Origin of the sequence: Cedecea sp. VD22, assembly GCF_037150195.1 — a bacterium.
Classification (GTDB): domain Bacteria; phylum Pseudomonadota; class Gammaproteobacteria; order Enterobacterales; family Enterobacteriaceae; genus Cedecea.
On sequence record NZ_JBBCPX010000013.1, the window covers coordinates 57532 to 115202 of the forward strand.

At 56.0% G+C, this 57671-nt stretch carries 52 protein-coding genes (2 of these 52 only partly in view); 33 read left to right on the top strand and 19 right to left on the bottom strand.

Annotated elements, in window-relative coordinates:
- From WFK85_RS18925 to WFK85_RS18940, 4 genes are all read left to right on the top strand, one after another.
- On the top strand, positions 1 to 894 hold the 3' end of the coding sequence (locus tag WFK85_RS18925) for a DUF5107 domain-containing protein (protein WP_336709004.1). It extends 2379 nt beyond the left edge of the window; only the last 894 of its 3273 coding nucleotides appear in the window; its start codon lies off the left edge, out of view; it ends in the stop codon at positions 892 to 894.
- Between the two features lie 66 nt (positions 895 to 960).
- Positions 961 to 2400, top strand: coding sequence for a sugar porter family MFS transporter (locus WFK85_RS18930; RefSeq protein ID WP_336709005.1), 1440 nt, complete (start codon positions 961 to 963; stop codon positions 2398 to 2400).
- Positions 2400 to 3221 (top strand): aldose 1-epimerase, encoded by an 822-nt coding sequence (locus tag WFK85_RS18935; protein ID WP_336709006.1) that lies wholly within the window; start codon positions 2400 to 2402, stop codon positions 3219 to 3221. Before WFK85_RS18930 ends, WFK85_RS18935 begins: the two co-directional genes overlap by 1 nt.
- Before the next feature lie 103 nt (positions 3222 to 3324).
- On the top strand, positions 3325 to 4479 hold the full coding sequence (locus WFK85_RS18940) for a 3-phenylpropionate MFS transporter (RefSeq protein WP_336709007.1): 1155 nt from the start codon (positions 3325 to 3327) through the stop codon (positions 4477 to 4479).
- Here the strand turns inward: WFK85_RS18940 and csiE are convergent.
- Positions 4476 to 5756, bottom strand: a complete 1281-nt coding sequence (gene csiE, locus WFK85_RS18945) for a stationary phase inducible protein CsiE (protein WP_008459437.1) — start codon at positions 5754 to 5756, stop codon at positions 4476 to 4478. The genes WFK85_RS18940 and csiE overlap by 4 nt on opposite strands.
- 124 nt (positions 5757 to 5880) lie before the next feature.
- Between csiE and WFK85_RS18950 the strand changes: the two genes are divergently transcribed.
- Both WFK85_RS18950 and WFK85_RS18955 read left to right on the top strand, forming a co-directional pair.
- On the top strand, positions 5881 to 6528 hold the full coding sequence (locus WFK85_RS18950; protein ID WP_336709008.1) for a DUF1007 family protein: 648 nt from the start codon (positions 5881 to 5883) through the stop codon (positions 6526 to 6528).
- Positions 6519 to 7499, top strand: coding sequence for a nickel/cobalt transporter (locus WFK85_RS18955; protein ID WP_336709009.1), 981 nt, complete (start codon positions 6519 to 6521; stop codon positions 7497 to 7499). Before WFK85_RS18950 ends, WFK85_RS18955 begins: the two co-directional genes overlap by 10 nt.
- 97 nt (positions 7500 to 7596) lie before the next feature.
- On the opposite strand, the gene suhB is transcribed toward WFK85_RS18955, so the two are convergent.
- Complete coding sequence (suhB, locus tag WFK85_RS18960) at positions 7597 to 8403, bottom strand: inositol-1-monophosphatase (protein ID WP_085938908.1); 807 nt, start codon at positions 8401 to 8403, stop codon at positions 7597 to 7599.
- 119 nt (positions 8404 to 8522) lie between these two features.
- Here suhB and trmJ point away from each other — a divergent pair, with 119 nt between their 5' ends.
- The 11 genes from trmJ to sseB all read left to right on the top strand — a co-directional run bounded on the left by trmJ (position 8523) and on the right by sseB (position 17412).
- Positions 8523 to 9260 (top strand): tRNA (cytosine(32)/uridine(32)-2'-O)-methyltransferase TrmJ, encoded by a 738-nt coding sequence (gene trmJ / locus WFK85_RS18965; RefSeq protein ID WP_008459431.1) that lies wholly within the window; start codon positions 8523 to 8525, stop codon positions 9258 to 9260.
- 129 nt (positions 9261 to 9389) lie between these two features.
- Positions 9390 to 9878, top strand: a complete 489-nt coding sequence (gene iscR / locus WFK85_RS18970; protein ID WP_008459430.1) for a Fe-S cluster assembly transcriptional regulator IscR — start codon at positions 9390 to 9392, stop codon at positions 9876 to 9878.
- Positions 9879 to 9993: 115 nt separating this feature from the next.
- Complete coding sequence (iscS, locus tag WFK85_RS18975) at positions 9994 to 11208, top strand: cysteine desulfurase (protein WP_039296161.1); 1215 nt, start codon at positions 9994 to 9996, stop codon at positions 11206 to 11208.
- A 42-nt stretch (positions 11209 to 11250) separates the two neighbouring features.
- Positions 11251 to 11637 (top strand): Fe-S cluster assembly scaffold IscU, encoded by a 387-nt coding sequence (gene iscU, locus WFK85_RS18980; protein WP_008459428.1) that lies wholly within the window; start codon positions 11251 to 11253, stop codon positions 11635 to 11637.
- A 75-nt stretch (positions 11638 to 11712) separates the two neighbouring features.
- Positions 11713 to 12036 (top strand): iron-sulfur cluster assembly protein IscA, encoded by a 324-nt coding sequence (gene iscA / locus WFK85_RS18985; protein WP_008459427.1) that lies wholly within the window; start codon positions 11713 to 11715, stop codon positions 12034 to 12036.
- Positions 12037 to 12120: 84 nt separating this feature from the next.
- Complete coding sequence (gene hscB, locus WFK85_RS18990; RefSeq protein ID WP_039296154.1) at positions 12121 to 12636, top strand: co-chaperone HscB; 516 nt, start codon at positions 12121 to 12123, stop codon at positions 12634 to 12636.
- Positions 12637 to 12671: 35 nt separating this feature from the next.
- Positions 12672 to 14522, top strand: coding sequence for a Fe-S protein assembly chaperone HscA (gene hscA / locus WFK85_RS18995; protein ID WP_336709010.1), 1851 nt, complete (start codon positions 12672 to 12674; stop codon positions 14520 to 14522).
- Position 14523: 1 nt separating this feature from the next.
- Positions 14524 to 14859 carry an ISC system 2Fe-2S type ferredoxin gene (gene fdx, locus WFK85_RS19000; RefSeq protein WP_008459424.1) on the top strand — a complete coding sequence of 112 codons (336 nt, stop codon included), beginning with the start codon at positions 14524 to 14526 and terminating at the stop codon, positions 14857 to 14859.
- A gap of 11 nt (positions 14860 to 14870) precedes the next feature.
- Positions 14871 to 15071 (top strand): Fe-S cluster assembly protein IscX, encoded by a 201-nt coding sequence (gene iscX, locus WFK85_RS19005; RefSeq protein ID WP_016537752.1) that lies wholly within the window; start codon positions 14871 to 14873, stop codon positions 15069 to 15071.
- A gap of 66 nt (positions 15072 to 15137) precedes the next feature.
- Entirely contained in the window at positions 15138 to 16424 is a 1287-nt protein-coding gene (gene pepB / locus WFK85_RS19010) for an aminopeptidase PepB (protein ID WP_008459420.1), read from the top strand.
- 211 nt (positions 16425 to 16635) lie between these two features.
- On the top strand, positions 16636 to 17412 hold the full coding sequence (gene sseB / locus WFK85_RS19015; RefSeq protein WP_336709011.1) for an enhanced serine sensitivity protein SseB: 777 nt from the start codon (positions 16636 to 16638) through the stop codon (positions 17410 to 17412).
- A gap of 50 nt (positions 17413 to 17462) precedes the next feature.
- Here the strand turns inward: sseB and sseA are convergent, their stop codons facing one another.
- A complete protein-coding gene (gene sseA, locus WFK85_RS19020; protein ID WP_166990467.1) occupies positions 17463 to 18311 on the bottom strand; it encodes a 3-mercaptopyruvate sulfurtransferase in 849 nt (282 codons plus the stop codon).
- Positions 18312 to 18550: 239 nt separating this feature from the next.
- Between sseA and WFK85_RS19025 the strand changes: the two genes are divergently transcribed.
- From WFK85_RS19025 to WFK85_RS19075, 11 genes are all read left to right on the top strand, one after another.
- The gene (locus tag WFK85_RS19025) at positions 18551 to 23527 is read left to right on the top strand and encodes an alpha-2-macroglobulin family protein (RefSeq protein WP_336709012.1); all 4977 of its coding nucleotides are present in this window, start codon (positions 18551 to 18553) and stop codon (positions 23525 to 23527) included.
- A gap of 11 nt (positions 23528 to 23538) precedes the next feature.
- Positions 23539 to 25866 carry a peptidoglycan glycosyltransferase PbpC gene (gene pbpC / locus WFK85_RS19030; protein ID WP_336709013.1) on the top strand — a complete coding sequence of 776 codons (2328 nt, stop codon included), beginning with the start codon at positions 23539 to 23541 and terminating at the stop codon, positions 25864 to 25866.
- 169 nt (positions 25867 to 26035) lie between these two features.
- Positions 26036 to 26467 carry a nucleoside-diphosphate kinase gene (ndk, locus tag WFK85_RS19035; RefSeq protein WP_039296136.1) on the top strand — a complete coding sequence of 144 codons (432 nt, stop codon included), beginning with the start codon at positions 26036 to 26038 and terminating at the stop codon, positions 26465 to 26467.
- A gap of 178 nt (positions 26468 to 26645) precedes the next feature.
- Positions 26646 to 27809, top strand: coding sequence for a bifunctional tRNA (adenosine(37)-C2)-methyltransferase TrmG/ribosomal RNA large subunit methyltransferase RlmN (locus tag WFK85_RS19040; protein WP_008459410.1), 1164 nt, complete (start codon positions 26646 to 26648; stop codon positions 27807 to 27809).
- 422 nt (positions 27810 to 28231) lie between these two features.
- Positions 28232 to 29227, top strand: a complete 996-nt coding sequence (rodZ, locus tag WFK85_RS19045; RefSeq protein WP_166990476.1) for a cytoskeleton protein RodZ — start codon at positions 28232 to 28234, stop codon at positions 29225 to 29227.
- Between the two features lie 38 nt (positions 29228 to 29265).
- Entirely contained in the window at positions 29266 to 30387 is a 1122-nt protein-coding gene (gene ispG / locus WFK85_RS19050; protein WP_008459408.1) for a flavodoxin-dependent (E)-4-hydroxy-3-methylbut-2-enyl-diphosphate synthase, read from the top strand.
- A gap of 115 nt (positions 30388 to 30502) precedes the next feature.
- Positions 30503 to 31777, top strand: coding sequence for a histidine--tRNA ligase (gene hisS / locus WFK85_RS19055; protein WP_008459407.1), 1275 nt, complete (start codon positions 30503 to 30505; stop codon positions 31775 to 31777).
- A gap of 35 nt (positions 31778 to 31812) precedes the next feature.
- On the top strand, positions 31813 to 32433 hold the full coding sequence (locus WFK85_RS19060) for a YfgM family protein (protein WP_008459406.1): 621 nt from the start codon (positions 31813 to 31815) through the stop codon (positions 32431 to 32433).
- A gap of 10 nt (positions 32434 to 32443) precedes the next feature.
- Entirely contained in the window at positions 32444 to 33625 is a 1182-nt protein-coding gene (gene bamB, locus WFK85_RS19065; protein ID WP_166871687.1) for an outer membrane protein assembly factor BamB, read from the top strand.
- 123 nt (positions 33626 to 33748) lie between these two features.
- A complete protein-coding gene (gene der, locus WFK85_RS19070) occupies positions 33749 to 35254 on the top strand; it encodes a ribosome biogenesis GTPase Der (protein ID WP_008459404.1) in 1506 nt (501 codons plus the stop codon).
- Positions 35255 to 35301: 47 nt separating this feature from the next.
- Entirely contained in the window at positions 35302 to 35523 is a 222-nt protein-coding gene (locus tag WFK85_RS19075; RefSeq protein ID WP_166990482.1) for a YfgJ family double zinc ribbon protein, read from the top strand.
- 5 nt (positions 35524 to 35528) lie between these two features.
- Here WFK85_RS19075 and xseA read toward each other — a convergent pair whose 3' ends face one another.
- Positions 35529 to 36914 (bottom strand): exodeoxyribonuclease VII large subunit, encoded by a 1386-nt coding sequence (xseA, locus tag WFK85_RS19080; protein ID WP_166990485.1) that lies wholly within the window; start codon positions 36912 to 36914, stop codon positions 35529 to 35531.
- 170 nt (positions 36915 to 37084) lie between these two features.
- Between xseA and guaB the strand changes: the two genes are divergently transcribed.
- Positions 37085 to 38551 carry an IMP dehydrogenase gene (gene guaB, locus WFK85_RS19085; protein ID WP_008459401.1) on the top strand — a complete coding sequence of 489 codons (1467 nt, stop codon included), beginning with the start codon at positions 37085 to 37087 and terminating at the stop codon, positions 38549 to 38551.
- Between the two features lie 66 nt (positions 38552 to 38617).
- A complete protein-coding gene (gene guaA, locus WFK85_RS19090) occupies positions 38618 to 40195 on the top strand; it encodes a glutamine-hydrolyzing GMP synthase (RefSeq protein WP_008459400.1) in 1578 nt (525 codons plus the stop codon).
- A gap of 67 nt (positions 40196 to 40262) precedes the next feature.
- Here the strand turns inward: guaA and WFK85_RS19095 are convergent, their stop codons facing one another.
- The 4 genes from WFK85_RS19095 to WFK85_RS19110 are packed head-to-tail and all read right to left on the bottom strand — an operon-like array spanning position 40263 to position 42182.
- Positions 40263 to 40670, bottom strand: coding sequence for a DUF2000 family protein (locus tag WFK85_RS19095; protein WP_336709014.1), 408 nt, complete (start codon positions 40668 to 40670; stop codon positions 40263 to 40265).
- Between the two features lie 57 nt (positions 40671 to 40727).
- Positions 40728 to 41576, bottom strand: coding sequence for an AraC family transcriptional regulator (locus tag WFK85_RS19100; protein ID WP_336709015.1), 849 nt, complete (start codon positions 41574 to 41576; stop codon positions 40728 to 40730).
- A 49-nt stretch (positions 41577 to 41625) separates the two neighbouring features.
- On the bottom strand, positions 41626 to 41937 hold the full coding sequence (locus tag WFK85_RS19105) for a CcdB family protein (protein WP_166862177.1): 312 nt from the start codon (positions 41935 to 41937) through the stop codon (positions 41626 to 41628).
- A 2-nt stretch (positions 41938 to 41939) separates the two neighbouring features.
- On the bottom strand, positions 41940 to 42182 hold the full coding sequence (locus tag WFK85_RS19110; protein WP_034809527.1) for a type II toxin-antitoxin system CcdA family antitoxin: 243 nt from the start codon (positions 42180 to 42182) through the stop codon (positions 41940 to 41942).
- Positions 42183 to 42393: 211 nt separating this feature from the next.
- Here WFK85_RS19110 and WFK85_RS19115 point away from each other — a divergent pair, with 211 nt between their 5' ends.
- Positions 42394 to 43599 (top strand): M24 family metallopeptidase, encoded by a 1206-nt coding sequence (locus tag WFK85_RS19115; RefSeq protein ID WP_336709016.1) that lies wholly within the window; start codon positions 42394 to 42396, stop codon positions 43597 to 43599.
- Positions 43600 to 43824: 225 nt separating this feature from the next.
- Here WFK85_RS19115 and WFK85_RS19120 read toward each other — a convergent pair whose 3' ends face one another.
- Positions 43825 to 44370 (bottom strand): hypothetical protein, encoded by a 546-nt coding sequence (locus WFK85_RS19120; protein WP_166990506.1) that lies wholly within the window; start codon positions 44368 to 44370, stop codon positions 43825 to 43827.
- A 153-nt stretch (positions 44371 to 44523) separates the two neighbouring features.
- The gene (locus WFK85_RS19125; RefSeq protein WP_336709017.1) at positions 44524 to 45141 is read right to left on the bottom strand and encodes a LysE family transporter; all 618 of its coding nucleotides are present in this window, start codon (positions 45139 to 45141) and stop codon (positions 44524 to 44526) included.
- Positions 45142 to 45325: 184 nt separating this feature from the next.
- Here WFK85_RS19125 and WFK85_RS19130 point away from each other — a divergent pair, with 184 nt between their 5' ends.
- The gene (locus tag WFK85_RS19130; RefSeq protein WP_336709018.1) at positions 45326 to 46246 is read left to right on the top strand and encodes a LysR family transcriptional regulator; all 921 of its coding nucleotides are present in this window, start codon (positions 45326 to 45328) and stop codon (positions 46244 to 46246) included.
- Here the strand turns inward: WFK85_RS19130 and WFK85_RS19135 are convergent.
- From WFK85_RS19135 to WFK85_RS19160, 6 genes are all read right to left on the bottom strand, one after another.
- The gene (locus tag WFK85_RS19135; RefSeq protein ID WP_336709019.1) at positions 46240 to 47256 is read right to left on the bottom strand and encodes a S66 family peptidase; all 1017 of its coding nucleotides are present in this window, start codon (positions 47254 to 47256) and stop codon (positions 46240 to 46242) included. The two genes, WFK85_RS19130 and WFK85_RS19135, sit on opposite strands and share 7 nt — an antisense overlap.
- 23 nt (positions 47257 to 47279) lie before the next feature.
- Positions 47280 to 47786 (bottom strand): AAA family ATPase, encoded by a 507-nt coding sequence (locus WFK85_RS19140; protein ID WP_336709020.1) that lies wholly within the window; start codon positions 47784 to 47786, stop codon positions 47280 to 47282.
- 303 nt (positions 47787 to 48089) lie between these two features.
- Positions 48090 to 48887, bottom strand: coding sequence for a phosphate/phosphite/phosphonate ABC transporter substrate-binding protein (locus WFK85_RS19145; RefSeq protein ID WP_336709021.1), 798 nt, complete (start codon positions 48885 to 48887; stop codon positions 48090 to 48092).
- Entirely contained in the window at positions 48880 to 49881 is a 1002-nt protein-coding gene (locus WFK85_RS19150) for a fatty acid desaturase (RefSeq protein ID WP_008459379.1), read from the bottom strand. Before WFK85_RS19150 ends, WFK85_RS19145 begins: the two co-directional genes overlap by 8 nt.
- A gap of 187 nt (positions 49882 to 50068) precedes the next feature.
- Positions 50069 to 50488, bottom strand: a complete 420-nt coding sequence (locus WFK85_RS19155; RefSeq protein ID WP_166990523.1) for a VOC family protein — start codon at positions 50486 to 50488, stop codon at positions 50069 to 50071.
- A 146-nt stretch (positions 50489 to 50634) separates the two neighbouring features.
- Complete coding sequence (locus tag WFK85_RS19160; RefSeq protein ID WP_034809523.1) at positions 50635 to 50808, bottom strand: YfgG family protein; 174 nt, start codon at positions 50806 to 50808, stop codon at positions 50635 to 50637.
- Positions 50809 to 51164: 356 nt separating this feature from the next.
- On the opposite strand from WFK85_RS19160, the gene WFK85_RS19165 reads away from it, so the two are divergent.
- On the top strand, positions 51165 to 53426 hold the full coding sequence (locus WFK85_RS19165; RefSeq protein WP_166990526.1) for an EAL domain-containing protein: 2262 nt from the start codon (positions 51165 to 51167) through the stop codon (positions 53424 to 53426).
- 1 nt (position 53427) lies between these two features.
- On the opposite strand, the gene ppx is transcribed toward WFK85_RS19165, so the two are convergent.
- From ppx to purN, 3 genes are all read right to left on the bottom strand, one after another.
- Positions 53428 to 54969: an exopolyphosphatase gene (ppx, locus tag WFK85_RS19170; protein WP_166990529.1), complete on the bottom strand. Its 1542-nt coding sequence runs from the start codon at positions 54967 to 54969 to the stop codon at positions 53428 to 53430.
- Positions 54970 to 54992: 23 nt separating this feature from the next.
- The gene (gene ppk1 / locus WFK85_RS19175) at positions 54993 to 57053 is read right to left on the bottom strand and encodes a polyphosphate kinase 1 (RefSeq protein WP_166871768.1); all 2061 of its coding nucleotides are present in this window, start codon (positions 57051 to 57053) and stop codon (positions 54993 to 54995) included.
- A gap of 173 nt (positions 57054 to 57226) precedes the next feature.
- On the bottom strand, positions 57227 to 57671 hold the 3' portion of the coding sequence (gene purN / locus WFK85_RS19180; protein ID WP_039296046.1) for a phosphoribosylglycinamide formyltransferase. It continues 194 nt past the right edge of the window; only the last 445 of its 639 coding nucleotides appear in the window; its start codon lies beyond the right edge, outside the window; it ends in the stop codon at positions 57227 to 57229.

The window sequence follows — 57671 nt, forward strand, 5'->3', positions numbered from 1 at the left end:
GACGTTCAGCGAGCTGAAACGCTGCTGCAGCGTGCCGTTGATCTCGAACCTGATAATGCGCGCTTCCTGTTTGAACTCGACTTCCTGCTGAAGCTGAATGGCCGCGCACCAGAGGAGCGTCTTACCCGTCTGGAGGCGAAGCGTGACGTTGCGCTAAAACGTGACGATCTCACTGCCGAGCTGCTGAGCCTGTGGAACCAGCATGGCAAGCAGGAAGCTGCCGCGAAGGTGCTGGCTGAACGCAAGTTCCATCCGTGGGAAGGCGGCGAAGGCAAAGTGACGGGGCAGTACATTATCAGTCAACAGCGGCTCGCCCTGGCCAGTATGTCTGCCGGCCAATACGGCCAGGCGGAGGAGCTGCTGCAACAGGCGCTGAGCTACCCGGAAAACCTCGGCGAAGGCCGTCTGGTCGGGCAAACCGACAACGATATCTGGTATCTGCTTGGGTGCTGTGCGCAGCTCCTGCAGCGTCACGAACGGGCGAAATCCTACTTCCAGCAGGCGTTGAAGGGCGGGAGTTCCCTGGCGGCCGGGCGCTACTACAACGACCAGCCCGTGGACTACCTCTTCTATCAGGCTATGGCCCTCAAACAGCTGGGTGAGCTTGAGGCGGCCCATCAGCAATTCAAAGCCTTTGTTGACTGGGCGCAGGCGCACCGTGCCGACGGGGTTGAGGCCGATTTCTTCGCCGTTTCCCTGCCGGACCTGATTGCGCTCAACGGCGACCCGCGGAAACAACATCAGCAGCATTGCCTGTTTGTGGAGGCGCTTGGGTGGCTCGGCCTGGGGGATATCGCCGCCTTCAACCAGCGGGTGGAAGCCCTGCTGACCCTTAACCCGGCCCATGACAAGGCGCATCTGCTGCGTCAGGCCCTTAGCACCGGCGTACTTTAACAATAACTGGCGGGCGACGATGAGCGCCCGCTCCCTTACCCTACAAATACAAGATGAGGATCGACCATGGAAAGTATGCAATCGCAACTACGCATGGGTTACGTCTGGACCATCTGTCTGGTGGCCGCCTGTGGCGGGCTGTTGTTTGGTTATGACTGGGTGGTTATCGGCGGGGCAAAACCGTTCTACGAAGCCTATTTTTCTATTACCGACCCGGCCGTTTCCGGGTGGGCAATGAGCTCTGCCCTGGTGGGATGTATTCTTGGGGCGATACTCTCCGGCTGGTGTGCCGACAAGTTTGGCCGCAAAATCCCCCTTATTCTTGCCGCAATTATGTTTACCGCGTCTGCCTGGGGCACCGCAGTGGCAAGTCACTTCGATATGTTTGTTCTCTGGCGCATTGTCGGCGGGGTGGGGATTGGCCTCGCTTCGGCGCTTAGTCCGATGTATATCGCAGAAATCAGCCCGGCGGCACAGCGTGGGCGCTTTGTGGCGGTCAACCAGCTCACCATTGTGGTTGGGGTGCTGGCGGCGCAGCTGATTAACCTGATGATTGCCGAGCCGGTTGCCAGCCAGGCAACGATGCAGGAAATCAGCGCCAGCTGGAACGGGCAGGTGGGCTGGCGCTGGATGTTTGGCTTTGAAGCCTTCCCGGCGGTGGTCTTTTTGATCCTGATGTTTTTTGTGCCGGAGTCACCTCGCTGGCTGGTGCGCGCCGGGAAAAACGAACGCGCTCACCAAATGCTGAGCCGCATCGGCAGTAAAGCCTATGCCGATGCAACGCTGAAAGATATTCAGGAAACGTTAAGCAAGGACACACAAAAAGTGTCGTGGTCCGCGCTTTGGACACCGAAGGTTCGCCCGATCATCGTGATTGGTATGGTGCTGGCGGTGTTCCAGCAGTGGTGCGGGATTAACGTTATCTTCAACTATGCGCAGGAGATTTTTGCCTCCGCCGGGTTCGACATTAACAGCACGTTGAAATCGATTGTTGCGACCGGCCTGATTAACCTGGTGTTCACCATCGCCGCGCTGCCGCTGGTAGACAAAATTGGCCGCCGCAAATTGATGCTGTTTGGGGCCGCCGGGCTGACAATTATCTATGCGCTGATTGGTGCCGCCTACGGCCTGGGTATTCTGGGGCTGCCGGTCCTGATTCTGGTGCTGGCCGCCATCGCCACCTATGCGCTGACGTTGGCGCCGGTTACCTGGGTGCTGCTGGCGGAAATCTTCCCGAACCGCGTTCGCGGCCTGGCGATGTCGCTGGGGACATTAGCGCTGTGGGTCGCCTGCTTCCTGCTGACTTACACTTTCCCTCTGCTGAATGCAGGCCTGGGCGCATCCGGCAGCTTCCTGCTGTACGGCGTTATCTGTGCCGCTGGCTTTATCTACGTGCGCCGCTTCGTGCCGGAAACCAAAGGCGTGAGCCTCGAAGCGCTGGAGCAGCAGCTGGCTGAAGGCCGCGTGAATGCTTCTCCCGCGCGGGCCGCAAAGGCGCTACGCTAATGGACACTCTGCACCTGCAAAATGATTTTCTTAGTTTGACTGTTGCCCCGCAGGGGGCCTCAGTTCTCAGCTTTGAATCTCTCAGGCACGGGAAACCGATTTTTCATCCGGCGAACCCGGCGCTGTTTCCAATGCTGCCGCTGGCTAATCGGGTGGCCGGGAACGCTTTCCATCTGCACGGCGAGCGAATCCAGCTGCCAGACAGCCTCGTCGATGAGCACTTTTTCCTGCACGGGGATGGTTGGCAAAAGCTTTGGCACGTTGAGCAGTACGAAGCTGAGTCTGTCACCTTGAGCCTGTGCAGCCAGTATCCCTGCTGTTTTCACTATCTGGCAAATCTGACTTACCGCCTGGCAGGCAACAGGCTGTTAACCCGACTTGAGCTGAAGCACACTGGCGAGAAGCCGATGATATACGGGCTGGGTTTGCATCCTTATTTTGCGCTGGAGCCAGCCAGCCAGGTGCAGTTTTCCGCCAGCGGCTACTGGCCCGAAGGCGAGCAGCACCTGCCTTTGGCCTGGGAAGGGACGTTCACCCCGCAGGCAGATTTTTCCCGTGCAAAAACGCCGGAGAACAAGTGGCTTAACGTGGGGTATTCCGGCTGGAGTGGCAGGGCGGTTATTACCCACTCGGAGATGAGCATTTGTCTGCGTAGCCCGGCGGCCTGTTTGATGGTATTCAGCATGGGGAACCAGCCGTTTATCTGTCTTGAACCGCAAACGCATCCGGTCAACGCGCACAACCAGGCGGGGATGCCGGGTTTAGTCATGCTGGAGACGGGCCAGACCACGCATCTGGAGATGGAGATTGAGGTGAGCTAACGCGCAATAGCCATTGTTTTGATGAGTGTTATTGCGCTGTTAATGTTTGCTTGCATGCCAGCCAGCTATCCCCGACACTATCGCCTCCAAAACGGGAGGGATCATGGTTTTGCATTCCACGCGCTGGCTGGCGCTCAGTTACTTTACCTACTTCTTTAGCTATGGCGTGTTTTTACCGTTCTGGAGCGTCTGGCTCAAAGGCGTCGGGCTTCCCCCGGAAACTATCGGATTGCTGTTAGGCTCAGGGCTGATTGCCCGTTTCCTCGGCAGTTTATTATTAGCCCCCCGCGTGACCGATCCTTCCCGCCTTGTTTTCGCCCTTCGTCTGTTAGCCCTTGCCACACTGGTTTTTGCCGCTGGTTTCTGGTTGGGCTATGCCGCGCTCTGGCTGCTGCTGACGATGGTGGGCTTTAACCTGTTCTTCTCGCCGCTGGTGCCGCTGACCGATGCGCTGGCGGGGACCTGGCAGCGGCAAATGCCGCTGGATTATGGCCGGGTGCGGCTCTGGGGATCGCTGGCGTTTGTCATCGGCTCGGCCATTACCGGCAAGCTGGTGAGCGAGTTCAGCTCTCAGGCTATTCTGGTCCTGCTGACCCTTGGCGCGGCGTCGATGCTGATTGGCATGATGCTGCGGCCTTCCATTATGCCTCAGGGCGAAACCCGGCATCAGGCTTCAGCTGGCTGGCCCGCCTGGAAAGGGCTGATTATCAGCGCCTGGCGTTTTCTGGCCTGTGTTTCTCTGCTGCAGGGCGCGCATGCGGCCTACTACGGTTTTAGCGCGATTTACTGGCAGGGGGCAGGCTATTCCGCTTCCGTTGTGGGCTATTTATGGTCGCTGGGCGTGGTGGCGGAAATCGTTATCTTTGCCCTCAGCAACAAACTGTTCCGCCGCTGGAGCGCCAGAGATTTGCTGCTGCTGTCCACCGTGACCGGCATTATTCGCTGGAGCCTGATGGCAAGCACCACCGAACTGCCGTGGCTGATTGTGGCGCAAATCCTGCACTGCGGCAGCTTCACGGTTTGCCACCTGGCGGCGATGCGCTATATCTCTGCCCGCAAAGGCGGGGAGGTGATCCGCCTGCAGGCCGTTTACTCCGCCGTGGCGATGGGCGGCGGTATCGCCGTGATGACGATTTTCTCGGGCTTCCTCTATCAGCATTTGCAGGGCGGGATGTTCTGGATCATGGCGCTGGTGGCGGCCCCGGCGCTGTTCCTGCGGCCCAAAGTCGCCGCAGTCAGCCCGGTTGCGGAAAGCTAAGCCTCTAACAGTGCTTTGATGCGCTGCTGCTGGTGTTCACCCAGCGGCAGCGTGGCGTGAATGAGCGGGGGAGAAAACAGCGGCAGCGAGGTCGCGTAGGGCGTAATAACCAGCACCACTTCACGCGGGGCGCCCTGGCTTTGAAACTGCTGCACCGCCAGATATTTAATGTTGAGCGGCAGCAGGGTCAGCTCGCGCAGCTGCTGCTCAATTTTCTGTTCCAGCTCGCGATCGTCGGCCGTCAGTAGCAACACCTGTTTTTCCTGAATGTCACTTTCCTGCATCAGCCAGGCACCAAAGATCACTGCGACCAGGCCCCTTTCCGCATCGGAAAACTGAATCCCATAATGCTGTTCAAAATCCGCAAGCACTTCTCGCGAGGTTCGCATTAGCCTCGGATAAAGACGCGTGATCTCTTCGGGCAGGCTGTGGTCGATGCCGATATTAAAGTGGCAGCGGTTCAGCGCCTGGGCGAGGTGAATATAAAGCTGATCGCTCAGCCCTTGTTCATCGCTAAAAGAAAGCCCGGCCTGACGGCGGAAACGTTCGATCATCCGTGCGATTTCATTGTGTAACCGGGCATCCTGTTCATGTTCGTCATTAATCGGATCGGGAATTCTGAGCAGTTGAAACAGCAGGGCCAGGAAATGCTGTTCATCAACGTCTGCGGGCTGCATGACGCGGCGCTTCCAGTGGCGGGCTATTTCCTGGGCGACAACAAATTCAGGCCGCATCTGGCTCCACTCGCGCTGCTGCTGCGTCAGGACTGGCGCATTGCCGGAGTGATGCTGATGCAGACAATACTGCAAAAACAGCGTCAGGAACTGGCTGTCCCGGCTGTCGTACTGCCTTTTTAAACGGCGACCACACAGATTCACCAGCGCACGTAAATTAGTTTCGTCATACAGCGCCTTGATAAGCCCCAGATGCTTTAGCTGGGACTTTAGTGCCGGACTAAAGTGGTTTTGCACAAACTGCGGGCAAAGGCGCAGCGAGCGTCGCAGCCAGTGCAGCAGACAGAGGCGGCGGTCAAGGACTGTGCCTTCAATCCGGTAGCTGCCGTCCTGCTGCTGCGTCAGGGAGAGACGGTGATAACTCTGGATCTCATGGCCCGTGTCGGCTATATCTTGCAGGGTTTGCCTCTGATCCACGCCGTTAAGGCTGGCAATGACCTCCGGCGTGACGATCTGCTCCGGGAGATAGAGCATCAGAAGCAGGTGGCAGCGGCGCTGCGAACTGGATAGCACAGAGGGCGGCGGCGTCAGTAAAGTCATCATCTGGCTGTCCCAATGTGGTGTCAGAAGTTAAGAATAGCTAAAGGTTTCGGCCAATATATTGCCCTTTTTAGTTTTTCATCACGGAATTACGGCTGGCTCACAGAATTTAAATCTTGAGGGAAGCATGAGCGACAAAAGAATCAGCCTGAAAGGAGTAGCCTTGCTGCTGGCAGGGTTTTCGGCGACAAGCGTGCAGGCGCATCCCCACAGTTTTATCTCTATCGTCACCACGCCTGTGGTTGATCAGGGGCAGCTGACGGGGCTAAAAATGCAGTGGACGATGGACGACATTACTTCAGCAGATCTGTTGTATGACGCCGGCGACGCCAAGCCGGGGTCGCCGGTGTGGAAGAAGCTGGCGGCGGAAGTGATGGCTAATGTGCTGGGCCAGCACTACTTTACCGAGTTCTGGCATAACAAAGAGAAGGTGAAGTTTGGCAATTTGCCGCCGGAATATGGCCTGAGCCGTAGCAATCATCAGGCGGTGCTGACGTTTGTTCTGCCGCTGGCGCATCCGCAGCCGCTCAAAGGGCAGACATACCGTTTCTCGACCTTCGACCCGACTTATTTTGTCGACATGAGTTATGAGCACGATAGGGACGTGCATCTGCCACAGGATTTGGCCTCAAGCTGTAAAGTTTCTGTGCACACGCCAAAGCCCAGCGAAGAGACGCTGCTGTTCGCGCAGTCGCTGGATAAAGCTGACGCCCCGCCGGAGGACATGGACTTAGGGAAACAGTTTGCTCAGGAGGTGACGTTGGCATGTCAATAATCACCGCTTCTTCTCCCGTCCGCCGTTGGGGCCATCTGTGGCCGCTGGCGCTGTTTATCTTGCTTGCCGCCGCCGGGCTTTATGCCTTGTGGCTTTACTGGCCGCAAATCCTGCTTAGTTCGGCCGTCTGGCAGCGTTCAATCAATCAGGAATTAAGCGGGCTGCTGCGCCAGGTGGCAGACAACCCCGCTCGCGCAGGCTTATCGCTGCTCTCTTTCAGTTTTGTCTACGGCGTGCTCCATGCGCTGGGGCCGGGGCACGGCAAAATCGTCATCAGCACCTGGCTTGCGACCCATCCCTCAAAAATTAAAAGCAGCCTCGGTTTGACCTTTGCCGCCTCTTTATTGCAGGGGCTGGTGGCTATTGCGCTGGTGGTCGTGGTGCTGGGCGTTCTCGCTTTGCCTTCCCGGCAGCTTCATCTCAGCAGTTATTGGATGGAGAAGGGCAGCTACCTGCTTGTCGGGTGCCTGGGCCTTTTGCTGAGCTGGCGGGCGCTGCGGCGTTTACAGGTTCAGTTACGCCGCAAACCCAAATTTACCTCGTTTACACCGCATCATGTGCATGACGCCAACTGCGGCTGCGGGCATCAGCACGTCCCGGACGAAAAACAACTGGCGGCGAGCAGCGACTGGCGGGCCAGACTGATGATTGTCCTGTCAATGGGCATGCGCCCCTGTTCTGGCGCGATTATGGTGCTGCTGTTCAGCAAGGTGATCGGGGTCTTTAGCTGGGGCGTGCTGTCTGCGCTGGCGATGGCGGCAGGTACCTCGATCACCATTTCCGGTCTGGCGCTGCTGGTGCACAGCTTCCGTGCGCTGGCGGTTCGCTTAAGCGGGAACCGGGCCCCGGTGCTGTGGCGGCAGGTGGGCTGGTCAACGCTCGCGCTGGCGGGAGGAATTGTCCTGGTCGTGGCCGCGCTGATTATGTGGCTGAGCGCCCAGCCGATGGCGCGAGGTATTCGGCCTTTCTGAACGGGTAGCTAAATGCGGGCATAAAAAATCCCCTCGCCGTAAAGCTGAGGGGATTTTTGTTTTTGCCTCTTCTTTATTGAAGATCAGGCAAAAAAGCTTAGCGCTTCAGCGCTTCGCTCAGTTCTTCACGCATGGTAGCCAGCATGGCTTTCACAACGCGCGGGTTACCGGCGACGATGTTCCCGGTCGTCAGGTAGTTATGGCCGCCGGTGAAATCACACACGATGCTGCCGGATTCACGAGCCAGCAGTTCACCTGCGGCGAAATCCCATGGCTTCAGGCCAATCTCGAAGAAACCGTCCACGCGGCCAGCGGCAACGTAGGCCAGGTCCAGCGCAGCGGAACCGGTGCGGCGGAAGTCTGCACACTGGGTGAACAGTTTGCCAACGATGTTGATGTAAGGAGTCGCGTGCTGCTTCACTTTGAACGGGAAGCCGGTCGCCAGAACGGTGCCGTCCAGGTCGCGTGCGTTGCTGCCGCGCAGGCGGTAGCCGTTAAGCTGGGCGCCCTGGCCACGGGTCGCGGTGAACAGTTCGTTACGCATTGGATCGTAAACAACGGCAACTTCAGTGCGGCCTTTGATACGAACAGCGATAGAAACGGAGAAATGTGGCAGACGTTTGATGAAGTTGGTGGTGCCATCCAGCGGATCGATAACCCATTGCACGTCCTGATCTTCGCCTGCATGTTCACCGCTTTCTTCGGTGATGATGGTGTGCTGCGGGTAAGATTTGCGGATTGTGTCGATAATAATCGCTTCTGCAGCTTTATCGACGTTAGTCACAAAGTCATTGCTGCCTTTCTGACTGCTTTCTACGGAGTCTGGTGTTTCGTAGTGTTTGGCAATTACATTACCCGCCTTGCGCGCAGCACGCACGGCGATGGTCAACATTGGATGTTGCATCGGTCTCTCTCGCTGGATGTTAAAGAACGGAAATCGCGGCGGAGTATAGCAGAGCGTTCGGAATATGTCCCAGGGTTATGATAAGATATTGCGATATTCTTCCCAGGCTATGAATGACAATGCTGCAAAACGTACGAATCGTGCTGGTCGAAACCTCGCATACCGGCAACATGGGCTCCGTGGCTCGTGCTATGAAAACCATGGGCTTAACTAACCTGTGGCTGGTCAATCCGCTGGTCAAACCGGACTCCCAGGCCATCGCCCTGGCTGCTGGCGCCAGTGATGTTATTGGCGATGCTCAGATCGTCGATACGCTTGATGAAGCGCTGGCAGGATGCAGCCTGGTGGTCGGCACCAGCGCGCGTTCCCGCACTCTGCCGTGGCCGATGCTGGACCCGCGCGAATGCGGTTTAAAAAGCATCAGCGAAGCGCAGCATGCGCCGGTGGCAATCGTCTTTGGCCGCGAACGCGTGGGCCTGACCAACGAAGAGCTGCAAAAATGCCATTATCACGTTGCCATTCAGGCGAACCCGGAATACAGCTCCCTTAACCTCGCGATGGCGGTTCAGATCCTCGCCTATGAAGTGCGCATTGCCTGGCTCGCCACGCAAGAGCAGCCGGAAGCGGCTAAAGAAGAGGAAGACGCCCCTTATCCGCTGGTGGATGACTTAGAGCGTTTCTATGTGCATCTCGAAAAAGCGCTGCAGGAAAGCGGTTTCATTCGCCCAACCCATCCGGGCCAGGTGATGAGCCGACTGCGCCGTCTGTTTACCCGTGCACGCCCGGAAAGTCAGGAATTAAACATCCTGCGCGGCATGCTGGCGTCGCTGGAAAATCCAAAAAAATCGGGCCAATAATACTTGAGTAAAATGGTAGGTTAAATAGTTGACCATTTTACTCAGGAATGTCAGACTTGCGTCCTGCTATGTGACAATCACACTTTTAAAAACCCCCGGCTCGAGGGGCTATTTGAGGTTAAGTAAGACATGAGACTGACATCAAAAGGGCGCTACGCCGTAACCGCGATGCTTGACGTTGCGCTGAACTCTGAATCGGGCCCGGTTCCGTTGGCTGATATTTCTGAACGTCAGGGTATTTCACTCTCCTACCTGGAGCAGCTGTTCTCCCGCCTGCGTAAAAATGGCCTGGTGGCCAGCGTGCGCGGTCCTGGCGGTGGTTATCTGTTAGGTAAAGATGCGAGCAGCATCGCCGTAGGTGAAGTGATCAGCGCCGTTGATGAGTCCGTAGACGCCACCCGTTGCCAGGGTAAAGGCGGCTGCCAGGGCGGCGATAAGTGCCTGACTCACGCGCTGTGGCGCGACCTGAGCGATCGCCTGACCGGCTTCCTGAATAACATCACCCTGGGTGAACTGGTTAACAACCAGGAAGTGCTGGACGTGTCCGATCGTCAACATAGTGAAAATCATCGCAGCACCCGTTCTCAAGACGCTATTGACGTCAAACTGCGCGCATAAGCAGAAGAACAAGAATTTTAGAATCAGGTTGAGGGAGCGGTGCTCCCTGTCTATAACGGCAACATATTTTAAGCCTGATTCTTCGCATTGAAGTGATGTACGGAGCTTAAGAGCAATGAAATTACCGATTTACCTCGACTACTCCGCAACCACGCCGGTAGACCCGCGTGTTGCTGAGAAGATGATGCAGTTTTTAACGATGGACGGCACCTTCGGTAACCCGGCCTCTCGTTCCCACCGTTTTGGCTGGCAGGCTGAAGAAGCCGTTGATATTGCCCGTAACCAAATCGCTGAACTGGTTGGCGCAGACCCGCGTGAAATCGTCTTCACCTCCGGCGCAACCGAGTCAGACAACCTGGCTATCAAAGGTGCGGCTAACTTCTATCAGAAGAAAGGCAAGCACATCATCACCGCCAAAACCGAACACAAAGCCGTGCTGGACACCTGTCGCCAGCTTGAGCGTGAAGGGTTTGAAGTGACTTATCTGGCGCCGCAGAGCAACGGTATCGTTGACCTGAAGCAGCTGGAAGCCGCTATGCGTGAAGACACTATTCTGGTGTCCATCATGCACGTTAACAACGAAATCGGCGTGGTGCAGGATATCGCGGCTATCGGCGAAATGTGCCGTTCCCGTGGCATTATCTTCCACGTTGATGCTACCCAGAGCGTGGGCAAACTGCCTATCGATCTGAGCCAGCTGAAAGTTGACCTGATGTCCTTCTCCGGCCACAAAATTTACGGGCCGAAAGGGATCGGTGCGCTGTACGTGCGTCGCAAACCGCGTATCCGTATCGAAGCGCAGGTTCACGGCGGGGGTCACGAGCGCGGCATGCGTTCCGGTACGCTGCCTGTGCATCAGATCGTCGGCATGGGTGAAGCTTACCGTATCGCAAAAGAAGAGATGGAGACCGAAATGGCCCGTCTGCGCACGCTGCGTAACCGTCTGTGGAACGGCGTGAAAGATATGGAAGAAGTTTACCTGAACGGTGATCTGGAGCATGGCGCGCCAAACATCCTCAACGTCAGCTTTAACTACGTTGAAGGCGAGTCGCTGATCATGGCGCTGAAAGACCTCGCGGTCTCTTCGGGCTCAGCCTGTACTTCCGCTAGCCTCGAGCCATCCTACGTGCTGCGTGCGCTGGGGATGAGCGATGAACTGGCACACAGCTCTATCCGTTTCTCTCTGGGTCGTTTCACCACTGAAGAAGAGATCGATTACACCATCGAGCTGGTACGTAAATCCATTGGCCGTCTGCGCGACCTTTCTCCGCTGTGGGAAATGTTCAAACAGGGCGTGGATCTTAATTCCATCGAATGGGCTCATCACTGATCGTTCGTCAGGACGTCGATTTCAGATTCTGGAGAAGTAAAAATGGCTTACAGCGAAAAAGTAATTGATCACTACGAAAACCCACGCAACGTTGGCTCTTTTGACAACAGCGACGACAGCGTAGGTTCTGGCATGGTGGGTGCACCGGCCTGTGGCGACGTGATGAAGTTGCAGATTAAAGTCAACAATGACGGTATCATTGAAGACGCGCGTTTCAAAACCTACGGCTGCGGTTCGGCGATTGCGTCCAGCTCGCTGGTGACCGAGTGGGTGAAGGGCAAGTCCCTGGACGAAGCGCAGGCGATCAAAAACACCGACATCGCAGACGAACTCGAACTGCCGCCGGTGAAAATTCACTGCTCAATCCTGGCTGAAGACGCTATCAAAGCGGCTATCGCGGATTACAAAAGCAAACGTGAAACAAAATAACTCTAACGCATTCGAGCTTGCTGCCCGGCAGCGGCTCGAAGTATGACGAGTTAAAATTTTTATTGAGGTTGTTGTATGTCGATTACCCTTAGCGACAGCGCCGCTGCCCGTGTAAGTGCCTTCCTGACCAACCGCGGTAAAGGGTTTGGTTTGCGTCTGGGTGTGCGCACATCAGGCTGCTCTGGGATGGCTTATGTTCTCGAATTTGTTGATGCACCGATGGCGGATGACACCGTGTTCGAGGACAAAGGCGTGAAGGTGGTTGTCGATGGTAAAAGCCTGCAATTCTTAAACGGGACCGAGCTCGACTTCGTCAAAGAAGGCCTTAACGAAGGGTTTAAGTTCACTAACCCAAACGTGAAGGATGAGTGTGGCTGCGGCGAAAGCTTCCACGTCTGATCCCGCGCAATTCCCCACTGGCTCTGGCCCGTGGGGATTTTGCTTTACCACACAGCACTTACCTGACCTGAACCCGAGTCTGTTATGGATTATTTTACCCTGTTTGGGCTGACGCCAGGCTACACCCTGAACACCGAGCAACTGGCCAGCCGTTACCAGGAGCTGCAGCGTCAGTTCCACCCGGACAAATACGCCAGCCGCCCTCAGGCAGAACAGCTTCTGGCCGTGAGCCAGTCCGCCACTATCAACCAGGCCTGGCAGACGCTGCGTCACCCGCTTGCCCGCGCCGAATACATCCTGTCCCTGAATGGTTTCGACCTCGCGAATGAACAGCACACCGTGCGCGACACCGCGTTCCTGATGGAACAGCTGGAGCTGCGTGAAGAGCTGGACGATATCGAGCAGGCGAAAGACAGCGACAAGCTTGAAAGCTTTGCCTCGCGCGTAAAAACAATGGTGAAAAACCGCAGCGCGCAGATGGTGCAGCAGCTGGATGACCAGCAGTGGGAACAGGCGGCGGACACTGTGCGCAAGCTGCGTTTCCTCGATAAATTGCAGAGCCAAATTGAACAACTAGAAGAAAAGCTGCTCGACTTTTAACGCCTGAACTCAGGCCCGATTTTTGGAAGCGATACATGGCCTTATTACAAATTAGTGAGCCTGGCATGATGGCAGCGCCGCACCAGCGCAGGCTGGCTGCGGGCATCGACCTTGGCACCACCAACTCGCTGGTGGCTACCGTTCGCAGCGGCCAGGCCGAAACCCTTGCCGACCATGAAGGCCGCCACCTGCTGCCTTCCGTGGTGCATTATCAGCAGCAAGAGCATATCGTTGGTTTTGACGCTCGCGCGCTTGCCGCGCAGGATCCCGCGAATACCATTAGCTCGGTAAAACGTATGATGGGCCGCTCTCTGGCGGACATCCAGACGCGTTATCCTCATCTTCCGTATCGCCTGCAGGCCAGTGAAAACGGCCTGCCGATGATTGAAACGCCTGCTGGCCTGCTGAACCCGGTACGCATCTCTGCCGACATTCTGAAATCGCTCTCCGCGCGAGCCAGTGAAACCCTGGAAGGGGAACTGGATGGCGTGGTGATCACGGTGCCAGCCTATTTTGACGATGCGCAGCGCCAGGGCACCAAAGACGCTGCTCGCCTTGCCGGGCTGCACGTTCTTCGTTTGCTGAACGAACCTACCGCCGCGGCGATAGCCTACGGCCTGGATTCCGGTAAAGAAGGCGTTATTGCCGTTTACGATCTGGGCGGTGGGACGTTTGACATTTCCATCCTGCGCCTGAGCCGCGGTGTTTTTGAAGTGCTGGCTACTGGCGGTGATTCCGCGCTGGGCGGCGATGACTTCGACCATCTTCTGGCCGACTGGCTGCGTGAGCAGGCCGGGATTGCCGACCGTAGCGACGACCGCGTGCAGCGCCAGCTTCTGGACGCCGCCATCGCCGCCAAAATCGCGCTTAGCGATGCCGCCACCGCTAGTGTAGAAGTGGCTGGCTGGCAGGGCGAGGTCACCCGCGAGCAGTTCAACGAGCTTATCTCTTCTCTGGTTAAACGGACGTTGCTGTCCTGCCGTCGCGCGTTGAAAGACGCGGGCGTGGAAGCAGAAGATGTACTGGAAGTGGTGATGGTCGGCGGCTCAACCCGCGTACCGTTGGTGCGTGAGCGCGTAGGCGAGTTCTTTGGCCGCATGCCGTTAACCTCTATCGACCCGGATAAAGTTGTTGCCATCGGCGCGGCCATTCAGGCCGATATTCTGGTGGGCAACAAGCCGGACAGTGAAATGCTGCTGCTGGATGTGATTCCGTTGTCCCTTGGCCTGGAAACGATGGGCGGCCTGGTCGAGAAGGTTATCCCGCGTAACACCACCATCCCGGTGGCCCGCGCGCAGGAATTCACCACCTTCAAAGACGGCCAGACAGCGATGGCTATCCACGTGCTGCAGGGCGAGCGTGAACTCGTTCAGGACTGTCGTTCTCTGGCGCGTTTTACGCTGCGCGGCATCCCGGCAATGTCCGCGGGCGGAGCCCACATTCGCGTCACCTTCCAGGTCGATGCCGATGGCCTGCTGAGCGTGACGGCGATGGAAAAATCCACCGGCGTTGAATCTTCAATCCAGGTGAAACCTTCTTATGGCCTGAGCGATGGTGAAATTGCCAGTATGATTCAGGATTCCATGAGTTACGCCGAGCATGACGTGCAGGCACGCATGCTGGCCGAGCAAAAAGTCGAAGCTGCCCGCGTGCTGGAAAGTTTGACCAGCGCGTTGACGGCGGATGCCGCGCTGCTAAGCGCCGCAGAGCGTGCCGAGATTGATGCCGCGATGGCCGCGTTAAGCGCTGCTGCCGCAGGCGAAGATGCCGACGCTATTCAAAATGAAATCAAAAACGTAGACAAGCAAACCCAGGAATTCGCCGCTCGTCGTATGGATCAATCGATCCGTAAAGCGCTGACCGGCCATTCTGTGGACGAGGTTTAATATGCCAAAGATTGTTTTTCTGCCTCATCAGGACCTGTGTCCGGATGGCGCAGTTCTGGAAGCGAAGCAAGGTGAAACCATTCTCGACGTTGCGCTGCGCAACGGCATTGAGATTGAACACGCCTGTGAGAAGTCCTGCGCCTGCACCACCTGCCACTGCGTAGTGCGTGAAGGTTTTGATTCCCTCGCGGAAAGCACCGAAGACGAAGACGACATGCTGGATAAAGCATGGGGTCTGGAGCCGGAAAGCCGCCTGAGCTGCCAGGCTCGCGTCAGCGACGAAGACCTGGTGGTTGAGATGCCGCGTTACACCATTAACCACGCACGCGAACACTAACGGGAGCCGACATGGGACTGAAGTGGACCGACAGCCGCGAAATCGGCGAGGCGCTGTACGACAGCCGCCCGGATCTCGATCCTAAGACGGTGCGTTTCACCGATATGCACCAGTGGATCTGCGAGCTGGAAGAGTTTGATGACGATCCGAACGCTTCTAACGAGAAAGTACTGGAAGCGATTTTACTTGTCTGGTTAGATGAAGCTGAATGATACACGGGCTGCCTTGGGCGGCCCGTTTTTGCATTTTGCCTGTGCTGAATAATGAAGGATTGGAAAATGACTGAAGCCATGAAAATCACCCTTTCCACGCAGCCAGCGGACGCACGCTGGGGCGAAAAGGCGACGTATAGCATTAACAATGACGGCATTACCCTACACCTGACCGGCAAAGACGATCTCGGTCTGATCCAGCGCGCGGCGCGCAAAATTGACGGCCAGGGGCTGAAGCACGTCCAGCTGGCTGGTGAAGGCTGGGACGTTGAGAAAAGCTGGGCTTTCTGGCAGGGCTATCGTGCCCCAAAAGGCACCCGCAAAATTGACTGGGCGGTGCTGAGCGAAACCGAGCAGAAAGAGCTGGATAACCGCCTGAAAGTGATCGACTGGGTTCGCCATACCATCAACACCCCGGCCGAAGAGCTTGGCCCTGAGCAGCTTGCTTCCCGCGCGGTAGATCTGCTGTGCGATGTTGCCTGCGACCACGTTTCTTACCGCATCACCAAGGGTGAAGACCTGCGTGAGCAGAACTATGCCGGTATCCACACTGTTGGCCGTGGCTCAGACCGCGCCCCTGTGCTGCTGGCGCTGGACTACAACCCAACCGGCAACCCGGATGCACCGGTTTATGCAAGCCTGGTCGGGAAGGGCATTACCTTTGACTCCGGCGGCTACAGCATCAAGCAGACCGCGTTTATGGATTCCATGAAATCCGATATGGGTGGCGCCGCGACTATCACTGGCGCACTGGCTCTGGCCATCACTCGTGGCCTGAACAAGCGCGTTAAGCTGTTCCTTTGCTGTGCGGATAACATGATCAGCGGCAACGCCATGAAGCTGGGTGACATCATCACCTACCGCAACGGCAAAACCGTTGAAGTGATGAACACCGATGCCGAAGGGCGACTGGTGCTGGCTGATGGCCTGATTGACGCTGCAGCACAGAAACCAGAGCTGATCATCGACTGCGCGACCCTGACCGGGGCAGCAAAAACGGCCCTGGGTAACGACTACCATGCGCTGTTCAGCTTTGATGACAAGCTGGCTGCCCGCCTGCTGGCAAGCGCGGCGGAAGAAAACGAGCCGTTCTGGCGCCTGCCGCTGGCTGAATTCCACCGCAGCCAGCTGCCGTCTAACTTCGCCGAACTGAACAATACCGCGAACGCCTCTTACCCTGCGGGAGCGAGCACGGCGGCAGGTTTCCTGTCTCACTTTGTGGAAAACTACCACGAAGGCTGGCTGCACGTTGACTGTTCTGCGACTTACCGTAAAGGTGCCGTTGAGCAGTGGTCTGCTGGTGCGACCGGTCTCGGCGTGCGTGCGATCGCCAATCTGCTGTTAGCGAAGTAATATTGCCCCTCACCCCGGCCCTCTCCCCATAGGGGAGAGGGAGAAAAAAGTTCGGGGGGAGTTAACACCGACAGTCTCTCTCTGGAAGGGGAGACACTTTGAGTGGTTCTCCTCTCCCTTTCAGGAAGAGAGACTCTGAACTGTTCCCTCTCCCTTCCAGGGAGAGGGTTAGGGTGAGGGTAAACCCCTTAAGCTTTATCCCGGAATCACAATGTCAGAAATAAAGAACGAATTAGAAACCCTGCTTGAGCAGGCGGCAACCGAGCCGGCGCATCGCCCGGCATTTTTCCGCACCCTGCTGGAATCCACCGTTTGGGTGCCGGGCAATGCGGCAGAAGGTGAAGCGATTGACGCCGATAGCGCGGTTGAACTGCAGCACTGGGAAAAAGAAGACGGCACTTCGGTGATCCCTTTCTTCACCTCCCTGGAAGCTTTGCAGGAAGCGGTCAGTCACGAGCAGGCGTTTGTGGTAATGCCCGTGCGCACTTTATTTGAAATGACGCTGGGTGAAGCGCTGTTCCTCAACGCCAAACTGCCGACAGGCAAAGAATTTACGCCAAATGAAATCAGCCATCTGGTCAGCGCGGAAAGCGATCCACTGAGCCAGCAGGAAGTGCTGGAGGGCGGTACTTCATTGCTGCTTTCCGAAGTTGCTGAACCGCCAGCGCAGATGGTTGACTCTCTGACCACGTTGTTTAAAAACCTGAAAACGGTCAAACGTGCGTTTATCTGCTCTATCAAAGAACAGGCGGACGAAGAGCCAAACCTGCTGATTGGCATTGAGGCCGACGGCGACATCGAGGCGATTATTCGTCAGGCCGGAAGCGTAGCCACCGATACGTTGCCGGGCGATGAGCCGGTTGATATCTGCCAGGTTGTTGAAGGCGAGAAGGGTATCAGCCACTTTATGATTGCCCACATCACGCCGTTCTATGAACGCCGCTGGGGCAGCTTCCTGCGCGACTTCAAGCAAAACCGCATTATTTAACGGCCGGTTATACATATTCTAAGGGAGGCGCAGTGCCTCCCTTTTTGTATTTATTGTGCAGGCTCAACGGGCAGGTCTGGGCGAGCACCCCATTCACTCCACGAACCATCGTAAAGCGACACGCCGTTCACGCCCAGCGTGGTCAGCGCCAGCACCACAACGGCGGCGGTAACGCCTGAACCACAGCTGGCAATAATTGGCCGCTCAAAGCTCACGCCCTGGCGTTCGAAGATCTCGCTCAGTTTGTCCGTAGTCTTCAGTTGACCGTTTTCTACCAGGTCCACCCACGGCACGTTAAGCGCCCCTGGAATATGGCCGCGTTTCAGGCCCGGGCGTGGCTCATCGGCCAGCGCGTTGAAACGCGGAGCAGGGCGGGCATCCACAATCTGTGCAGTGCCTTCGTGACTGACCAGCAGCACGTCCGTCAGGCGTTTGATAACCAGTGGGTCGAAGTTAACGTCGAACTCACCTTCCGGTAGATCCACGTCCCCTTGTTCCAGCGGCAATGCTTCACGCTGCCACTCCGCCAGCCCACCGGCCAGAATGGACACTCTCTCGACGCCGAAGGTGCGCAGCATCCACCAGGCACGAGGCGCGGAGAACAGGTTACCTTCGTCGTAAACCACCAAATGCTTGTCACTGCTAACGCCAAGCTCGCGCATAGCAACGGCAAACGCTTCTGCACGTGGCATCATATGAGGAAGAGGGCTTGTGTGATCGGAGAGTGCTTCAATGTCGAAATAGGCCGCACCTGGCAGATGCCCGGCACGGTACTCCGCAGGCATATCGCGAAGTGCTTCCTGGCCTGCTGGAGCCATACGGGCATCTAAAATCTGGATATCGTCATCGTTAATATGTTCTGCGAGCCAGTCGCTCGCGACGAAGAAAGAGGTGGACACAATGAGCCTCCGGTTCATCAAAGAAAAATGGATTGTCGGTGTTTTTCTATAACCCGGCAAGCGGCCTTGCCCGACACCGCGAGATACTTCGTAAAACTTAATGAATACACCCGCAAATTTACTGCCGCCTGCGAGGCTTCGCGCAAGGCAGAGTATTCCGACTTTCGCTTTTCTGGCTAATCCGCATAATACTTGCTCTACGTAATGTTTGGCGGCCCTTATTGGCCAGGGATGAAAGAATGAATGCACTACGTTTGACGAGCCTTGCCGTACTGGTTTGCGGCCTGCTTGCGCTTTCCGGCTGTGACGATAAAAACAATCAGCAAACCGTTCAGCCCACCTCCTCTGGAGCTGCGGAACAAAACAGTAAGGCTGAAACTAAACCGGATGCAGCTCAACTGGAAAAACTGGCTCAGCAGTCTGCGGGGAAGCCGCTGAAGCTGCTCGATGCCTCTGAAGTTCAGCTGGACGGTGCCAGTACGTTAGTGCTGACCTTCTCGATTCCGCTCGACCCCAATCAGGACTTCAATAAAGTTGCCCATCTCGTGGATAAAACCAGCGGCAAAGTGGACGGTGCCTGGGAGCTTTCCAGCGACCTAAAAGAACTTCGTCTGCGGCATCTGGAGCCCAAACGCACGCTGATTGTGACCGTAGACAGCGGGCTGCTCGCGCTCAATAAAGCGACGTTCGAAGATGGCTTTGAAAAGCAAATTGCCACGCGTGATATTCAGCCGAGCGTTGGCTTTGCCAGCCGGGGCTCCTTGCTGCCGACTAAAGTGATTGCGGGGTTGCCGGTGATGGCGCTTAACGTCGATAACGTTGACGTTAACTTTTATCGCATTAAAGACAGCTCCCTAAGCGCGTTTGTCAGCCAGTGGCAGTACCGTAACTCGGTTTCAAACTGGGAATCTGACAATCTGCTGAATCTGGCTGACTTGGTTTACACCGGGCGTTTTGACCTAAATCCTGCGCGAAATACCCGTGAGAAGCTAATGCTGCCGCTGGGTGATATCAAACCTCTCCAGCAGCCCGGCGTCTATCTCGCTATCATGAGCCAGGCCGGGCATTACGCCTACAGCAATGCTGCAACCCTGTTCACGCTGAGTGATGTTGGTGTTTCGGTGCATCGCTACCACGACAGAATTGACGTCTTTACTCAAAGCCTGGAGAACGGTGCCGCGCAGTCGGGTGTGGAGATTGCGCTGTTGAACGAAAAAGGCCAAACGGTAGGGCAAACGAAAAGTGATAGTGACGGGCATGCCACGCTTGAGAAGCTGAACAAAGGCACGCTGCTGCTGGCGCGCAATGGGGAGCAAACCACGCTGCTCGATCTCAGCCGCCCGGCTCTGGATCTGGCGGAGTTTGATATTGCCGGTGAGCAAGGCTACAGCAAACAGTTCTTCATGTTTGGCCCAAGAGATCTCTATCGCCCCGGAGAGTCTGTCATCGTGAATGCCCTGCTCAGGGATGGGGATGGCAAACCGCTCCCGCCGCAGCCGGTGAAGCTTGAGGTCGTAAAACCGGACGGCCAGGTTACCCGCACCGAAGTGTGGCAGTCTGCCAACGGACTTTATCAATTTACCTGGCCTCTGAGCGAAAGCGCGGCAACCGGTAACTGGCAAATGCGGGTCAACACCGGGGATAACCAGCCGCGTATCTGGACATTTAAAGTTGAAGACTTCATGCCGGAGCGTATGGCGCTGAATCTCACGGCGCAGAGCGCGCCGATAGCGCCGATAGCGCCTGAAGATACCGTCAATTTCGACGTTACCGGGCGCTATCTCTACGGTGCGCCAGCCGCGGGTAACAGCCTTCAGGGGCAGCTATTCCTGCGCCCTTTACGTGATGCCGTTGCAAAGCTGCCTGGGTTCCAGTTCGGCGATATCAATGAGCAAAACCTTTCCCGTAGCCTGGATGCCGTTGAGCTAACGCTGGATGAACAAGGGCACACGACCGTCAGCGCGGAAAGCCAGTGGGGGGACGCGCATTCTCCTCTGCGCCTTATTTTGCAGGCTAGCCTGCTGGAGTCCGGCGGTCGCCCGGTGACACGCCGCGTTGAGCAGGCTATCTGGCCAGCTCAGGCAATGCCTGGGATCCGCCCTCAATTTTCCAGCAAAGAGGTTTATGACTACCGGACCGACACTACCCACACTCAGCCCATCGTCGATGAAGACAGCAGCGCAGGTTTCGACATTGTGTATGCCGATGCGCAGGGGGAAAAGCTGGCGGTAAGCGATCTGGACGTGCGCCTGATTCGTGAGCGCCGGGACTACTACTGGAGCTGGGAAGAAAGTGAAGGCTGGCGGTCTCAGTACGATCAAAAAGATCTGGTGGAAGCCGAGCAGAAGTTGACGCTGGCTGCCGGAGAAACCGGCAAAGTTGCCTTCCCGGTAGAGTGGGGCTCGTACCGCCTGGAAGTTCGAGATCCTGAGAGCAACCTTGTCAGTAGCCTGCGTTTCTGGGCAGGTTACAGCTGGCAGGATAACAGCGATGGCACCGGTGCAGTGCGCCCGGACAGGGTAACGCTAAAAATAGATAAACCGTCTTACAAAGCTGGCGATACCATCAATCTGCATATTGCCGCGCCTGCCGCAGGTAAAGGCTATGCGCTGGTGGAATCCAGTGACGGCCCACTGTGGTGGAAAGAAATTGATGTTCCGGCAGGCGGCATGGATCTTGCCATTCCGGTGGATAAGCGCTGGCAGCGGCACGATCTTTACTTAAGCACCGTTGTTATTCGCCCCGGAGACAAGGCGCGTTCCGCCACGCCTAAGCGCGCGGTCGGGATCCTTCATCTGCCGCTAGGAGACGAGAGCCGCCGTCTCGATCTGACGTTGCAAAATCCAGCCAAAATGCGGCCTAACCAAAACCTGACCGTGAAGGTGAAGGCCAGCGTGAAAAATGGCGAAGTGCCGAAGCAGATTAACGTGCTGCTGTCCGCCGTGGACAGCGGTGTGCTGAATATCACCGATTACAAAACGCCGGATCCGTGGGACGCCTTCTTTGGACGCAAGCGCTATGGGGCAGATATCTATGACATTTACGGTCAGGTGATTGAAGGCGAAGGGCGACTGGCTGCTTTGCGCTTCGGCGGTGACGGCGATGAAGGCGATGAGCTTAGTCGCGGCGGTAAAAAGCCGGTGAATCATGTCACTATCATCGCTCAGCAAGCCCAACCGGTTGCGCTGGATGAAAACGGCGAAGGAACGGTGACGCTGCCGATTGGTGATTTCAACGGCGAGTTGCGGGTTATGGCGCAGGCCTGGACCGACGATCGCTTTGGTAATAGCGAAGAAAAAGTCACGGTTGCCGCGCCGCTGGTGAGCGAACTGGCCGCGCCGAGGTTTATGGCGAGTGGCGATACCAGCCGCCTCGCGCTGGATCTTACTAACCTGACGGACAGGCCCCAGCAGCTTAGCGTGGTACTCAGCGCTCAGGGGCTGTTAGCGCTCAATGGCGCGTCGACGATGGACGTGAAGCTGGCGCCTGGTGCTCGCGGCACGCTGTTCATTCCCGTACGTGCGCTGGAAGGTTTCGGTGACGGTGAAATCAAAGCCGTGATTAACGGCCTCGCACTGCCGGGTGAAACGCTGGCTGACCCAATGAAACAGTGGAAAATCGCCGTTCGTCCTGCATTCCCTGCGCAGACGGTGAACAGCGGTGCCGTGGTTAAACCGGGAGAGACATGGACGCTTCCGCCTAAGCATCTGTCCGGCATTGCTGAATCTACCCTGGAAGGGCAGCTGCTGCTGAGTGGGCGTCCGCCACTGAACCTGGCGCGTTACATTCGTGAGCTAAAAGCCTATCCGTATGGCTGCCTTGAGCAAACGACCAGCGGTCTGTTCCCGTCTCTGTACACCAATGAAGCTGAACTTAATGCGCTGGGTATCAAAGGTATTACCGACCAGCAGCGCCGGAACGCCATTGATGTAGGGATTGCCCGCCTGCTTGAGATGCAAAATGACAATGGCGCTTTTGGGCTGTGGGATAAAGCAGGGCCGGAAGAATACTGGCTGACGGCCTACGTGACCGACTTCCTGGTGCGAGCTGGCGAACAGGGTTACAGCGTCAATGCGGATGCACTCAGCAAGGCCAATCAGCGCCTGCTGCGCTATCTGCAGGATCCGGGTTTGATTGCCTTACGCTACAGTGACGACGCTCCGGCCAGCCGCTTTGCGGTACAGACCTATGCCGGGCTGGTGCTGGCTCGCCAGCAAAAAGCGCCCCTTGGGGCATTGCGCGAGCTTTGGCAGCGCCGCGAGCAGACTCGTGCCGGGCTGCCTCTCGTGCAGTTGGGCGTGGCCCTGAAGCTCATGGGGGATGAACCTCGCAGCCAACAAGCGATTGCTTTGGGGCTGAAAACTCAGCGCAGTGATAAACAGATCTGGATGGCGGATTACGGCAGCGAACTGCGGGATAAAGCGATGATGCTGAGCCTGCTGGAAGAGAATAAGCTGCTACCCGACGCTCAAAACCAGCTACTGCTTGAGCTGTCTGATTTGGCCTGGAGCCAGCGTTGGTTATCCACTCAGGAAACCAATGCGTTGTTTATTGCCGGTCACGGTCTGCAAAACGTGAAAGGCGACTGGCAGGCGCAAACATCGCTAGGTGCACAGCCACTGGCATCCAGTCAGTCGGTAACGCGCAATCTGAGCGCGCAGCTGCTTTCTGATCTGCAGGTGACCAACACCGGGATGAGCAGCCTCTATTTGCGCCTCGACAGCGCGGGATATCCGCAGCAGGCACCGGCTCCCTACAGCAATGTGCTGCATATTGAACGCCACTTCCTTGATGCGAAAGGCAACACCCGGCTGCTTTCTTCACTGAAAAGCGGTGAGCTGGTTATGGTCTGGCTGGACGTTTGGGCAGACAAGAACGTGCCTGATGCGCTGGTCGTCGATTTACTGCCGGCCGGGCTGGAGCTGGAAAACCAGAATTTGGCTAACAGCAGCGCCAGCCTGGGGGACAGCGCGAGTGAAGTACAGACTCTGCTGAACCAAATGCAGCAGCAGGACATTCAGCATATGGAGTTCAGGGATGACCGCTTTGTGGCCGCATTGCCGCTTAATGAAGGCCAGCATGCGACGCTTATTTACCTGGCCCGAGCCGTTACGCCGGGAAGCTACACCGTGCCCGTACCGCAGGTGGAATCCATGTACGTTCCGCAGTGGCGGGCAACCGGTAGCAGTACCGGCACGTTGACCGTTGTGCCGTAAGCAGAACGTCGGTGCTTAACGGATCAAGGCTACGCTGGCGGCGGGGCTATCTCTGGCTGATAGTCCCGCTGCTGGTTGCCACTTTTATCTGGCTGGGGGATAAGCTTTGGCCGTTGCCGCTGCAAGAGGTCAATCCGGCCCGAGTGGTGGTGGCGGCAGACGGCACGCCGCTTTGGCGTTTTGCTGATGCCGAAGGGATCTGGCGTTATCCCGTCGCACTGAATCAGGTTTCTCCCCGCTACCTGGAAGCGCTAATCGGCTATGAGGATCGCTGGTTTTGGGATCATCCTGGCGTCAATCCGCTCTCTATTTTGCGCGCGGCCTGGCAGGATCTGCGCAATGGGGAAGTGATCTCTGGTGGCAGTACGCTGACAATGCAGGTAGCCCGCTTATTGGATCCCCATCCTCGTACACTCGGCGGCAAAATACGTCAGGTCTGGCGGGCCTTTCAGCTTGAGTGGCATCTTTCCAAAACGGAGATCCTGACGCTCTACCTTAATCGTGCCCCCTTTGGCGGCACACTACAGGGGATCGGCGCGGCAAGCTGGGCGTATCTTGGAAAAGCGCCTGAGCAGCTAAGTTATTCAGAAGCGGCCTTGCTTGCCGTGCTGCCTCAGGCTCCCAGCCGCCTGCGGCCCGATCGCTGGCCTGAACGAGCGCAACAGGCGCGGGATAAGGTTTTACGCCGTATGGCGGAACAGAGCGTCTGGTCGCAAAAGCAGATTGATGAGGCTTTGCAGGAGCCTGTTTGGCTGGCACCGCGACAGATGCCGCAGCTGGCTCCGCTGCTGTCGCGGGCACTGGTATCGAAAAGCAAGTCAACGTTGATTGCGACCACGATAAATGCTCCTTTACAGCGCCAGCTGGAAGAGCTGGCGCTGAACTGGAAATCACGCCTGCCGCCTCGCTCCTCGCTGGCCATGCTGGTGGTTGATCACACTACAATGCAGGTTCGCGCGTGGGTGGGATCGGCGGATATTAACGATGACAGCCGATTTGGGCATGTCGATATGATCACCGCGATTCGCTCGCCGGGGTCCGTGTTAAAGCCTTTTGTTTACGGCATGGCAATGGATGACGGGCTGATTCATCCGGCGTCGTTGTTGCAGGACGTTCCGCGTCGGTTCGGCGATTATCGCCCTGGGAACTTCGACACCGGTTTTCACGGGCCGGTAAGCATGAGCGATGCCCTGGTGCGTTCGCTGAATTTACCTGCTGTTCAGGTGCTTGAGGCCTACGGGCCGAAGCGTTTTGCCGGGCAGATGGGCAACGTGGGGCTTAATCTTCGCTTTCCTCAGGGCAGTGAGCCCAACCTGTCGCTTATTCTTGGGGGCGGTGGCGCCAGGCTGGACCAGATAGTGGCAGCCTACGGCGCGTTTGCCCGTCATGGCAAGGCCGCTCAGTTGCGGGTTTTGGAAAGTGATGCCCTGCGAGAGCGCCCTCTGATGTCGCCGGGAGCTGCGTGGGTGATTCGCCGTATTCTTGCCGGGGAGGCCCAGCCTCAGCCGGATGCTTCTTTACCTCCCGTCGTCCCTCTGGCGTGGAAAACCGGGACCAGTTACGGGTATCGTGATGCCTGGGCCATAGGCATTAATTCGCGCTATCTGATTGGCATCTGGACCGGCAGGCCTGATAGCACGCCGGTGGCGGGGCAGTTTGGGTTAGGGAGTGCCGTACCGCTGCTTAATCAGGTGAATAATTTGCTGCAGGCTAATTCGCGCGTGCAGCAGCTCCATTTACCGACCGATCCCCGGCCCACTTCCGTTACGGCCGCAGAGATCTGCTGGCCTGGCGGCCAGGCATTGCCAGCCGGGGATATGAACTGTCGTCGACGGCTGGCAACATGGCTTCTGGACGATGCTCAGCCGCCCACGCTGCTGGCACCGGGGCAAGAAGGCGCTCAGGGAACGCGTCAGCTTATTTGGGTGGATGCGCAGGGTAAGCGAGTGGCAGCCGATTGCCCTGGGGCTATTCAACAGGCAGTTGCTCTCTGGCCATTGCCCCTTGAACCCTGGCTACCCCCGACTGAGCGCCGTGCTGCTCGTTTGCCAGCAGTTTCAGCCAGTTGCCCACCGCTACAGAAAGAGAGTGCAACGCCGCTGCTGCTGCTCGGCGTGCGTGACGGCACTATTTTGAAACGCTTACCGGGGCAGATGCAGCTCCCGCTACGGCTTTCCAGCCAGGGCGGGCAGGGCCAGCGGTGGTGGTTCATTAACGGAGAAAGCGAAGAGAGCAAAGGCGACGGGCTGGCCTTAATGCTCAATAAACCGGGCGACTATCAGGTCGTGGTGATGGATGAGTCCGGGCAAGTTGCCAGCGCGACCTTTACCCTGCAGTGACGGCAAAACGTGAAATTTCACCCGCTGCAGCAATAGTGTTGCCAAAACTAATCTTATTTTAAAAAAATGTTATCTCCATCCATAGGCAACGACAAACTTGCTCTTTATAATCTGCGCCAATTTCATAACCGGGTTTCCCCGGACACACAGAACATCTACAGAGGTAATCATGGCTATTGAACGTACTTTTTCCATCATCAAACCAAACGCGGTGGCAAAAAACGTTATTGGTAACATTTATGCTCGTTTTGAATCTGCAGGGTTTAAAATCGTTGGCGCAAAAATGCTGCACCTGACCGTTGAGCAGGCTCGTGGTTTCTACGCCGAGCACGACGGTAAGCCGTTCTTCGACGGTCTGGTGGAGTTCATGACTTCTGGCCCAATCGTTGTTTCCGTGCTGGAAAGCGAAAACGCAGTGCAGCGTCACCGTGACCTGCTGGGCGCAACTAACCCGGCTAACGCACTGGCTGGTACTCTGCGTGCAGACTACGCAGACAGCTTCACCGAAAACGGCACCCACGGTTCTGACTCCGTAGAATCCGCAGCCCGTGAAATCGCCTACTTCTTCGGCGAAGGCGAAGTGTGCCCACGCACACGTTGATATTTCTAAATCTGTAAGCGAATTTACACTTAATATCTTAGTTGTTCGCTTTCAGTCGTGGCATCTATGCCATAGAATTTGTACAATGCAACGCCCCCGGAAGAGCCTGCTCACCGGGGCGTTTCTTTTTCTAACCCTCCAGGGGCCATAACGTGTAACAACGAGGCCGGAAAACATTATGTCTGAAATGAACACGCCTGAAGCAACACCTGTTGTTGTTTCCAATAAAGCCGAAAAAATTAACCTGCTCGATCTCAACCGCCAGCAGCTGCGCGAGTTTTTCGCCGAGCTGGGTGAAAAACCTTTCCGTGCAGATCAGGTCATGAAGTGGATGTATCACTACTGCAGTGATGATTTCGACGAAATGACGGACATCAACAAGGTCCTGCGCAATAAGCTGAAAGAGATCGCCGAGATTCGTGCACCTGAAGTTGCTGAAGAGCAACGTTCTGCCGACGGTACCATCAAGTGGGCAATCAAAATTGCCGACCAGCTGGTGGAAACGGTGTATATCCCGGAGGAAGACCGCGCCACGCTGTGTGTTTCTTCTCAGGTTGGCTGTGCGCTGGAATGTAAATTCTGCTCAACCGCGCAGCAGGGCTTTAACCGTAACCTGCGCGTGTCTGAAATTATTGGTCAAGTCTGGCGCGCGGCGAAGATTATCGGTGCGCAGAAGAAAACCGGCGTGCGTCCTATCACCAACGTGGTGATGATGGGCATGGGCGAACCGCTGCTGAACCTGAACAACGTTGTTCCGGCAATGGAAATTATGCTCGACGACTTTGGCTTTGGTCTGTCCAAACGCCGCGTCACGCTTTCTACCTCTGGTGTGGTACCCGCACTGGATAAGCTCGGGGATATGATTGATGTCGCGCTGGCAATTTCGCTGCACGCGCCGACCGATGATATTCGCGATGAAATCATGCCGATCAACAAGAAGTACAACATCGAAACCTTCCTGGCGGCCGTTCGTCGTTACCTGGAGAAATCCAACGCCAACCAGGGCCGCGTCACGGTGGAATACGTTCTGCTGGATCACGTCAATGATGGTACCGAACATGCGCATCAACTGGCTGAATGCCTGAAAGATACGCCATGCAAAATCAACCTGATTCCATGGAACCCGTTCCCGGGCGCACCATACGGCCGCAGCTCCAACAGCCGTATCGATCGTTTCTCTAAAGTGCTGATGAGCTATGGTTTCACCACCATTGTTCGCAAGACACGCGGCGACGATATCGACGCGGCATGTGGTCAGTTGGCGGGGGAAGTGATCGACCGTACCAAACGCACTATGCGTAAACGTATGCAGGGCGAACCTATTGCCGTAAAAGCTGTTTGATTGTAGATGGCGATTTGCCGCGCTGGGCGAGGGTGCCTGGCGCGGTATAAAAAACGGGCAAAAGTGCATGAACAGTCAATAACGTGGCCTAATACATCATTCAGCATAATAATTACGGTGCGTTTCTGGCGGCTTTAAGGCAGTATGTAGCGTCGCAACAACAGTTTAGTTGTGCCCATTTCGTAAAGTTAACGGACAGCCAGCCAAAGGCTGACTATGGTTAACTAACCGGCGAGTCCGGTAGCCCGTAAAAATGCCAGCTAGCGCTAACAGCATGGCGGGAATCGGGAATTTTTACTGAGGGCTAGCCTTCAGGTATCAGATTTGTTTCGCGGTGCGAGTCAATCTGACGTAGCGGAGACGCTGCGGTACAGGACTTGTGCCAAATTCTTTAATTTGAACAGTACCAGCAGTTGTAGCTAATGAATACTGAAGCCACTAACGAATCAAATGCAGCACAAACCACAGGCCAGCGTTTACGTAATGCACGTGAGCAAATGGGGCTCAGCCAGCAGGCTGTGGCCGAACGCCTGTGCCTGAAAGTTTCCACCGTCAGGGATATCGAAGACGACAAGGCGCCTGCCGAGCTGGCGTCTACTTTCCTGCGTGGCTATATCCGCTCTTATGCGCGACTGGTTCGTATTCCTGAAGAAGAGCTGTTGCCGATGATGGCGAAACAGGCACCGATTAAGGCAGCCAAAGTTGAGCCGATGCAAAGCTTCTCTCTTGGTAAGCGTCGTAAAAAGCGCGACGGCTGGCTGATGAGCTTTACCTGGCTGATTCTGTTCGTGGTGATTGGCCTGACCGGCGCATGGTGGTGGCAAAATCACAAAGCGCAGCAGGAAGAGCTGTCGACCATGGCCGATCAATCTTCCACCGAACTTTCAACCAGCGGCGGCCAGTCTGTGCCGCTGAACACCGGCAGTGATACGCCTGCCGATGCAACATCTACTACATCAACACCTGCGCAACCTGTTGAACTGCCTACGCCAGTAGAGAACACCGCTTCTTCTTCTGCGCCAGCTCAGCAAAACGCTACTGCAAATGCGGCTCAGCAATCTGCCGTTGTGGCGCCAAGCCAGGCACCTGTTGATAACGCCCAGACAACGCCAGCCCCAACCGCAGGCCAACTGCCAACCGATCAGGCTGGCGTGAATCAGACTGCGGACGCCTCTCAAGGGCTGTCTATGCACTTCACCGCTGACTGCTGGCTGGAAGTGACTGACGCCAGCGGCAAAAAGCTGTTTAGCGGCCTGCAGCGCAAAGATGCGAAGCTCGATTTAGCGGGTAAAGCGCCTTATAAACTGAAAATTGGCGCACCGTCAGCAGTACAGGTTCAATATCAGGGCAAACCTGTGGACCTGAGTCGCTTTATCAGAACTAACCAGGTTGCACGTCTCACTGTCGGTGCTGAATAATCAGCGCCAGTTCAGACGCGTAATTGTGGAGATTTACCATGCATAATGCCGCACCCATCCAACGTCGCAAATCCAAGCGGATCTACGTCGGTAATGTGCCAATCGGCGATGGTGCCCCTATCGCCGTTCAGTCGATGACCAATACGCGCACCACCGATGTGGAAGCCACGGTTAATCAAATCAAAGCATTAGAACGCGTGGGTGCCGACATCGTTCGTGTATCCGTGCCGACAATGGACGCCGCAGAGGCGTTTAAGCTTATCAAGCAGCAGGTCAGCGTCCCGCTGGTCGCCGATATTCACTTCGATTACCGTATTGCGCTTAAAGTCGCAGAGTACGGCGTTGATTGCCTGCGTATTAACCCCGGCAACATCGGCAACGAAGAGCGTATTCGCTCGGTGGTTGACTGCGCACGCGATAAAAACATTCCTATCCGTATCGGCGTGAATGCCGGTTCTCTGGAAAAAGATCTGCAGGAAAAATACGGCGAGCCGACGCCTCAGGCGCTGCTCGAATCCGCCATGCGCCACGTCGATCATCTGGATCGTCTCAACTTCGATCAGTTTAAGGTGAGCGTAAAAGCGTCAGACGTATTCCTGGCCGTTGAGTCTTATCGCCTGCTGGCAAAACAGATCGATCAGCCGCTGCACCTCGGGATCACCGAAGCGGGCGGCGCGCGAGCGGGTTCTGTCAAATCCGCTATCGGCCTCGGGCTGCTGCTCTCTGAAGGGATCGGTGACACGCTGCGCATTTCCCTGGCGGCAGATCCGGTGGAAGAGATCAAAGTGGGCTTCGACATCCTTAAGTCGCTGCGCATTCGCTCCCGTGGGATCAACTTTATCGCCTGTCCAACTTGCTCACGTCAGGAGTTTGACGTTATCGGGACGGTAAACGCCCTGGAGCAGCGCCTGGAAGACATTATCACCCCGATGGACGTTTCCATTATCGGCTGCGTGGTGAATGGCCCGGGTGAAGCGCTGGTTTCCACGCTTGGGGTGACCGGCGGCAATAAAAAAAGTGGTTTCTACGAAGATGGCGTCCGCCAGCGAGATCGTATGGACAACGACGACATGATTGCGCAGCTTGAAGCGCGTATTCGTGCCAAAGCCAGCATGCTGGATGAAAAACAGCGTATTGATATCCAACAGCTGGAAAAATAATGCGAAGCATGGGAAGCACAGGGCTTCCCGTGTATGATTGAGCCCGCACGGCCGTTTACCTGAGTAAGTGGCCTGATTTCGGGTTCATTTTTTGTATATAAAGCAGAGAACAAACGTGGCAAAAAATATTCAAGCCATTCGCGGCATGAACGATTACCTGCCGGGCGAAACCGCCATCTGGCAGCGTATTGAAGGCATTCTTAAGCAGGTGCTCGCGAGCTACGGTTACAGCGAAATCCGTTTGCCGATTGTAGAGCAGACCCCGTTATTCAAACGCGCTATCGGTGAAGTCACCGACGTGGTTGAAAAAGAGATGTATACCTTTGAGGATCGCAACGGCGACAGCCTGACCCTGCGTCCTGAGGGCACCGCGGGCTGCGTGCGTGCCGGTATCGAACATGGTCTTCTGTACAATCAGGAACAGCGTTTGTGGTACATCGGGCCGATGTTCCGCCACGAACGTCCTCAGAAAGGGCGTTACCGCCAGTTTAATCAGCTGGGTGTGGAAGTGTTTGGCCTGAACGGTCCGGATATCGACGCCGAGCTTATCATGCTGACCGCTCGCTGGTGGCGCGCGCTGGGTATTGACCAGCACGTCAGCCTGGAGCTGAACTCCATCGGTTCTCTGGAAGCGCGCGCTAACTACCGTGATGCGCTGGTTGCTTTCCTGGAACAGCATAAAGAGAAGCTGGACGAAGACTGCAAACGCCGCATGTACAGCAACCCGCTGCGCGTGCTGGACTCCAAAAATCAGGACGTTCAGGCTCTGCTGAACGACGCGCCTCAGCTGGGCGATTACCTGGATGAAGAGTCCCGCGAGCATTTCGCCGGTCTGTGCCAGTTCCTGGATGCGGCAGGCATTGCTTACACCGTTAACCAGCGTCTGGTTCGCGGCCTGGATTACTACAACCGCACCGTGTTTGAGTGGGTGACCAATAGCCTGGGCTCTCAGGGTACCGTGTGTGCCGGTGGCCGCTACGATGGTCTGGTGGAGCAGCTTGGCGGGCGCGCGGCGCCAGCGGTTGGCTTTGCCATGGGCCTCGAACGCCTTGTTTTACTGGTTCAGGCGATTAATCCTGAATTTAAAGCAGAATCCGTTGTCGATATGTACCTGATATCTTCAGGTCAGGGAACGCAGGGCGCGGCAATGCTGCTGGCTGAAAAGCTACGTGACCAGGTGCCGGCCCTGAAATTGATGACTAACTACGGCGGCGGTAACTTCAAGAAGCAGTTCGTTCGTGCCGACAAGTGGGGCGCTCGCGTTGCACTGGTGCTGGGCGAAGATGAAGTCGCTAAAGGCGAAGTCGTGGTTAAGGATTTACGCACAGGTGAGCAACAAAACGTCGCGCAAGCTGACGCTGCCGCCCATCTGCAGGCGTTACTGGGTTAATTACCCGGTGATTATTCGTTAAGGAGAAGGACTGCGTGGAAGTTTACGAGAACGAAAACGATCAGATGGAAGCGGTTAAACGCTTCTTTGCGGAAAACGGCAAAGCGCTGGTAGTCGGGGTTGTGCTGGGTATCGGCGCTCTGGTGGGCTGGCGTTACTGGAACGGCCACCAGGACGACTCCATGCGTGAAGCCTCCCTGGCTTACCAGAATGTGACCAGCGCGGTGAAAGCAGACCAGCCGCAAACGCTGGAAGCGGTCGAGAAATTTGCCGCTGATAACAAAAACACCTACGGCGCGCTGGCGGCGTTAGAGCTGGCGCAGCAGTTCGTGGATAAAAACGAGCTGGATAAAGCGGCAACGCAGCTGCAAAACGGCCTTAGCAGCACCAAAGATGCGAACATGCAGGCGCTGATCAATCTGCGTCTGGCTCGCATTCAGATTCAGCAGAAACAGGCTGATGCCGCGCTGAAAACCCTGGATAGCGTAAAAGGCGAAGGCTGGGTAGCGATGGTTGCCGACCTGCGCGGCGAAGCGCTGCTCAGTAAAGGGGATAAGCAGGGCGCTCGTGATGCGTGGAGCAAAGGTTCACAGACCAATGCTTCTCCGGCCCTGCGTGAAATGATGCAGATGAAAATCAATAATTTGTCCAGCTAAGAGGGACCCGATGCAATTGCGTAAACTATTTGTGCCTGGGCTGCTCTCCTTGACGCTGCTCAGCGGCTGCTCCCTGTTCAGCGGCGAAGAAGATGTGGTTAAAATGTCCCCGCTGCCAACGGTGGAAAATCAGTTCACTCCGGCAAAAGCGTGGAGCACGTCCGTGGGTGATGGAATCGGTGATTTCTACTCTAACCTGCATCCGGCGTGGCAGGGCAGCACCATTTATGCTGCTGACCGTCGCGGTACCGTGAAGGCGCTGAATGCGGATGACGGCAAAGAAGAGTGGAAGGTCGATCTCTCTGAGAAAACCGGCTTCTTCTCCAGCAATATTCCTGCTCTGCTGTCCGGCGGCCTGACCGTTGACGGCGGCCACGTTTATGTTGGCACCGAAAAAGCGAAAGTCTTCGCCCTGAACACCTCCGACGGCAGCATCGCCTGGCAGGCAAAAGTGGCTGGCGAAGCGCTGTCTCGCCCGGTTGTGAGCGACGGCGTGGTGCTGATTCATACCAGCAACGGTATGCTGCAGGCGCTGAACGAAGCTGACGGCGCGGTAAAATGGAGCGTTAACCTCGATATGCCTGCGCTGTCTCTGCGCGGTGAATCGGCTCCGGCCACCGCCTTTGGTGCCGCTATTGTCGGCGGAGATAACGGCCGCGTAAGCGCCGTGCTGATGCAGCAGGGCCAGCTTATCTGGCAGCAGCGTATCTCCCAGGCGACTGGCGCGACAGAAATTGACCGCCTGAGCGACGTGGATACTACGCCGGTTATCGTGAATGGCGTGGTTTATGCTCTGGCTTACAACGGCAACCTGACGGCGCTGGATCTGCGTTCCGGCCAGATCATGTGGAAACGTGAGATGGGCTCGGTGAACGACTTCATCGTGGACGGGAACCGCATTTACCTGGTGGATCAGAATGACCGCGTTGTTGCGCTGAACGTAGACGGCGGCGTAACGCTGTGGACGCAAAGCGATCTGCTGCACCGCAACCTGACCGCGCCAGTGCTGTACAATGGCTACCTGGTCGTTGGCGACAGCGAAGGCTACATGCACTGGATCAACAACGATGATGGGCGCTTTGTTGCCCAGCAGAAAGTGGACAGCTCCGGCTTCCAGACGACGCCAGTGGTTGCCAGCGACAAACTGCTTATCCAGGCAAAAGACGGCACGCTGTACGCCATCAAACGCTAAACTTGTCGGATAATCGTCACGTTTGAAACGGTTCCCGTAGTTCGGGAGCCGTTTTGGCTTTTTAAAAACAGCCGAAAATTGACGCTGTTTTATTAATAAATTTTGAGTAATGAGGCTTTTATAATGGTACCTGTGGTCGCGCTTGTTGGGCGCCCTAACGTCGGTAAATCGACCCTGTTTAACCGCTTAACGCGTACCCGCGATGCGCTGGTTGCGGATTTTCCGGGGCTGACTCGCGATCGCAAGTACGGTCGTGCGGAAGTCGAAGGCCGCGAGTTTATCTGTATTGATACCGGCGGTATCGATGGCACGGAAGACGGTGTGGAAACGCGCATGGCCGAGCAGTCGCTGCTGGCGATTGAAGAGGCGGATGTTGTGCTGTTCATGGTGGATGCACGTGCGGGCCTGATGCCTGCCGATGAAGCCATCGCTCAGCACCTGCGCTCCCGCCAGAAGCCAACTTTCCTGGTAGCGAACAAGACCGACGGTCTTGACCCGGACCAGGCGGTGATTGACTTCTACTCTCTGGGCCTCGGCGAAATCCACCCGATTGCGGCTTCCCATGGCCGCGGTGTGACCAGCCTGCTGGAACACGTTCTGGTGCCGTGGATGGACGATATCGACCCGCGCGAACAGCCGGCAGAGATGGACGAAGACGAAGCCTACTGGGCCGCGTTTAACGCCAAAAACGGCATTGTGTCCGATGACGAAGAGTTTGAGGAAGAAGAGGAGGAAGAAGCCTTCAATCCTCAGGATCTGCCTATCAAGCTCGCTATCGTTGGCCGTCCTAACGTAGGTAAGTCTACGCTAACTAACCGTATCCTCGGCGAAGAACGCGTTGTCGTTTATGACATGCCGGGCACCACCCGCGACAGCATCTATATCCCGATGGAGCGTGACGAGCGTGAATTCGTGCTGATTGATACTGCGGGCGTGCGTAAGCGCGGGAAAATTACTGACACGGTAGAAAAATTCTCGGTAATCAAAACTCTGCAAGCGATCGAAGATGCGAACGTTGTGCTGCTGGTTATCGATGCCCGCGAAGGCATTTCCGATCAGGATCTCTCGCTGCTGGGCTTCATCCTGAATAGTGGGCGCTCACTGGTAATCGTGGTCAACAAGTGGGATGGTCTGAGCAACGAAGTTCGCGAGCAGGTGAAAGAGACGCTGGACTACCGTCTGGGCTTTATCGACTTCGCCCGCGTGCACTTCATCTCCGCTTTGCACGGCAGCGGCGTAGGTAACCTGTTCGAATCCGTGCGTGAAGCCTACGACAGCTCCACGCGTCGCGTAAGCACCGCGCTGCTGACCCGCATCATGAACATGGCGGCAGAAGACCATCAGCCACCGCTGGTGCGTGGCCGTCGCGTTAAGCTGAAATACGCGCACGCCGGTGGCTATAACCCGCCAATCGTGGTGATTCACGGCAACCAGGTAAAAGATCTGCCGGATTCCTACAAGCGTTATCTGATGAACTACTTCCGCAAATCGCTGGACGTGATGGGGACGCCAATCCGCATTCAGTTCAAGGAAGGGGAGAACCCGTTCGCCGGGAAACGTAACACCCTGACGCCGAACCAGATGCGTAAGCGTAAGCGTCTCATCAAGCACATCAAGAAAAGTAAGTAATTCGGACGGGAGCATTAAGCTCCCGTTTTACTTTATGGAGATACCACATGGAACTGAATTGCCCGGCGTGTAACAACGAACTGAAACAAACGGACGATGGGGCGCACTGCGATGCCTGCGGGAAGGACTTCCGCCTGGAAGCGCTTTGCCCGGACTGTCACAAGCCGCTGCAGGTGCTGAAAGCGTGTGGGGCGGTGGATTATTTCTGCCAGAACGGCCACGGGCTGATTTCTAAAAAGCGCGTAGAGTTTGTGCCCGCCGCACTCTGAGTGGCTTATTTGTCTTTCGCTGCGGGCTTACGTTTCCGCGGCGCTTTCACCGGCTTAATGCCTGTCACCTGACTTTCGACCCAGCCGTCATCCAGACGCGTGGTTAGCGTGTCCCCAGACTTCACCTGTTTGGTTTTCTTCAGCACTTTGCCGTCTTCGGCGGTGGTCACGCTGTAGCCGCGCGCGAGCGTCGCCAGCGGGCTGACGGCTTCCAGCTGGGCGAGCGCGGTGCCAAAGCGTTGTTTCGTCTGGCTAAGCTGAGCGCTTACTAACTGCGACAGGCGGTATTCCAGCTGCTGTAAGCGAGACTGGGCGCGGTGAATGCGGGGCTGAGGCTGCTGCTGGTTCAGGCGCTGGCTAAGGCGCAGCTGCTGCTGACTCGCCCGGCGCATTTTGCCGTCCATTGCCACGGTCAGACGCTGGCGCAGGCGCTCAAGCGTGGTTTGCTGGCGGGCTAAACGTAGCTGAGGATGCTGCTGCTGCAGGCGGTGGTGTAGCTGGGTAAACCGCCGTGAGCGCTGGGCGAGGTAATAGTCCATCGCCATTTCCATACGCTGCTGCTGGGACTGGATTTGGCGCAGTAACTCCGTCTGATTACGGCTGACGATTTCTGCTGCGGCGGACGGCGTCGGCGCACGTAAATCAGCGACAAAATCGGCGATCGTGACGTCAGTTTCATGCCCTACGGCACTAACGACGGGGATCTTGCTTGCGAAAATTGCCCGTGCAACCCGCTCATCGTTAAAGCTCCACAGGTCTTCCAGCGAGCCGCCGCCGCGCCCGACAATCAGCACGTCACATTCGTTGCGCAGGTTGGCTAACTCAATGGCGCGCACAATCTGCAGCGGGGCGTCTGCGCCCTGAACGGCGGTCGGGTAGATGATGACCGGCAGCGACGGATCGCGGCGCTGTAATACATGCAGCACGTCATGCAGGGCCGCACCAGTTTTAGAGGTAATCACGCCGACCTGGCGAGCCGGAGCGGGCAGGGGCTGCTTGTGCAACGGGTCGAAAAGCCCTTCGGCGCTCAGCTTCTGTTTCAACTGCTCGTACTGCTGCTGCAACAGCCCTTCACCGGCGGGCTGCATGCTTTCGACAATGATCTGGTAGTCGCCGCGCGGTTCGTAAAGCGTGATGTTAGCGCGCACTAACACCTGCTGGCCGTGCTGCGGGCGGAAGGTCACGCGGCGGTTGCTGTTGCGGAACATCGCGCAGCGCACCTGGGCGGTATCGTCCTTTAGCGTGAAGTACCAGTGGCCCGATGAAGGCTGGCTTAAGTTAGAGATTTCACCGCTGATCCAGACCTGCCCCATTTCCTGCTCAAGCAGCAAACGCACCGTCTGATTCAGGCGAGAAACGGTAAAAATTGAGGGGGAATTTTGTGTCGACATGTGAGCTGGATCAAATTCTAAATCAGCAGGTTATTAGGTCGATAGTACCTTCCGTTTCGCTATTAGCAAGGAGTTTTGCGAAAAAAGTGTGGATGCAATCGCTTACGCTCTGTATAATGCCGCGGCAATATTTTATCTGTTCTCATTCACCCCCAGGTTGAGATATTGCCATGCTACGTATCGCTAAAGAAGCACTGACGTTTGACGACGTTCTCCTCGTTCCCGCTCATTCCACCGTTCTGCCGAACACGGCCGACCTCAGCACTCAGCTGACCAAAACTATTCGTCTGAATATCCCTATGCTGTCCGCAGCGATGGATACCGTGACGGAAGCGCGTCTGGCTATCGCTCTGGCGCAGGAAGGTGGCCTTGGTTTCATTCACAAAAACATGTCCATTGAGCGCCAGGCTGAAGAAGTTAAGCGCGTGAAGAAACACGAAAGTGGCGTGGTTACTGACCCGCAAACCGTGCTGCCAACCACCACCCTGCGTGAAGTGAAAGAATTAACCGAGCGTAACGGCTTTGCCGGCTACCCGGTCGTCACCGAAGACAACGAGCTGGTGGGTATCATCACCGGCCGCGACGTGCGCTTTGTGACCGACCTGGCCCAGCCAGTTAGCGTGTACATGACCCCGAAAGAGCGTCTGGTTACCGTGAAAGAAGGCGAAGCGCGCGACGTCGTGCTGTCTAAAATGCACGAAAAACGCGTTGAGAAAGCGCTGGTTGTAGACGCGGGCTTCCACCTGCGCGGCATGATCACCGTGAAAGACTTCCAGAAAGCAGAGCGTAAACCTAACGCCTGTAAAGATGAGCAGGGCCGTCTGCGCGTTGGGGCTGCGGTTGGCGCAGGCGCAGGCAACGAAGAGCGCGTTGACGCGCTGGTCGCTGCTGGCGTTGATATTCTGCTGATTGACTCCTCTCACGGCCACTCCGAAGGCGTTCTGCAACGTATTCGTGAAACCCGTGCTAAATATCCTGACCTGCAAATCATCGGCGGTAACGTAGCAACCGCCGCTGGCGCGCGTGCCCTGGCCGAAGCTGGCTGCAGCGCGGTGAAGGTTGGGATCGGTCCTGGCTCCATCTGTACCACTCGTATTGTTACCGGCGTAGGTGTACCGCAGATCACCGCCGTGGCTGACGCGGTTGAAGCGCTGGAAGGCACCGGTATTCCGGTTATCGCTGACGGCGGTATCCGCTTCTCCGGTGACATCGCGAAAGCCATCGCCGCTGGTGCAGCTGCTGTCATGGTTGGCGGTATGCTGGCAGGTACCGAAGAATCTCCGGGCGAAATCGAACTGTACCAGGGCCGTGCGTTCAAATCTTACCGCGGCATGGGTTCTCTGGGCGCGATGTCCAAAGGCTCTTCTGACCGTTACTTCCAGACCGACAACGCTGCAGACAAACTGGTGCCGGAAGGTATCGAAGGTCGCGTAGCGTACAAAGGCCGTCTGAAAGAGATCGTTCATCAGCAGATGGGTGGCCTGCGTTCCTGCATGGGCCTGACCGGCTGTGGTACTATCGACTTGCTGCGCACCAAAGCAGAATTCGTACGCATCAGCGGCGCGGGCATCCAGGAAAGCCACGTTCACGACGTGACGATCACCAAAGAGTCCCCGAACTACCGTATGGGTTCTTAATCTTTATGCACCCGGCTTTATGCCGGGTGTTTTTGTTTTGTATCACTTGCCTCGGAATTAACGTCAATGACGGAAAACATTCATAAACATCGCATTCTGATCCTCGACTTCGGTTCTCAGTACACTCAACTGGTGGCGCGCCGCGTCCGTGAGCTCGGCGTTTACTGCGAGCTGTGGGCCTGGGATGTTACCGAAGCTCAAATTCGTGAGTTCAACCCAAGCGGCATCATCCTTTCCGGCGGCCCGGAAAGCACCACCGAAGCAAACAGCCCGCGTGCGCCTGAGTACGTGTTCGAAGCCGGCGTGCCGGTGTTCGGCGTTTGCTACGGCATGCAGACCATGGCCATGCAGCTGGGCGGCCACGTTGAAAGCTCTACCGAGCGTGAATTCGGCTACGCGCAGGTTGAAGTGAAAACCGACAGCGCGCTGGTTCGCGGCATCGAAGACTCCCTGAGCGCAGCCGGCCAGCCGCTGCTGGACGTCTGGATGAGCCACGGCGACAAAGTCACCGCCATCCCGTCTGACTTCGTGACCGTTGCCAGCACCGAAACCTGTCCGTTCGCCATTATGGCCAACGAAGAAAAACGCTTCTACGGCGTGCAGTTCCACCCGGAAGTGACCCACACCCGTCAGGGCCAGCGTCTGCTGGAGCGTTTTGTGCTGGAAATCTGCGGCTGTGAAGCGCTGTGGACCCCGGCAAAAATCATCGAAGATGCTATCGTTCGCATCCGCGAGCAGGTGGGTGATGACAAGGTTATCCTCGGCCTGTCCGGCGGCGTTGACTCCTCCGTGACCGCGATGCTGCTGCACCGCGCCATCGGCAAAAACCTGACCTGCGTGTTCGTGGACAACGGCCTGCTGCGCCTGAACGAAGCCCAGCAGGTGATGGACATGTTCGGTGACCACTTCGGCCTGAACATCGTTCACGTTGAAGGCGAAAACCGCTTCCTGACCGCGCTGGCGGGCGAAAACGACCCGGAAGCCAAGCGTAAGATCATCGGCCGCGTGTTCGTGGAAGTGTTCGACGAAGAAGCGCTGAAGCTGGAAGACGTTAAATGGCTGGCGCAGGGCACCATCTACCCTGATGTTATCGAGTCTGCGGCCTCCGCGACCGGCAAAGCGCACGTCATCAAATCTCACCACAACGTGGGCGGCCTGCCGAAAGAGATGAAGATGGGCTTGGTTGAGCCGCTGCGCGAGCTGTTCAAAGACGAAGTGCGTAAGATCGGTCTCGAGCTGGGCCTGCCGTACGACATGCTTTACCGCCACCCGTTCCCAGGCCCAGGCCTTGGCGTTCGCGTGCTGGGCGAAGTGAAGAAAGAGTACTGCGACCTGCTGCGCCGCGCCGACGCTATCTTCATCGAAGAGCTGCACAAAGCCGACCTGTACAACAAAGTGAGCCAGGCGTTCACCGTGTTCCTGCCGGTCCGTTCCGTGGGCGTAATGGGCGATGGCCGCAAGTACGACTGGGTTGTTTCCCTGCGTGCGGTAGAAACCATCGACTTCATGACCGCGCACTGGGCGCACCTGCCGTATGACTTCCTCGGCCGCGTGTCCAACCGCATCATCAACGAAGTGAACGGCATCTCCCGCGTGGTTTACGATATCTCCGGCAAGCCGCCGGCGACGATTGAGTGGGAATAATCACTCTCTTAATTGACTAGATGTGCTGAAAGCCCGCGATTGCGGGCTTTTTTATATTTGTCTTCCCTTACTTATGCAGCTTCATCCCTTTTATCACCTTATCCACCATCTTCTTCGGGCCGCGCATTGCCAGGCCGACCAGGTTCATGCTGTCGGCATCTTCCGCTTTGAACACTTCCCGGTTGGCTGCATCATGCCCGGTGGAAAACATGGCGTGCACGTATGGGATCAGGGTTAGCTCGCGCTCCAGGCCTTTACGGTGAGCGGTTTGCAGCCCGGCGAGATCGGATTCGAAAATCAGCATCGGCTGGCCGGACAAATTGCCGTATTCGCGGCCTTTCGCATCTATGTAGGGCGCGCCCATGATTTCCGGGGAGGCGGCGGCCACGCCGGTGCCGAGAAACGCCACCACGTTCAGGCGCTGCCAGGTGGGTAAATCGTCGCGTACGATAAAGGCAATTTTGGTATCAAACATCTGTCCTGCTTCTCCGTTCATCTTTCTGAGAAAGCATCATCGAAGATAACAGGGCGGTCAGTATAGAACGTTTGTGCAGCGGCGCTGGTAAGCGACAGGGGAGAGGCGATAGGCGCGCTGGAACCAGCGTCCCATATGGCTTTGGTCGGCAAATCCGGTTTGTGAGGCGACCAGCGCTGGCTCTTTCCCCTGCGCCAGCAGCGAACGGGCAGTGCGCAGGCGGAGTCGCACCAGGTAAGCGTGAGGTGACTGGCCAAATGCCTGCTTAAACTGGCGGTTGAGCCGGAACCTGTCGATGCCGGAGTGCAGCGCGAGTTCGTCGAGGCCGATGTCCAGATGCATACGATCGTGAAGGAAATCCCGAACTTCATGCATTTGCCGAAGCGCATCGTTTGAGGTGGAAGGCTGCCTGAGGCTGATGTGACGGGAAAGCAGGGCGATAAGGTGGTCGAGCGTCTGGTCGCACGCGAGTCGCCCTTCGCGATGGTGAACGGCAAAAAACGCCTGCTGAATAGCAATGCTTAGCTGCGGGTCGTCCGCCAGGGTGTTATGGAAAGCGGCTTCCAGCGTGGCGATGTTGCCCAGCCCGCGGCGCTGCATGTGATCGCCCACCCAGGCTTGCGGCAGGTAGAGCATCGCGTAAGTAAAGCCTTCGGCTTCGGGAGCGTGGCCGTCGTGCACCGCGCCGGGTTCAATCAGAATGGCTCTTCCCGGATGGCTGGTGTGCGTGGTGCGGTGGCAGTTAAAGCGCTGGAGCCCCTGCTGCGTAACGCCGACAAGCACTTCATCATGATCGTGCGCGTCATAAGCGTGGCCGGAGAAATGGGCGTTAATGCTCTCTATACCGCTCTCTTCATCGCGGTTGATATCAACCCAGTCGCTGCTTGTTTTGTCGCGCGTTATCATCAATCAGGCCTCGCTTTAAAACGAATTCGGTTTCCGAAAGAGGAGCAGGCTACTCGATGCCATAGAAAAGGAAGTTAAGCGCCGCTTTTATTGTATTTTCATGTTCAGCCGCGCTGCAGTGTTCTGCGCCCAGGATCCGTTCAGGGATGCTCGCGAGTTCATGAGTCATCACAATAAAATCTTCACCGGCCAGATGAATGGATGGGGTGAGTTTGTCCGTGCGTGGCCCTTTATAGTTTTCAGCAGGGAATAAAGGAATGACGACTCGGGTGTTTCTACGCCCAATGATGTTGCTCTGAACATTCAATAAATACGGGTAAGCCGTTGGCTTTCCCGTATTTTTGTAGACGGTGAATTGCATGATTAGAACGTCCTGTAGGTGTCGGATAAAAGGCCGTTTTCTTCCGTGAGCTGGTTCAGATAGTCGATTGCGGCTTCGTTTTCTTTCTTCCAGCGAGCGGCTTCAATCTCCTTGATTTCGGCTTTTAGCGCTTTACGCAACGTTTGTGACAAGTTGATTCCTGCCGCTTTGGCTTCCTGAATCAGATCTGGCTCCAGTGTGACGGTGACGGTTTTTTTCACTCGTATACTTGCTGATGCAGGCATGGCTCCTCCTCAAGAACTGTGTTTTTGTATGTGTTAATAGCGCATACAGTAGCACATATACTGTATGGCTAAAATATCACCAAATGTCTTTGGTTAAAAATCGACTTCATGTCCGGGTTTCAAGCCCGCTATATAAATCCCGAGTGATCTGCTAAAACATCTGGCGATCCGACTCCGGCAAAAGTTAAACAAGACTGAGGTAACGAGCAGCATGAATAAAGCAGATCATCTCCAGGCGGTCACGACCAAAGCCCGGGCGATCATGGCCCGGCACAATATTGAGGCTCTGGTGGTGACCACCCCGGACAACTTTTGCCATGTCACCGGGTTTGCCAGTTTCTTTATGTACACCTTCCGCCACACCGGCGCGGCGCTGGCGGTCATTTTCCGGGATGAGAAGCTGCCTTCGTTGATCGTGATGAACGAGTTTGAGGCGGCTGGCCTGCAGTTTGATCTGGCGAACTATGAGCTGAAGACCTTCCCGGTTTGGGTGGATGTCGACGAGCCTTTTAACCCGCAGCGGGTGGTGAAAGAGCGGCCGATTGGCCCACCGGTGGAGGCCGTTTTCACGCTGCTCAAGTCCACATTGGCGGATGCGGGCGTGCTGGATAAAAACATCGCAATCGAGCTGAATGCGATGAGCAACGGCGGCAAGCAGACGCTGGATAAGGTGATCCCGAATCTACAGCTGGTGGACTCCACGGTAATCTTTAATGAACTGCGGATGGTCAAAAGCCCCTGGGAGATTGCCTTCCTGCGTAAGAGCGCACAGGTAACCGAGTATGGCATCAGTGAAGCTTTTAAGACGATTGGCGCGGGCTGTTCGGCGTGGGATCTCACCGCCGCCTACAAAGCAGCCGTGATGCAGCACCCGGAGACCAACCTGTCGCGCTTCCATTTGATCTCGGTGGGCGATGACTTTGCCCCCAAATTAATCCCGAGCCGCGAACCCGTTAAACCGGGGGATTTAATCAAATTTGACTGCGGCGTGGATGTCGCCGGGTACGGTGCGGATTTGGCGCGAACCGTGGTGTTCGGGCAGCCAACGGCCATGGCCGAGCGAATCTACAAAACCATTTTGCAGGGCCACGAGCATATGCTCAGCCTGATTGGCCCTGGCGTAAAGCTCAGCCATGTGTTTAACGACACGATGAGTAAAATCAAGGCCAATGGCTTGCCGCACTATAATCGCGGCCATTTAGGGCACGGCGATGGGCTGTTCTTAGGCCTGGAAGAGGCGCCGTTCGTGAGCGCTGCGGCAACCGAAACCTTCGAACCGGGTATGGTCTTTAGCGTGGAAACGCCTTACTACGGCATCGGCGTCGGGGCGATCATGCTGGAAGATATGTTGCTCATCACCGATGACGGCTATGAATTGTTTAGCCAGTTACCGAGGACGCTACAGCGTTTTGAGTAAGCTTAATTCGGGGCATTAAGATGCCCCGTTAATCTCTTAATTAAGATATTATTGTGAATTCGTGTTGTCAGCTTTGCTAAATTAAGTATCTTAATTTTGTAATGGTTGGATAGTACATTGCATTATTAAAAATAAAGGAACCTGCGAGATTAATTTGTACATAAAGGGATTGTAAATAATGCCCGATAATACCAGACGGTTCCTTTAGGTCAAAAATAACGAATTTTAGTATAAGCGGCTGACATCTACCATTTTTGCATGGGCGAGAGAGTATTCAGCAGGCCTCAGTCTCATTCTTTGCTTAGCTAAATTCATTGCCTGCTGACTGGCGCCAGAAAAATCCTTCGGATTTTGCCCCTCGGAGATACCGCAGCCTTTTTGATAGTGAAAGTTGAATGTTTTGGGGATAACGCCAGAGTAATACTCATTTGAATACTCGGCGCTGCCTCCCTGCGCTTTGATAAAGCTGACAATATCATTCCCTATGTGGCTGCTGGGAGGGGAACACCGGACGTAGCTTTGTTTACCGTCGCCGCCAAAGACCGTTGCTTTAAGGCTGCTCATGCTGATGTTTTTAGCCGCTAAAGCATTCTTAATTTCTCTTAAATTTTGCTGCAGCCCGACTTCTGAATCAAAATGCGCGCAGAGAAGGTAATCATGCTGCTCTGATACGGCATAAAGCCCCAGGCAGGTTTGTATTGCCGGCATGGAAAGATCAAGCCCTTCTTTTTTGAACAGGCCATATTGGCCCTGTAATACGACGACTCTCATATAATTAATTTCCTATTAGATGAAATACCCGCGCAAAGAGTATAGCAATCTAAAAAGAATGACACGTAACCATTAGTGAGATATTTCTGTAAAACGCCAGATGCCTAATCAGAATAATTACAGTGCGATCGGGCGTAAATAACTTGTCCTGTCTCAGCTAAAAAATGCCAGCTTCACCGCAAATATCGCCAGGAACAGGCCGGTGGCTTTCCCCAGCAGATAAACCATGCCCGGCCGCGAACGCACTTTCTCTGCAAGCGAAGTCGTCAGGAAGATCATTATCGAACAGTAGATAAAGGTCAGCGCGGCGGCAGTACCGGCCAGAATAGCGAACGTCGGGATCCCCAGGCTGCGCGCCGGGTCGATAAACAGCGGCAGAAACATCACGTAAAACAGAATGGGTTTGGGGTTCATCAGAGTAATGACCATGCCCTGCAAAAACGGCGTTCTTTTACCGGTCACCGGCGGCGGCGGGGCGCTGGTTTTCGCTTTCATCAGCAGCTGCACACCCATCCATAGCAGGTAAGCGGCACCCAGCCACTTGATGACCTGGAAAGCATGCGGCGAGGATTCGAGCAGTGCAGCCACGCCCGCGATAGCCAGCCACAGCAGCACCTGGTCACCCAGAATAATCCCCATCAGGCAGAGATAGCCGCTGCGCGCGCCGCCTTTGCTGGCGCTGGTGATCAGGATCAGATTCCCGGGGCCGGGAATGATTAACAGCAGGATGAAAGAGACGACAAAGGTGCCGTAATGAATGATGCCGGGCATGCTCAGGTTTTCCTTAAAGTGCTTAGTTCAGATGATGCATTCTTGCTTTTATGCGCCGTACTGGCTGGCTTTATGATGGGAAGGAAGGCCGGTAGGCGGCAACCGAAAAGCGTGATATGTTTTCCTTATCTATGAAGAATTTCGATTTGTCGAAAGCTGCTCTTTCCAATAACTGACTGAAAATATGGCCGGAATAAAGCTAAATCAGCTGGAAATGCTGATAGCCGTAGTGGAAAACAATGGTTTCAGCGCCGCAGCCGCAGCATTGGGCTGTACTCAGTCGCGCATCAGCCATGCGATTGCCGAACTGGAAAAACAGCTAAATGTGCGCCTGCTGCATCGCTCGCGCAGCGGCTGCGTGCCGACTGCCGCCTGCATGCAAATCCTCAAAGATGCGAAAAAAATCATGCAGCTTCTGGACGGTATTGAGCAGACAGCGGCGGAAGCGCCGCAGCTTGCCGGGCGCGTGCGGGTGGCCTGCTTCCGCAGCGCGACGGCGAACCTGTTGCCGCCTTACTTTGAGGCGCTGGCCACGGCGCTGCCCGATATTCATCTGGATATTGATGACAGCGCGACGGAATACCATCACCTCAACGACGCGGTGGTGTCCGGGCGGGCGGATATCGGCATTACCATTCAGGGCTACACGGACTCGCTGCACGGCGTGCCGTACATCAGCGATCCTTACGTACTGATGCTGCCCCGCAGCTTCCGCCTGCGGCAGCCTTTTAGCTGGCAGCAGCTGGAAAACCTGCCGTTTATCCAGCCGAACGCCAACACCTTAAGCCCCGCCGTGGAGCGCTGCCGTGAGATGGGGCTGCGTAATGAGGTTGTGCATAAGCTGGCCAGCGACAGCGGGATAGTCGGGCTGGTGAATCAGGGCCTGGGGTTTTCCATTATGCCGTGGCTGTCGGTGCTGCCGGTGCCGGAGAATATGCGCATTCTGGATTTGCCCCAGCCGCTGCGCCGCCATTTATTCATCGTCACCCGCCCCGAGCTGCGCCATGACAGAGTGATCGCCACGCTGATTAATTTCCTGCGCGATAAGGCGCTGATCCGCACGACCAGCGTCTGGCGCTCGGGCATGCTGGCTTTCGATTACTGACCGGCTTCCAGCCACTGGCTGGTCAGGGACATGGCCTGAGTGTCAAAGTCGATGCGCATCCGCACCCCGAGCGGGAGCGTCAGCATCGGGTGCGTGTGGCAGCAGTCAAAATCAGAGACGATGGGGATCTCGCGGCCATTCAGCACTTCCCTCAGGATGTGCAGCGGCGTTTTTCCGCTGCCCTGGTCGTCAAACAGCTCGTGTCTGCCGATCACAATGGCGGCGATGCGGTCGAACACGCCGCACAGTAAAAGATGGGAAAACTCCCTCTCCAGCTCAGCCGCGCTTTGCAGGCTGCCCTCGATAAACAGAATATCTCCCCGGTTGATATCGGGCATGTATTCGCTGCCCCAGATGCCGTAAAGCGTATTCAGGTTGCCGCCAATGACGCGGCCTTCTACCTTGCCGGTGCCCTCGAAGCACCAGCTGCCCGGACGCAGAGTTTTCGCCCGGGATTGTGTTTCCCAGTCGAGCATTTCCTCGGTCCAGGCTGCGGGCTGGCTCAGCGTGTAAGGCAGTGCCTGAGACCGGCTGAGAATATTGAGGAAATAGTCAAACGTGCTGTCGACCAGCGGAGGGAACTCACCCAAAGAAGCCACCACCGCCGGGCCATAAAAGGTAATCAGCCTAGTTCTTTGATAGATGCCCGCCAGGAGCGCGGTTACGTCCGAATAGCCGATGATGATTTTGGGATCTTTCATCAGCTGCGCGTAGTCGATATAAGGCAGCAGCGAGTTGCTGTTTAAGCCGCCGATGGCCGAAATAATGCAGCGCACGTTCGGGTCATGCAAAAGGGCATTAAACTCATCCGCCCGCTCGCGAATAGAGCCAGAACGCCAGTAATCCTTTTTGCCTGTCAGGCTGCCCTCCTGCAGACAGAACCCCTGCGACTCAATAAATGCTTTTGCCCTTTGGTAGCGCTGTGGGGCAAACGCGGTGGCCGCCGATGAGGGGGAAAACACGGCGATCGTGTCCCCCGCCGTTAATGGGCGGGCATAAATCTGCGGCATGGCGACTTCTCCCTGTGGGTCAGTTATCGGCTGGCGGTAGCCGGGAAAACAAACTCAAACTCTTCCTGTTCAAACTCATCGGGCGCTTCCCACAGGCTGCTGGCGACTTCAAAAATCTCGTCCGGCACGACCATTGAGAAGGTTTCGCCTTGTTCGGTATTGCGGCGCTGTACGCGCTCGCGGCGAACGCTTTTGGGCGCGTCAAGGACGTGTACGCAAAACGGAATGCCTTCTTCCTGCAGCTGGCGGAGCAGGGCTAACCTTGGGCCTTGCTGAATCAACCCCAGCTCCAGCGCAATGCTGTTGGTGGCAAGCACCGTGCGGGCATAGCTCAGGATAAGCGCAATCAGCCGGTCTTTGCGTTCCACATACCAGGGCACAAAATTTCCGGCCGGGCGGTCGGGGCTGTAGAGCCGCACGAACCACTCGTCCAGCGCGATGTGGGTAAACCCGTCGGTTTTGGCCAGGGCTTTAGCGTAGGTCGATTTACCCGCACCAACCGGGCCTTCAATAAAGTGTATTTGGTTCATCGGATAAGCTTTTTGTAGGAGGAATTATCAGGCGCGTTTTGTCGCGTACTTAACGATAGTAGCGTGAGAAATGGCTTTTAAATAGCTACCTCATTTGTTGTTTTTATATGATATAACCATATTTTTTACGAGGTTAAGAGCTGGCAATTCCTGGCATAATTTTGAAATTTGTGAAGGATTTTTCTGTAATTCCCCTCTCTCTGCCAGGGAGAGGGGAAAAACAGAAGCGACGCTGTGGCTGAGTGAAACGTTGGACGAAAAGCGAAGCATAATTCTCAGTGGGAGAAGTTAAAAACCAACCAGCTACAGCGTTACAAGTCCACTTGCCGCCGCTTTCTGTGCCGCATCGCTAATGGGCTGATAATCATCCCTGTGCGTCACGCTAAAATCTTTTATCAGTAACGCCTCCCTTACTTCTTGCCACTCAGGCTCGCTCACCAGCCGTTTCAACGCGCGGCGCAGCTGCGCCAGTTCCACGGCTGAAGTTTGCGCCGAGGTGATCATCGGTAAACCCAGTGCCAGCGCCGTTGTGCCGATAGAAACCAGGCCCGCAACGCGTTCCGGTTCGTGATGAGCAACCAGCGCGAGAGTGACTGCATCAATGGCGGCAATATCGCTCGTGCCGGCCTGCACCTCCGCCAGCGACTGGCGGTGGCTGCCGCTAAAGGCGATGTCTGAGAAGAACTTCCCGTCTTTTTGCAGCGGGGTAACCAGGCTGCGAAAGCCGTGATAGCCGGACTGGGAGTCGTCGCTGTTGCAGACGACGCGCTTGCCCCGGAAATCTGCCAGCGTTTTTGCCGCGTCGGCTTCACGCACAATCAGCTGGCTGCTGTAGTGAAACCCTTCGCAGCCTGCCGCCTGATAATGAAACGTACCGACGACCTGCACGTTAGGCAGCAGGACGCACAGGGGATAACCGCAGGTCTGGCTGAGCAGCAGCCGCGAGTCTTGCCAGTGGCTCAGACGATCTTCGGGTTCGCTATACATCAAACTGTCGCCGTCCAGTCCTTCTTCGCTCAGTAGCAGGCGCAAGGTGGCTACCAGCGCTTCGGTATCCGGGTGATGCACGTCGTACATCGGCAGCGAGATAAGCTTACTCATGGGCTTTCTCCTGCGGCACCACGTCCTGCGCCAGGCGGCCGTCCGGGAAGAACGGGTTAATTTCCACCTGGATCGGCTTAATCAGATGCTCGCGCATCAGCTCGCCGTAACCGTTCACAAAGAAGCCCTGGTTCCGCTGCAGGTATTCCTCTTTATACGCGCGGTAAACGGTTGGCAGCCCGTACCACGGAATGCCGGGGAGATCGTGGTGCACTGAGTGATAGTTCAGATTCAAGAACAGCAGACGCCAGAACATGCCTGCTTCGTTAATCACCGTCCGGGCCTCGGGATCTTCCGCCGCGCGGTGTTCGAAGAAAGAGCGGACTTTGGTCATCGCCAGCATCGGCCAGGTGACGACCAGCAGGTAGTAAACCACCGAGAAATCATGCTTCACCAGCCAGCCGAGCACCGGGATAAGCAGCAGCAGATGTACCGTCCACATCGCCATCGCCGGGCGATTACCGCCGCGGAAAGTTTCCCAGATATTGATCGCCGTCCAGCGCATGGTCAGCACCGGCGTCAGCAGCAGCCTACCTGGGAAGGTGTTACGCAGGCGCACCAGCAAGCGCTGAACGCCGCTAAAATGCTGCCAGCGGCGGCGGGTAAAGTAGTAACTTTCCGGGTCAGTTTCCGGCACGGTCAGATCTTCATCCTGGTGATGTTTCAGATGCAGATCGCGATAAGTGCCGTACGGATACCAGATAGAAAAAGGGATCAGCCCGAACAGCTGGTTCAGGCGTGGGAAGCGCGTCGGGTGGCCGTGCAAAAGCTCATGCTGCAGCGACATATACCAGGTGGCTAACCAGATGAGCAGCAGCGTTGCCGGAAAGAGGCCAATGGTTTTCCACCACGCCACGGTGGCAAACCAGCCGCCGTAAATCGTGATAATCAGCAGCCAGGTGGGCAGCTCCGTGCGCCACAGCCACGAACGCCGCAGTTTACTGACAAATTCCCGTTGTTCTTCATGTAAATAGACCGACGCTCTGCCACTCATTTAACTTATCACTGCCCGCAATTAATCGTTGATTTGAGCAGAGAGTAAATCGTCGCCGCTAAAGCCCATAGGAATATAAATAGCTATGCTTAGAACATAAAATGCTTAAACAGAAAGAGAGAATAAAGGCAGAGGTGCGTAGCGGCATAACGACAGAAAAGGGCGGCTTTTGGTCGCCCTTCAGGCTTTACATTGACTCAATGCCAACCCGCTGGCCGTAGGAGAGTTCCAGCGTGTTACCGTCTGGATCGGCAAAGAACACGAAGTAACCCACCGGGTCGCCAAGCTGCTCTGGTTCTCTGCGCAGCACGCCTTCGGCTCTCGCCATTTCCGTCTTGCGATCAATTTCTTCTTTGGTTGCGCAGGCCACGCCCAGGTGACCAAAATTCCCCAGCGGCGTGTCGGTGTTGTTGTCTGCCTGCACCAGAACCAGCGCAAAAGGCCGGGTGCGATCGCTGAGCCAGGCCACCTTGCGTGCGTCCGGCAGGTCGGGTTCGCGCTGGTGAATCACTTTCATTGCGGTATAGCGGAGGTAGAAATCGACGCTTTTATCCAGATCCTTCACCATAAATGCGACGTGGGTAAAGCCGACATCAATCTGTTCCATAGTCTGCCCATTCAGCTGTTTTTGATGGCGTGACTTTACAACCTCAAGTTAACTTCAGGTCAAGGCGAGGGGCCAGCAAACGGGGCGCTTGAGCATTTTTGAACAAGTGGTAGGAAATTAAAAGAGCGCGAGGGGGAACCGACGGACTAACGGTTAGCGCTGTCCACCTGCTGGCTGCTTTGTTGGGTTTCTGCTTTTTTATCCTGATGGTGGTACCAGGCTCCGATGGAGGAATAAATAAAGCGACCAAAAAAGAACAGAAAACTGATGAGCAGAATAATGCGGGTCATGCGATTATTAAAACGGTTTCGTCTTTGCATAGTCGTAACCTGTGTCACGCAGGGGTCCTTAAGATTGGCCCGGCGATGCGGGCGACGGGGCTATTTAGTCACACAGAACCACTCAGGTCAATTATTCATCATGTAAAAACGGCCTGAATGAATGATTCATGGGCATTTCATTCATGAGGTGAATTTGTTGTGAACTAATATGAATCATATTCAGTCTGAATTTTACCTCAGCGGTGATTCATTGAACTGATACTGATATGCATCAATTATTCTTAATGTTGGCGAACTAAAATTTGTCCCCCGCAGTGACGGAAGATGGGCCGTAACGAACCGGAAAGGATATCCGGAAGATACCCGAAGAGGAACAGGGATTTTGGCGAAGATGTATGCAACTGGCTAGCTGGTATAAACAATCAAAAAGTAAATGGTGGGCACTGCCCCTGATTCTCCCCAGCCTGCTGCTGCCGCTGGTGGCAACGTTTAACGCGCAGACGGTACTGGATGGCGGGCGAGTTTTCCTGCTTTACATGTCGCTCCCGCTGCTAACCGCCTGCATCGTACTGTTCGGGCGCGCGGCTATTCCGGGCATTGTTCTGGCATTGCTGATTCGCTATCTGCCCTCAGAAGGCGTGTGGATTTCGTTGCTGGCCGTCCTGCACTTTATCGTGCCGATTACGGTCAGTTCGTGCTGCTATCGCTATTTTGTGTCGCGACGCAGCGCGGTGACCTTCGGCCTGATTCAGCTCACCGCTCAGCGTATGTTTTGGCTGGTGCTGGTTAACGCCGGGCTATTTCTGGTGTTCTACGAGATAGCGTTATTTTTAGGCTGGTACGATCGCAGTTTTTCTATTCTGTCCGCCACGCCGTGGAGCGCCAGGACATTAATTAATTTCCAGGCCGTGCTGGTGGGGGGATTAACCGGGCTGCCGTTCTTCTATTTTATTTTAAGAATGATAGTGCATCCGCGCTTTATCAAAAGCTTCTGGTCCCGCATGCGGGGACAGCGGCAGAAGGGCGTGACGCGAAGTGAAATGCTGCTCTGGGCCGCGCTCATTGGCCTGCTTATTTGGCTGCTGCTGTACCCGATTAGCCAAAACAAAACTATTTTTAATACCGATTACACGCTGACGCTTATTCTGCCCGTTATGCTGTGGGGGGCGATGCGTTTTGGCTTCTTGTTTATTACCAATGCCTGGACCGTGGTACTGATTATTCTCTGCGGCGGGTTCCATAATTACCTGCCGCCGGATATGGGCTTTCAGCTGCATTTGGCGATTGCGTCTTCCTGCTATGCGGTGTTTTCCATCACCATCTATTTAATGGCGGCGGTGACCACCCGACAGCGCTTCTTGCACTATAAAGCACGCCGCGTGGCGTTCATCGACCCGATGATGCAGATGCCGAATCTACGCGCGTTATCTCGCGACCTCGGGAACACGCCCTGGTCCGCGCTGGGATTTTTGTCGATTCCCGAGCTGGAGCTGCTGGGGCGAAACTACGGCGTTTTGCTGCGCATTCAATACAAACAGCAGCTGGCGGAATATTTGCGCGGCCAGCTGTCGCCCGGCGAGAGGGTGTACAACCTTTCCGGGCACGATCTCGCCCTGCGCCTCAATTATGAATCTCATCAGGCTAAAATTGAGTCTCTGTACGCCCATGCCCGACGGTTCCGCTTTATGTGGGACGGGATGCCGCTGCAGCCGCAAATCGGCATCAGCTATTGCTTTGTGCGCCACCCGGTGTCCCATCTCTACTTATTGCTCGGCGAGTTAAGCACCATGGCCGGGGTATCGCTCTCTACGCAACAGCCCGAAAGCCTGCAGCAAAAAGGCTCCAATCACATTCAGAATGCGGTCAAACGCAAAGTTGAAATGATGAACCGCCTCCAGCATGCGCTCGATCAGGACCTGTTTGTGCTGATGGCGCAGCGTATTGAAGGGTTACGGGGTGACGCCTACTACGAGGTGCTGCTGCGGATGCGCGACGATAAAGGCGAACTGCTGTCACCGGATATCTTTTTGCCCGTCGCCCATGAATTTGGGCTTTCATCCCGCATTGACCGCTGGGTGCTGAATGCCGCCCTGCAGTTTATGGATAAGCACCGCGACAGTTTGCCGGGCTGCAGGCTCGCCATTAACCTGACGCCCGCTTCGGTGTGTCAGGCCCAGCTTCCGGGGGATGTGCAGCATTTGCTGGCGAAGTACCGTATTGAGCCGTGGCAGCTGGTTTTTGAAGTGACAGAAAGTCACTCTTTAACCAACCTTGAACAGGCCAATGTAACGTTGAAGATGCTGCAGCGCATGGGTTGCCGGGTGGCTATCGACGACTTTGGCACAGGCTATGCCAGCTATGCGCGTCTGAAAGAGCTGAGCGCCGACATCCTTAAAATTGACGGCAGCTTTATCCGCAATATTTTAACCAGCAGCCTGGATTACCAGGTGGTGAGCTCGATATGCCAGCTGGCAAGAATGAAGAAGATGCAGGTTGTGGCGGAATATGTGGAAACGCAGGCGCTGAAAGATGCCGTCCGGGCGATGGGCATGGATTATGTGCAGGGATATTTGATTGGTCGCCCTCAGCCGCTGGAGAGCCTTGCTGAAGAACAAAGCCCCTCTGCACCGGAAGACGCAAAGGGGCTGATGGAGTAAATCAGGCGGAGAGCGCCGCTTCGGCCTCTTCTTCGATGGTCAGCTTCCAGCCGGTCATGCTTTCCCAATACAGCTGTTCACGCTCCAAATCCAGCTGAACCAGCGTGTTCTGGCTGAACCAGTCGTGCGGGAAGCGCAGCCTCCAGTGGTTGTCGTCGGTTTCCAGCACCAGCGTCGGCGGGGTGGTTGTCGCCTGGCGCTGGTTATTCAGCAGCGTGGCCAGACGAATCAGCTGAATCAGCGGCAGGAACTGTTTCTTTTTAAACAGGGTGAAGCGCGGCAGATCGTCCAGCTTAATGGCCTTGCGGTGGTAGCGCACCAGGGAAGCCATCAGTACCTGCTGCTCCTGGTTGAAGCCCGGCAGGTTGCTGTTTTGCAGAATGTAGGCCGAGTGGCGGTGCATCCCGCTGTGGTTGATGCCCAGCCCGACTTCATGCAGCATCGCGGCCCACTTCAGCAGCGCGGCCATCTGCGGGTTAGCCAGCTTGTGGTTCTGTTTTTCCCACTGCTGGTACAGCAGTTCAACGGTTTCCAGTACCCGACGAGCCTGATCGCTGTCGATGTGGTACTGCTCCGCCAGGCTTTGCGCGGTGCGAATGCGAATATCCTGATGGCGGAAGCGGCCTTCCATTTCGTACAGCACGCCTTCGCGCAGCGCACCGTCAGACAGGCGCAGCTCGCGGATGGCGAGCGCATCAAACACGCCGCACAGAATGGCCAGCCCAGGCACAAACACCGCTTTACGCTCTTCGGACAGGCCCGGCAGGCTCAGGGCGTCGAAGGTTTTAAACTTCAGCACTTCCTGCTGGAGCATGTCCAGGCGTTCCGGGGTGATCATCCCGTCTTTTTCGCCCATCTCGATCAGCACTTCATGCGCCGCTTTAATGGAGCCAGAGGCGCCCATCGCGACTTTCCAGCCCTGCAGGCGATATTGCCAGGCAAGGGTTTCCAGTTTTTGGATAGCCGCCATGCGGGCGCGCTTGAAGTTTTCCGGGCTGATGACGCCGCCAGGGAAGAAGTTTTGTGCGAAGCTGACGCAGCCCATACGGCGACTTTCCACCAGCATTGGCTCAAAATCTTCGCCGATCACCAGCTCGGTGGAGCCCCCGCCGATATCAATCACCAGCTTGCGGCCTTTCTCCGGCTGAGTGTGTTCCACGCCCATAAAAATCAGACGGGCTTCTTCGTTCCCGGGAATGATTTCGATCGGGTAGGGGATCACTTTCTCCGCGCGTTTCAGAAACTCAGCGGCATTGGTGGCCTCGCGAAGCGAGTGGGTGCCCACAATGCACACGTTGTCTGCTGCAAATCCCTGCAGGCGTTCGGCAAACAGCGCCAGGCAGGAGAGCCCACGCTCCATGGCCTCCTCGCTTAATTTGTTATCGGGCCCGAGGCCATCCGCGAGGTGCACGCGCTGCTTCAGGCGGCCAATGATTTGCATGGCGCCATCCACCACACGGGCAATGACCATGTGGAAGCTGTTCGAGCCGAGGTCGACCGCAGCAAATTCCTGCGGCCGTGGAGCATGGTTTGATATCGGCATAATTTTATCTTCGCCTGAGAGCGTTAGTCAGGTTGTTCCAGAGTTTTAATATAATCGTAGATCGCCAGCTGCGAACGCACTTTCCGGCGGTTGCCGCGCGGCACATAGCGATTACTCAGTTCTTTGTCGATGATGCGCGCTTTCACCGTGTCGTTCAGCTGGATATCAATGATATCGAGCATACGCTGCTTCAGGCGCGGATCGAGGACCGGGACGGCCACTTCAATGCGGTAGTCGATGTTACGGGTCATCCAGTCGGCAGAGGAGAGGAAGACTTTTTTATCGCCACCGTTTTCAAAAATATAGACCCGGTCGTGCTCGAGGTAGCGGTCAACGATACTCTGCACGCGGATATTATCGCTGATCCCGTCGAGTTCTGGAATCAGCGAACACATGCCGCGTATCAGCAGGTTCACCTTCACGCCCGCGCTGGAGGCCGCATAAAGTCTGTCCACCAAGCCTTTGTCTACCAGGTTATTCAGCTTCAGCGTGATCCCGGCAGGCTGCCCGTTCTGGGCATTTTTGATTTCGCGATCGACCAAATCGTACAGCAGGCGACGCGAGTTCTGCGGCGACACCAGCAGATAGTCGAAGGTCACCGGGCGGTACGGATTTTCGATAAAGTTGAACACGCGACGCACTTCGTTGGTGATGCGAGCATCGGCGGTTAACAGGGAATAGTCCGTGTAGAGACGGGCGGTTTTCTCGTTAAAGTTACCGGTCCCAATATGCGCATAACGCACAATCTCTTCGCCTTCCATGCGGGAAATAAGGAACAGCTTGGCGTGAATTTTCAGCCCCGGCGCGGAGAAGATAACGTGCACACCCGCCTCGGTAAGGCGCTTCGCCCAGTGGATATTCGCTTCTTCGTCAAAACGTGCCTGCAGCTCGACCACCACGGTGACTTTCTTGCCGTTATGGGCGGCGTGGATCATGGCGTCAATAATGCGTGAGTCTTTCGCCACGCGGTAGATATTGATTTTAATCGCCAGCACGCTTGGATCGAAGGAGGCCTGGCGCAGCAGCTCAAGGACGTGTTCGAAGGTGTGGTACGGGTAGTAAAGCAGGACGTCACGCTCGCGGATGGCGTCGAACCCGTTACGGAATTTATCGAACCAGATATGGCGCAGGCGCGGCAGCGGCTTGTTCACCAGGTTAGCTTTCCCGACGTTCGGGAAGCCAATAAAGTCTTTAAAATTGTGGTAGCGTCCGCCGGGAATGATCGAGTCGTAGTTGGAAATGGTCAGCTTGTCGCGCAGCATCTCCACCATCGCATCCGGCATATCGCGCTGATAAACAAAGCGCACCGGCTCGGCGGTCAGACGCTGTTTCAGGCTGGAGGACATCAGTTCCAGCAGGCTGGATTCCATTTCGGTAACCAGGTCGTACTCGGCGTCACGCGTCATCTTCATTGAATAGGCGTTGAGCGCGTCGTAGTCGAAGAACCCTTTGAAGATCTCGTCCAGGCAGTAGCGCAGGATGTTATCCAGCAGGATCATCGGCTTGCGGCGACGTGGTGCTTCCGGCGGCAGGTTCACAAACCGCGGCACTTTGTCAGACGGGATCTCCAGCAGCGCGTAGCGAATGCTGTCCCCACGAATGATTTCGACCGCCAGGTAGGTGTAATCGTCCTTCAGGAACTGCACCAGGTCGGTATCGCGGTTGATCAAAATCGGCGTGATGTGCGGGCGAAGCTGATGCTTGAAGTAGCTGCGCAGCCAGCTTTGCTGATTTTCGGAAAGCTGACGTTCGTTAATCAGGAAGATTTGGTTGCGGGCCATTTCCAGCAGCAGCTCGTTATACAGGCTGTCAAATTCCTGATCGGCCTTCAGCACCCGAGCCTGAATCTTGTTCAGCAGGTGGCGCTGGTTGGAAGGAGAACCCTGTTCTTCACTGATTAAAATGCGGCGCTTCAGTTCGGCGAAACGCACTTTATAGAATTCATCGAGGTTATTGGAATAGATGCCGAGAAAACGCATCCTTTCAATCAACGGGTTGAGCTTGTCCGCCGCTTCCTGCAGAACGCGTTCGTTAAAAGACAACCAGCTCAGTTCTTTTTCGATATACAGCTTATCCTGACCCATTAGTCCTCACACTCCGTTTTCGTGGACGTGGCAATGCCGTCACCGTCACGTCAGTTATTATGGCGAGCTTTAGCGGAGAATGTCCAACTATGCAGATGAAACTCTCTCATCTGACCATGACAACTTTATGAGAGACAGACACAAAAAAAGGGCCTAAGCCCTTTTTAGTTAAATTATTCTGCTGCATGTCCCTGCGGGGGCAGCTGCACGCCATCAAGCCAGGCGGCGTTTTGGCGCATTTTTAGGCGATCGTCGAGGAACCAGCTGACGACCAGCGGGTAAATCGCGTGTTCCTGGTGCTGAACGCGGGCGGTGATTTCGTCCTCATCATCCCCTTCAAATACCGGCACTTTGGCCTGCAAAATGACCGGGCCGCCGTCCAGTTCGTCAGTGACAAAATGCACGGAGGTGCCGTGCTCTTCATCGCCGTTTTCCAGCACCTGGCGGTGGGTATGCAGACCGGGATATTTCGGCAGCAGGGAAGGGTGAATGTTGAGTAAACGACCGCTGTAGCGCGCCACAAAGGCCGGGCTGAGAATGCGCATATAACCCGCGAGCACCACGACGTCCGGCGCGTAGGCGTCAATCTCCTGCATCAGCTGGCGATCGAACGCCTCG

Coding starts and splice junctions, on each gene's coding strand:
- ispG (WP_008459408.1), top strand. CDS start 29,266: ATGCATAATGCCGCACCCATCCAACGTCGCAAATCCAAGCGGATCTAC.
- hscB (WP_039296154.1), top strand. CDS start 12,121: ATGGATTATTTTACCCTGTTTGGGCTGACGCCAGGCTACACCCTGAAC.
- rodZ (WP_166990476.1), top strand. CDS start 28,232: ATGAATACTGAAGCCACTAACGAATCAAATGCAGCACAAACCACAGGC.
- ppx (WP_166990529.1), bottom strand. CDS start 54,969: ATGCCGATATCAAACCATGCTCCACGGCCGCAGGAATTTGCTGCGGTC.
- WFK85_RS19100 (WP_336709015.1), bottom strand. CDS start 41,576: ATGATAACGCGCGACAAAACAAGCAGCGACTGGGTTGATATCAACCGC.
- WFK85_RS19115 (WP_336709016.1), top strand. CDS start 42,394: ATGAATAAAGCAGATCATCTCCAGGCGGTCACGACCAAAGCCCGGGCG.
- WFK85_RS18950 (WP_336709008.1), top strand. CDS start 5,881: ATGAGCGACAAAAGAATCAGCCTGAAAGGAGTAGCCTTGCTGCTGGCA.
- ndk (WP_039296136.1), top strand. CDS start 26,036: ATGGCTATTGAACGTACTTTTTCCATCATCAAACCAAACGCGGTGGCA.
- WFK85_RS18940 (WP_336709007.1), top strand. CDS start 3,325: ATGGTTTTGCATTCCACGCGCTGGCTGGCGCTCAGTTACTTTACCTAC.
- WFK85_RS19025 (WP_336709012.1), top strand. CDS start 18,551: ATGAATGCACTACGTTTGACGAGCCTTGCCGTACTGGTTTGCGGCCTG.
- WFK85_RS19040 (WP_008459410.1), top strand. CDS start 26,646: ATGTCTGAAATGAACACGCCTGAAGCAACACCTGTTGTTGTTTCCAAT.
- WFK85_RS19150 (WP_008459379.1), bottom strand. CDS start 49,881: ATGAGTGGCAGAGCGTCGGTCTATTTACATGAAGAACAACGGGAATTT.
- bamB (WP_166871687.1), top strand. CDS start 32,444: ATGCAATTGCGTAAACTATTTGTGCCTGGGCTGCTCTCCTTGACGCTG.
- WFK85_RS19135 (WP_336709019.1), bottom strand. CDS start 47,256: ATGCCGCAGATTTATGCCCGCCCATTAACGGCGGGGGACACGATCGCC.
- iscA (WP_008459427.1), top strand. CDS start 11,713: ATGTCGATTACCCTTAGCGACAGCGCCGCTGCCCGTGTAAGTGCCTTC.
- WFK85_RS19105 (WP_166862177.1), bottom strand. CDS start 41,937: ATGCAATTCACCGTCTACAAAAATACGGGAAAGCCAACGGCTTACCCG.
- hscA (WP_336709010.1), top strand. CDS start 12,672: ATGGCCTTATTACAAATTAGTGAGCCTGGCATGATGGCAGCGCCGCAC.
- iscS (WP_039296161.1), top strand. CDS start 9,994: ATGAAATTACCGATTTACCTCGACTACTCCGCAACCACGCCGGTAGAC.
- WFK85_RS19125 (WP_336709017.1), bottom strand. CDS start 45,141: ATGCCCGGCATCATTCATTACGGCACCTTTGTCGTCTCTTTCATCCTG.
- trmJ (WP_008459431.1), top strand. CDS start 8,523: ATGCTGCAAAACGTACGAATCGTGCTGGTCGAAACCTCGCATACCGGC.
- sseB (WP_336709011.1), top strand. CDS start 16,636: ATGTCAGAAATAAAGAACGAATTAGAAACCCTGCTTGAGCAGGCGGCA.
- xseA (WP_166990485.1), bottom strand. CDS start 36,914: ATGTCGACACAAAATTCCCCCTCAATTTTTACCGTTTCTCGCCTGAAT.
- WFK85_RS18955 (WP_336709009.1), top strand. CDS start 6,519: ATGTCAATAATCACCGCTTCTTCTCCCGTCCGCCGTTGGGGCCATCTG.
- csiE (WP_008459437.1), bottom strand. CDS start 5,756: ATGATGACTTTACTGACGCCGCCGCCCTCTGTGCTATCCAGTTCGCAG.
- suhB (WP_085938908.1), bottom strand. CDS start 8,403: ATGCAACATCCAATGTTGACCATCGCCGTGCGTGCTGCGCGCAAGGCG.
- WFK85_RS19130 (WP_336709018.1), top strand. CDS start 45,326: ATGGCCGGAATAAAGCTAAATCAGCTGGAAATGCTGATAGCCGTAGTG.
- ppk1 (WP_166871768.1), bottom strand. CDS start 57,053: ATGGGTCAGGATAAGCTGTATATCGAAAAAGAACTGAGCTGGTTGTCT.
- WFK85_RS19075 (WP_166990482.1), top strand. CDS start 35,302: ATGGAACTGAATTGCCCGGCGTGTAACAACGAACTGAAACAAACGGAC.
- guaA (WP_008459400.1), top strand. CDS start 38,618: ATGACGGAAAACATTCATAAACATCGCATTCTGATCCTCGACTTCGGT.
- WFK85_RS19155 (WP_166990523.1), bottom strand. CDS start 50,488: ATGGAACAGATTGATGTCGGCTTTACCCACGTCGCATTTATGGTGAAG.
- fdx (WP_008459424.1), top strand. CDS start 14,524: ATGCCAAAGATTGTTTTTCTGCCTCATCAGGACCTGTGTCCGGATGGC.
- WFK85_RS19140 (WP_336709020.1), bottom strand. CDS start 47,786: ATGAACCAAATACACTTTATTGAAGGCCCGGTTGGTGCGGGTAAATCG.
- WFK85_RS19165 (WP_166990526.1), top strand. CDS start 51,165: ATGCAACTGGCTAGCTGGTATAAACAATCAAAAAGTAAATGGTGGGCA.
- iscU (WP_008459428.1), top strand. CDS start 11,251: ATGGCTTACAGCGAAAAAGTAATTGATCACTACGAAAACCCACGCAAC.
- iscX (WP_016537752.1), top strand. CDS start 14,871: ATGGGACTGAAGTGGACCGACAGCCGCGAAATCGGCGAGGCGCTGTAC.
- WFK85_RS19095 (WP_336709014.1), bottom strand. CDS start 40,670: ATGTTTGATACCAAAATTGCCTTTATCGTACGCGACGATTTACCCACC.
- pepB (WP_008459420.1), top strand. CDS start 15,138: ATGACTGAAGCCATGAAAATCACCCTTTCCACGCAGCCAGCGGACGCA.
- WFK85_RS19160 (WP_034809523.1), bottom strand. CDS start 50,808: ATGCAAAGACGAAACCGTTTTAATAATCGCATGACCCGCATTATTCTG.
- WFK85_RS19120 (WP_166990506.1), bottom strand. CDS start 44,370: ATGAGAGTCGTCGTATTACAGGGCCAATATGGCCTGTTCAAAAAAGAA.
- WFK85_RS18930 (WP_336709005.1), top strand. CDS start 961: ATGGAAAGTATGCAATCGCAACTACGCATGGGTTACGTCTGGACCATC.
- WFK85_RS19145 (WP_336709021.1), bottom strand. CDS start 48,887: ATGAGTAAGCTTATCTCGCTGCCGATGTACGACGTGCATCACCCGGAT.
- iscR (WP_008459430.1), top strand. CDS start 9,390: ATGAGACTGACATCAAAAGGGCGCTACGCCGTAACCGCGATGCTTGAC.
- guaB (WP_008459401.1), top strand. CDS start 37,085: ATGCTACGTATCGCTAAAGAAGCACTGACGTTTGACGACGTTCTCCTC.
- WFK85_RS18935 (WP_336709006.1), top strand. CDS start 2,400: ATGGACACTCTGCACCTGCAAAATGATTTTCTTAGTTTGACTGTTGCC.
- der (WP_008459404.1), top strand. CDS start 33,749: ATGGTACCTGTGGTCGCGCTTGTTGGGCGCCCTAACGTCGGTAAATCG.
- WFK85_RS19110 (WP_034809527.1), bottom strand. CDS start 42,182: ATGCCTGCATCAGCAAGTATACGAGTGAAAAAAACCGTCACCGTCACA.